The organism is Oerskovia douganii (assembly GCF_015142735.1).
Classification (GTDB): domain Bacteria; phylum Actinomycetota; class Actinomycetes; order Actinomycetales; family Cellulomonadaceae; genus Oerskovia; species Oerskovia douganii.
On sequence record NZ_JACSPN010000028.1, the window covers coordinates 1 to 50,010 of the forward strand.

Genomic DNA, 50,010 nt, shown 5'->3' on the forward strand with positions numbered 1-50,010 from the left:
GACTACTACCGGGGAGAGGTGACCGGGCCCGTGCCCGAGCAGATCGACTGGGTGCGCGAGCACCGGCCCGACGACCCCCCCCCCCCCCCCCCCGGGGGCCCCCCCCCCCCCCGAGACCGGTCGATCAGGAACCGATCGCTGCCTGGATGTCGGCGACCATCTTGTCCCAGGTGGTGATCGGGTCGGCACCGCCGACGATCGCCGCCTCGGTCACGCCCCAGAAGCTCCACACGGAAGCCATCTCGGGGATCGAGGGCATCGGGAGGGCGTCAGCACCGACGGCGCGGAAGCCGGCGATGATCGGGTCCGCCTCGGCGGCCAGGTTGGCCGACGCCGTGAGGGCCGGGGGACGGTTGCCCGCCTTGTAGAGGGCCGTCTGGGCCTCCTCGGTCGAGAGGAAGTTGACCAGGAAGTCGTTGGCGACGAGCGCGTTGTCGCTCTGGGCGCTGAGGTAGAAGCCCTGGACGCCCACGAACGGCTGGGCGGTCTGGCCACCTGCGGTCGGGATCGGGTCGATCGCGAGGTTCAGGCCCTCGAAGGACTCGATCATCCACGGGCCACCGACGATGAACGGCGACTCACCGTTCTTGAAGGCCTCGACCGCGATGTCGTACGTCGTGTCCTGGCTCAGGACGCCTGCCGCACCCTGCGCGCCGAGCCACGTCGCGAAGGCCTGGCCCTCGGGGCCGCCCATCGCGAGCTCGGAGCTGTAGGAGCCGTCCTCGTTCTGCGCGAACACCGGGGCGCCGAACGACGTCTGGAACGGGTAGTGCGTGTAGGGGTCGCCCTTGGCGCCGTCCGACTGGACGAGGATGGGGAACTTGGTCCCGGCGGCCTGACCGAACGCGACGGCCTCGTCCCACGTGGCAGGTGCTGCCGGTGCGAGCGCGGTGTTGCGGATCAGGGCGATGTTCTCGGTCGCGTAGGGCAGGCCGTAGACCTGGCCGTCGAGCGTGAAGGCCTCGATCGAGACGGGCTCGAACTCCGCCGCCTTGTCGCCGAGCTCGAGCGGCGCGACGACGCCGTTCGTGGTGAACTCGCCGAGCCAGTCGTGCGCACCGACCGTGATGTCGGGGCCCTTGCCGGTCGGGACCTGCGCGAGGAAGTCGGCGCGGATCTCCTCGTAGTTCTTCTGGACGATGTCGACCTCGGTGCCGGTCTCGGCCTCGAAGGCCTCTGCGGCGTCGGTGACCGCGGCCTTGCGGGTCTCGTCGACCCACACCGTCAGCGCACCGGTCGTGTCCTCGGACCCGGTGGTCGGGTCCGCTCCGCTACCGCCGCCGGAGCAGGCTGTGAGCGTCAGCGTGGTGCCGAGCGCTGCGGCAAGAAGGATGCTCCGTCGCATCTGAGTCACTCCCAAGCAATCGAGATGGTCAGCCGAGGCCGGCGAAACGTGCCTCCTCAGCCCTGATGGGGACGACCGTACGACGCGGACTAGCCATGATGCAAGCGCTTGCGGTAACTTTCATGCAACGCATTGCACATCCGGGTGAAACACCCCATCACGCACCGCCTCAGGGTCAGATCCATCCGGCCCGCGAGTCGACCAGGACGAGGAGGTCCGGTGTCCCCTACACTCCCCCACGTGCGTACCCGTCTCACAGATCTGGCCGAACAGGCCGGCGTCAGCACTGCGACGGTCTCGCGCGTCCTCAACGGCAAGGTCGGCGTCGCGAGCGAGACGCGCCAGGCCGTGCTCGCAGCCCTCGACCTGCTCGGCTACGAACGACCCGAGAAGCTCCGCAACCGCTCGGCCGGCCTGGTCGGCCTGATCGTCCCGGAGCTGACCAACCCGGTCTTCCCGGCCTTCGCCCAGGTGATCGAGTCGCTGCTCTCCGAGCACGGCTACACGCCGCTGCTGTGCACGCAGTCACCGGGCGGCACCACCGAGGACGAGTACGTCGAGATGCTCCTCGACCACGCGGTCGACGGCATCGTCTTCATCTCCGGCCTCCACGCCGACACCCAGGCCGGCCACGACCGCTACGAGCGGCTGCGCAGCCGCGGCATGCCGATCGTCCTGGTCAACGGCTACGCACCGGGCGTGGACGCACCGTTCGTTTCGCCCGACGACGTCGCGAGCATGGAGCTCTCGGTGCGCCACCTGCAGTCGCTGGGCCACCGGAGGATCGGCCTCGCGATCGGCCCGGGTCGCTTCGTCCCGGCCCAGCGCAAGCTCGCGAGCTTCGCCGACGCCCTGGTGCGGTACGGGCTCGCGGACAGCACCGACCAGGCCGCCGAGCACGTCGTGATCACCCTCTACACGGTCGAGGGCGGGCAGGCAGCGGCCGGCGAGCTCATCGACTCCGGGCACACCGCGATCGTGTGCGGCTCGGACCTCATGGCCCTCGGCGCGATCCGCGCCGCACGGTCCCGCGGGCTGCGCGTCCCCGAGGACGTGTCGGTCGTCGGTTACGACGACTCGCCGCTCATCGCGTTCACGGACCCGCCGCTCACGACCGTGCGCCAGCCGGTCGCCGCGATGGGCCAGGCAGCCGTCAGCGCACTGCTCACGGAGATCTCCGGCGAGAGGGCCCCGCGCTCGGAGCTGCTGTTCCAGCCGGAGCTGATCGTGCGCGGGTCGACGGGCGCAGCCCCGGGCGACCGACTCGACAACCCCCAGCCGTAAGCGCTTACACTCGGAGCACGGCTCGCCGCGACGACCCCTGTCGCGACCGCAGCCGCCGTTCCGGCGGTCCCGTGGCGCGCCCGCGCCCGCATCGTCGCCCGGGCCCCCGCACCGCAGGCGGTGCACGGCCCGACGGCTACCCCCAGAACTCGCAGCACCCAGCCAGACCCCGCACAGTGAGGACCTGTACTCCATGTCTCGTATCGATTCGACCCCGGTGGCCGAGGTCGACTCCGCCACGGCGCTGACCGCCACCCAGCTCGTCCACGCAGCCCACGAGGGCCCCGGTGAGTGGTGGCGCGACGCAGTGATCTACCAGGTCTACCCGCGGTCCTTCGCCGACGGCAACGGTGACGGGATCGGCGACCTGCCGGGCGTGACCGCCCGCCTGCCGCACCTCAAGGCGCTGGGGATCGACGCCGTCTGGCTCTCGCCCTTCTACCGCTCCCCGCAGAAGGACGCCGGCTACGACGTCTCGGACTACCGCGACGTCGACCCGCTGTTCGGCACGCTCGCCGACTTCGACGAGATGCTCGCCACGGCCCACGGCATGGGGATCCGCGTGATCGTCGACGTCGTCCCGAACCACACCTCGGACCAGCACGCCTGGTTCCAGGAGGCCCTCGCCGCCCCCGAGGGGTCGCCCGAGCGCGCCCGCTACCTCTTCCGCGAGGGCAAGGGCGAGAACGGCGAGCTGCCGCCGAACAACTGGCAGTCGATCTTCGGCGGCCCCGCCTGGACCCGCGTGACCGCGGGCCCGAACGCCCACGTCGTGACCGGCGCCGAGGGCGAGGTGCCGGGTCAGTGGTACCTGCACATGTTCGACTCCTCGCAGCCCGACCTCGACTGGAACAACCCCGAGGTCCGCGCCGAGTTCGAGGACGTCCTGCGCTTCTGGCTCGACCGGGGCGTCGACGGCTTCCGCATCGACGTCGCGCACGGCATGGTCAAGGCCGACGGCCTCCCCGACTGGGACGGCACCGTCTCCATGGTCGAGGGCACCGACGCGGGCGCCCCCGAGGACGGCTCGACCGGCGCCGGCAACTCCGGCCCCATGTTCGACCAGGAGGGTGTGCACGACATCTACCGCGCGTGGCACCAGGTCCTCGCCGAGTACGACGGCGACCGCGCCCTCGTGGCCGAGGCCTGGGTCGAGCCGCTCTCGCGCCTGGCCCGCTACGTGCGCCCCGACGAGATGCACCAGGCGTTCAACTTCTCCTTCCTCACCACGGCCTGGGACGCCGCCCCGCTGCGCGCCGTCGTCGCAGCCTCGCTCCACGCCTCCGACGAGGTCGGCGCCCCCACGACGTGGGTCCTGTCGAACCACGACGTCGTGCGCCACCCCTCGCGCCTGGGCCTGGCCGAGCCGGGCCTGCGCCCCAACGGGATCTTCGCGCACGAGCCCCAGCCCGACGCCGAGCTCGGCCTGCGCCGCGCCCGCGCCGCGAGCCTGCTCATGCTCGGCCTGCCGGGCAGCTCGTACCTGTACCAGGGCGAGGAGCTCGGACTGCCCGAGCACACCTCGCTCCCGAACGACGTCCGCGAGGACCCCGCGTTCTTCCGCACCGAGGGCGCCGAGGCCGGCCGCGACGGCTGCCGCGTCCCGCTCCCCTGGGAGGCCGAGGCGCCGGGGCTCGGGTTCGGCCCCACGGGCAGCACCTGGCTCCCCCAGCCCGAGTCCTACAAGGCGCTCGCCGCCGACGCCCAGTACGGCGTCGAGGGCTCGACGTTCGAGATGTACAAGGCTGCCCTCGAGATCCGCAAGGCCGAGGACCTCGGTGCGGGCTCGCTCGCCTGGGTCGACGCCTGGGCCGACTCGACGGACGTCATCGCGTTCCGCAACGGCGACGTCGTGGTCCTGGCGAACCTGGGCTCCGAGCCCGTCGTCCTGCCCCGCGGCACGCAGGTCCTGGTCGAGAGCGGCCCCACGGTCACCGACCGCAGCGCCGACCCGCAGGTCCGCGTCCCCTCGGACACCACGGTGTGGTTCCGGGCCTGACCCGCTGACGCGAACGGCCCGGTGCCGGAGGATCCCCCTCCGGCACCGGGCCGTCGTCGTTCGTTCGCCGGGGCGAGGTGCGCTGCGTCAGCCGCCCGAGACGCTCAGCTCTGCCTCGCGCAGCTTCTCCTCGAACTCCTCGGAGAGCTCGCGCGAGTCGAGCCAGCCGTAGGGCAGGTGCGGCTTCTTGGGCGAGCCCGCCCGCCCACGCTGCCCCTCGGCGGCCTCGCCGGGGTAGGGCTGGTCGAGGTCGAGCGCGTCGAGCTTGCCGCGCAGCTCGTCGAGGGTCGAGACCATCGCGAGCCCCTGGCGCGCCTCGCCGCCGACCGCGTACCCCTTGAGGTACCAGGCCATGTGCTTGCGCAGGTCGCGCATGCCCTTGCCCTCGTCGCCGCCGAAGTACTCGATCATGAGCTCGCCGTGCCGGTAGATGGTCTCCGCGACCTCGCGCAGGCCGGGCGTCACGCGCGCGGACGAGCCGGAGAAGGCCGCTGCCAGGTCCGCGAAGAGCCACGGGCGCCCCTGGCACCCGCGCCCGACGACGACGCCGTCGCAGCCCGTCTCCCGCACCATGCGCACGGCGTCCTCGGCCGACCAGATGTCGCCGTTGCCGAGCACGGGGATCTCGGTCACGGTCTCCTTGAGCCGGGCGATCGCCGACCAGTCGGCCTGGCCGCTGTAGTAGTCGGCGGCGGTCCGTGCGTGCAGCGCGACGGCCGCGACCCCCTCTCGCTGGGCGATGAGCCCGGCCTCGAGGTACGTCAGGTGGTCGTCGTCGATGCCCTTGCGCATCTTGATCGTGACGGGCACGCCGTACGGCTCGGCGGCCTTGACCGCGGCCCGCACGATCGAGGTGAACAGGTCCCGCTTCCAGGGCAGGGCGGAGCCGCCGCCCTTGCGCGTGACCTTGGGCACGGGGCACCCGAAGTTGAGGTCGACGTGGTCCGCGCGGTCCTCGCCCGCGATGATCCTGACCGCGGCGCCGACGGTCGCGGGGTCCACGCCGTAGACCTGGGCCGAGCGGGTCTTCTCGTCGTCCTCGAACGTGACGATGCGCAGCGACTCCTCGTTGCGCTCGACGAGCGCGCGGCTCGTCACCATCTCGGCGACGTACAGGCCCGCTCCGTGCTCGCGGCACAGCCGGCGGAAGGCGGCGTTGGTCACGCCCGCCATCGGGGCCAGGACCACCGGGGTCTCGACGACGTGGGGCCCGATCCGCAGGGGCGGCAGCACGTGTCCGGTTGCGGGCGCCGGGGTCTCGGGCGCGCGCGTGGCGTCGGAAAGGGTGGGGAGGGTCACCGGGTCATTCTCCCACCTTCGGTGGCCGGACAAAAAGAGGGCCGCCGTCCACGGGTGGACGGCGGCCCTCTCCTGCCCCGCGGGGCGGACGCGCTAGGCGCCCAGGAGGCGTGCGGAGAGGTACGCCGTGACCTGGTCGAGCGCGACGCGCTCCTGGGCCATGGTGTCGCGGTGGCGGATCGTCACGGCCTGGTCGTCGAGCGTGTCGAAGTCGACCGTGATGCAGAACGGCGTGCCGATCTCGTCCTGGCGGCGGTAGCGACGGCCGATCGCGCCGGCGTCGTCGAAGTCGACGTTCCAGTACTTGCGCAGCTCGGCAGCCAGGTCGCGCGCCTTGGGCGAGAGCTGCTCGTTGCGGCTCAGGGGCAGGACGGCCGCCTTGACGGGAGCCAGGCGCGGGTCGAGCCTGAGCACCGTGCGGACGTCGGTGCCGCCCTTCGCGTTGGGCGCCTCCTCCTCGTGGTAGGACTCGACCAGGAAGGCCATGAGCGAGCGCGTCAGGCCCGCGGCGGGCTCGATCACGTACGGCACGTACTTCTCGTTGGTGACCGGGTCACGGTAGGTGAGGTCCTTGCCGGAGTGCTCGGAGTGCGTCTTGAGGTCGAAGTCCGTGCGGTTCGCGATGCCCTCGAGCTCGCCCCACTCGGAGCCCTTGAAGCCGAAGCGGTACTCGATGTCGACCGTGCGGGTCGAGTAGTGCGAGAGCTTCTCCTGCGGGTGCTCGTAGAGGCGCAGGTTGTCGCGGTCGATGCCGAGGTCGACGTACCAGTTGGTGCGCAGGTCGATCCAGTACTGGTGCCACTCCTCGTCCGTCCCGGGGGCGACGAAGAACTCCATCTCCATCTGCTCGAACTCGCGGGTGCGGAAGATGAAGTTGCCCGGCGTGATCTCGTTGCGGAACGACTTGCCGATCTGGCCGATGCCGAACGGCGGCTTCTTGCGGGCCGCGCCCACGACGTTCTGGAAGTTCACGAAGATGCCCTGCGCGGTCTCGGGGCGCAGGTAGTGCAGCCCGGACTCGTCCTCGACGGGGCCGAGGTACGTCTTGAGCATCATGTTGAAGTCGCGGGGCTCGGTCCACTGGCCGCGGGTGCCGCAGTTGGGGCAGGCGATCTCGGCGAGGCCACCCTCGGGGGCGCGGCCCTTCTTCTCCTCGAACTCCTCGATCATCTGGTCCTCGCGGAACCGCTTGTGGCACGAGAGGCACTCGGTGAGCGGGTCGGTGAACACGCCGACGTGGCCCGAGGCGACCCAGACCTCGCGCGGGAGGATCACGGAGGAGTCGAGGCCCACCACGTCGTCACGGCTCGTGACCATGGTGCGCCACCACTGCTTCTTGATGTTCTCCTTGAGCTCGGTGCCGAGCGGTCCGTAGTCCCAGGCGGAGCGGGTACCGCCGTAGATCTCACCCGAGGGGAAGACGAACCCGCGCCGCTTGGCGAGGGAGACGACGGCATCGAGTCGAGAAGGCGCAGTGGCCACGGGCGATCACTCCAGGAAATCGTGTGTACCCCGCACGTGGCTTCGTGCGGGACGGTGCGGGACGACGGCGCCCCCGGTCGTCGCTGCGTGCCGAGCGAGGCCGTGGGCACCAACGTCCCAGGTTACTCGGTCTTTCTCGGGGCGGTGCTCGGGGGTGGGACGCAGGCCCGACGGCGCCGCTCGCCGTCGGGTGCTCGCGTCACCCGGGCGGGTGTCGGCCAGACCACACCGACCCTTGTTGACATCCGTTATCAATATCAGTGACGATGTCTTCCATGCCCCGACACCGTCCTCGGACCACCCGCGCCGCCCTCGCCACCTCCGTCGCCCTCGCGACGACGCTCGCGCTGGGTGCCTGCGGGTCCGGGGGGACGTCGGGCGGCGGTGGGGCCGGGGAGAGCGCCGGTGACGGCGCCCTCGAGGTGCTCGCCTCCTTCTACCCCCTGCAGTTCGTCGCCGAGCGCGTCGGCGGCGACCGCGTCGAGGTCTCCAACCTGACCCCGCCCGCCGCAGAGCCCCACGACCTCGAGCTCTCCCCCGCCCAGGCCCGCTCGATCGGGACGGCCGACCTCGTCGTCTACCAGTCCGGCTTCCAGGCCGCCGTCGACGAGGCCGTCGACGCGCGCGAGCCGGCGCACCTCGTCGACGCGACCGAGGCCGCCGGCCTCGAGGAGCACCCGGGCGAGTCGTCCGCGACCACGGACGACACGGCGGACGAGCACGCGGACGACTCCCATGCCTCCGACACCCACGACCACTCGTCGGACGGCGGCCTCGACCCGCACTTCTGGCTCGACCCCACGCGGCTGATCCCCGTCGCGGAGGAGGTCGCGGCCGAGCTCAGCGAGGTCGACCCCGACGGCGCCGACGAGTACGCGGCCAACCTCGCCGACCTCACGGCGGACCTCACCGCGCTCGACGACGAGTTCACCCAGGGCCTCGCGAGCTGCACGAGCCCCTACCTCGTCACGTCGCACGAGGCGTTCGGCTACCTCGCCGAGCGCTACGGGCTGGAGCAGATCGGGATCACGGGCATCGACCCCGAGGCCGAGCCCTCCCCCGCGCGGCTGCGCGAGGTCGCCGACATCATCCGCGACCACGGCGTGTCCACGATCTTCTTCGAGACCCTCACGAGCCCCAAGGTCACGCAGACCCTGGCGCAGGACGTGGGCGTCCAGGCCGCGGTCCTCGACCCGCTCGAGGGCCTGAGCGACGGCGGCGGGGACTACCTCGACGTCATGCGGGCCAACCTGGAGGCGCTGCGCACCGGCCTGGTGTGCGCATGAGCGCCCCGCTCGCCACGTCCCCGGCCGAGCCCCTCGCGGCCCGGCCACCGGCCATCGAGGCCCGCGGCGTCCACGTCCGGCTCGGCAGCAGCGACATCCTGCGCGGCGTCGACCTCACGGTCGCCCGCGGCGAGGTGGTCGCGCTGCTCGGCGCGAACGGCTCGGGCAAGTCGACGCTCGTGAAGTCCCTCGTGGGGATCGTGCCGCTCGCCGCGGGCCACGTCCGCCTCCTGGGCGCCGAGCTGGGACCCCGGGTCCCCTGGGCGCACCTGGGCTACGTGCCCCAGCGCGTCTCCGCCCAGACCGGCGTCCCCTCGACCGCGGAGGAGGTCGTGGCCTCGGGCCTCCTGCACGGTCGCCGCATCCGCCCGCCTCGCGGCTGGCGCGCCACGGCCCGCGAGGCCCTGGACCGCGTGGGCCTCGCCGACCGGGCGCACAGCGCCGTGCACGAGCTCTCCGGGGGCCAGCAGCAGCGCGTCCTCATCGCCCGGGCGCTCGCCCGTGGCCCCGAGCTCCTCATCCTCGACGAGCCCGTCGCGGGCGTCGACCAGCCCAGCCAGGAAGCGTTCGCCGCGACGCTCACCGAGCTCACGCGCGACGGCATGACCGTCCTGGTCGTCCTGCACGAGCTCGGCGCGCTCGCCCCCCTCATCCAGCGGTGCGTGGTCCTGCGCCACGGCCTCGTGGTCCACGACGGGGAGCCCCCGCAGGCCACCGCCGCGCACGCGGGCCCGGACCACGAGCACCTGCACCCGCACGACGACGAGCACGGCGCCCCGGCCGGGATCGACATGGGGCTGACCGACGCCCCGCTCACGCACCACACCCCCACCCCCGCCCGTGTCGACCGTGGAGCCGCCTCGTGAACGCCCTCGACGAGCTGGTCGGTATGCTCACCGACCCCTTCATGCAGCGCGCCCTGATCGCGGCCGTGCTGGTCGGCGTGACCGCACCCGTCATGGGGACGTACCTCGTGCAGCGCAAGCTGTCCCTGCTCGGCGACGGGATCGGGCACGTGGCCCTCACGGGAGTGGCGCTCGGCTGGCTCGTCGGCGGCGCGATGGGCGTCGTGCCCGACGACGCCCTCGCGATCCCCGGCGCCGTGGTCGCGGCCGTGATCGGGTCGGTCGTCATCGAGATCGTGCGCGAGCGCGGCCGCACGAGCGGCGACGTGGCCCTGGCGCTCATGTTCTACGGCGGCATCGCGGGCGGCGTCCTGCTGATCGGCGTCGCGGGCGGCAGCTCGGGCAACCTCATGCAATACCTGTTCGGCTCGATCTCGAGCGTCTCGCCGACCGACCTGTGGCTGACCCTGGTCCTGGCGGTGCTCATCCTGGCCGTGGGCATGGGCCTGCGGGCCGCGTTGTTCGCGGTGAGCTACGACGAGGAGTTCTCCCGTGCGTCGGGCCTGCCCGTGCGCGCGCTCAACATCGCGATCGCCGTCATCGCTGCCCTGACCGTCACGGTCGCCATGCGTGTCGTGGGTCTGCTGCTCGTCAGCGCGCTCATGATCGTGCCCGTCGCGATCGCCCAGCTCGTGACCATCTCGTTCCGGCGGACCATGGCGCTGGCCATGGTCATCGGCGTCGTGGTGTGCGTGGTCGGGCTGTCCGTCACGTACTGGCAGACTCTGTCCCCGGGAGCCACGATCGTCGTCCTGGCGATCGCCCTCTACGCGGTCGTGGCGATCCTGCGGCCCGTGCTCGTCCGGCGCAAGCCGCGCGTGTCCCACGACCCGCACCCCGACATCCCCGACGACGTCCACGTGGAAGGTGGCGAGCGATGCAGCGCATGACCCGTCAGCGGGCAGCAGTCTCCGACGCACTCGAGGACCTGCCCGACTTCCGCAGCGCGCAACAGCTCCACGAGCTGCTGCGCGCCCGCGGCGATGCGGTGGGTCTGGCCACGGTCTACCGCACGCTGCAGACCCTGGCCGACGGCGGGTACGTCGACGTGCTGCGCACCGAGGACGGCGAGAGCCTGTACCGCAAGTGCGAGCGCAGCGAGCACCACCACCACCTGGTGTGCCGCGAGTGCGGCACGGCGGTCGAGATCGACGGCCCGACCGTCGAGACCTGGGCCTCCCAGGTGGGCACGGCCCACGGGTTCACGGACATCACCCACACGATCGAGCTCTTCGGCACGTGCGCGGCGTGCCGCGCGGGGAAGGTGTCATGAGCGGGACGCTGCTGCTCTCCGGCCTGACGGCGTCGCTCGCCCTGGTCCCTCACCTGCCCCACGCGCCCCAGGTCGTCGCGGCCGGGGAGTCGACGGGCATCTTCACGATCGACGGCGTCCCGTACTGGTTCATCTACGCCGCAGCGTTCCTGATCGTGTTCGTCCGGGCGCAGGCCACCTACTGGGTCGGTCGGGGCGTGGCCCGCGGCACGGGCAACACCCGGTGGGCCCGGCGTCTGGAGAGCGAGCGGGCCCAGCGGGCGATCGCCACGATCAACAAGTGGGGACCGATCGCCGTCACGCTGTCGTTCTTCACCGTCGGGGTCCAGACCGTCATCAACCTGACCGCCGGCTACACCCGCATGCGCCTCTCGCGCTATCTCGCGGCGCTCGTCCCCGGGTGCCTCATCTGGGCCGGGATCTGGACGACGATCGGGATCGCTGCGTTCAACACGGCCGTGCTGATCGCGGCGAAGAGCCCGGTCGGGCTGGCCGTGCTCGTGCTGCTCGTCGCCGCGCTCGTCGCCTGGACCGTGGTCGCGGCGGGTCGGCGCCGTCGCGCACGGGCGGCGCAGGCCGCCTCCGGCGCTGCGGACGAGCCCACCGCCCAGGCCTCCGCCGACCTCGCCGCCGGGCCGGCGCCGTCGGGCAACCCGATGGGGGACGTCGCGGACCTGCTGCTCGAGCCCCAGGACGAACCCGCCGCGGGCGACGCCGCGCGGCCCGGGCAGCGGCCGACCTCCGAGGCGCCCCGCGACTGACGGGGGCGTTGCCGGGTCAGGAGATCTCGGTCGCGCTCTCGTCGGGTTCGCCCACGCAGAACTGGTTGCCCTGCGGGTCCGTGAGCACCGACCAGCGGTAGCCGGGGATCGTGTGCTCGGCGACCAGGGCCGCGCCGTCCGCGAGCAGGCGGGCGACCTCCGCCGCACGGTCCGCGGTCGAGGCGTCGAGATGGATCCGGTTCTTGCCGGGCGTCGGGTCCTCGACCTTCTGGAAGCCCAGCACGGGCCCCGTGCCCTCCTGACGGGGGACGACCTCGAGGAACCAGCCGTCGGCCTCGTCGATCACCCGCCCGCCCGTCTGCCGGGCCCACCACTGCGCCAGCGGGCGCGGGTCGGTCGAGTCCACCGTGACCATGCCGATCGTGAGAGTCATGCCCGGCACGCTAGCGACAAGCACCGACATGCGCAGGTCGGGCCGCACCGACCAGCGCACCGACCCGCGCGGGAGAAGGGCCGTGTCGAGGTGGAGCCTTCTCCGACACGAACCCTCCACCTGAGGGTCAGGGAAGGTCGGCCGGCTCCGCCGCCTTGTCGACCGCCCCGCCGTAGCGCCGGTCACGGCTCGCGTACTCCTCGACCGCGCGCCACAGGCTGCGCCGGTCGACGTCCGGCCAGTGCTCGGGCAGGAACACCATCTCGGCGTACGCGGCCTGCCAGATCATGAAGTTCGACGTGCGCTGCTCGCCCGAGGACCGCAGGAAGAGGTCCACGTCCGGCAGGTCGGGCTCGTCGAGGTACTTCGCGACCGTCTTCTCGGTGACCTTCCTGGGGTCGAGACGGCCCGCCGCGACCTCCTGGGCGATGGCCTGCGCGGCGTCCGCGATCTCCGCGCGGCCACCGTAGTTCACGCACATCGTCAGGGTGCACGTGTCGTTGTCCTTGGTCAGCCGCTCGGCGTCCTCGAGCTCCTTGATGACCGAGCCCCACAGGCGCGGGCGCCGCCCGGCCCAGCGCATGCGCACGCCCCAGCTGCTCATCTCGTCGCGTCGGCGCCGGATCACGTCCCGGTTGAACTGCATGAGGAAGCGGACCTCCTCGGGCGAACGCTTCCAGTTCTCGGTCGAGAACGCGTAGGCCGAGACGTGCTTGACGCCGATCTCGATCGCGCCGGCCACGACGTCGAGCAGCGCCGCCTCGCCCGCCTTGTGGCCCTCGGTGCGCGGCAGCCCCCTCTCGTTGGCCCACCGCCCGTTGCCGTCCATGACGATCGCCACGTGCTGCGGCACGAACCGGGCCGGGATCTTGGGCGCCGTGGCCCCCGAGGGGTGCGGCGGGGGCGGCTGGATCGGTCGAGCCATCAGGCCTCTCCCCCGGTCCGCGACGGGGCCGCTTCGTCTCGTTCCACCATGCGCAGTGATCGCAACGTTCTCTCCAGGTGATATTGGCTGTAGGCGGCCACGAGACCGCTGGCCTCCTTGCGGTGGCGCACGTCCGACGCGTCCGCCACGTCCCACTCGCCCGCGAGCAGCGCCGCGAGCAGGGAGAAGGTCTCCGGGGCCGGGGACGTCGAGCCGGGCGGGCGGCACCGTCCGCACACCGCCCCACCCAGGGCCACCGCGAACGAGCGGTGCGGCCCGGGCTCCCCGCACCGCGAGCAGTCGGTGAAGCTCGGCGCCCACCCGGCGACCGCGAGGGCGCGCAGCAGGTAGGAGTCGAGGACCAGGCCCGGTGCGTGGGCGTGCCCCGCGAGCGAGCGCAGCGCCCCGGCGAGCAGCCAGAACTGCTGCACCGCGGGTTCCTTCTCGGCCTCGACGAGCCGCTCGGCCGTCTCCAGCATCGCGGCCCCTGCCGTGTAGAGCCCGTAGTCCTCGCAGATCGGGCGGGCGTATGCACCCACGGTCTCGGCCTGCGTCACGACGTCGAGCGAGCGGCCCACGTGGAGCTGGACGTCGACGAACATGAAGGGCTCCAGCCGCGCACCGAAGCGCGAGGACGTACGACGCACCCCTTTGCCCACGGCCCGGACCTTGCCGTTCTCGCGGGTGAGCAGGGTGACGATGCGGTCGGCCTCGCCCAGCTTCTGGGCGCGGAGCACGATCGCTTCGTCTCGGTAGAGGACCACACCCCCATTGTCGGTCATGGCACCGACGTCCCGGTGCACGGTCCACCCGCGGGCGCCCCGGACGCCCGACGGGGTCCCACGCCGTCGGGCGCGGGACCCCGTCGAGGGAGCCGGGAGCGTCAGGCCTCGACGCGCTCCGCGCGGTTGACGGCCGAGACGATCGCCTTGAGGGAGGCCGTGGTGATGGACGGGTCGATCCCGACGCCCCACAGGACGTCGTCGCCGACCTGGCACTCGACGTAGGCCGCAGCGGTGGCGTCGCCACCCTCGGAGAGCGCGTGCTCGGCGTAGTCCAGGACGCGGACCTCGACGCCGACCCCGGCGACCGCGTCGACGAACGCAGCGACGGGGCCGTTGCCCGAGCCTTCCAGGGTCAGGAGCTCACCGCGGTCGAGCACGTCGACCGCCAGGGTGTCCGGGCCGTCCTCGGACGACACGGCGCGCGTCCCGCGCAGCTTGAGGCGCCCCCACGGCTCCAGGCCCGACGCGGCGTCGACCGGCAGGTACTCGTCGGAGAAGATCCGCCAGATGTCGTCTCCCGTGACCTCCTGGCCGCCCGCGTCCGTGAACGCCTGGACGACGCGCGAGAACTCGATCTGCAGACGGCGCGGCAGGTCCAGGTGGCGCTCGGACTGCAGCAGGTAGGAGATGCCGCCCTTGCCGGACTGCGAGTTGACGCGGATCACGGCCTCGTACGAGCGGCCCACGTCCTTGGGGTCGATGGGCAGGTACGGCACGCCCCAGACCAGGTCGTCGACGCCCTTGCCCGCGGCCTGGGCCTCGGCAGCCATGGCGTCGAGGCCCTTCTTGATCGCGTCCTGGTGGGAGCCGGAGAACGCGGTGAACACCAGGTCCCCCGCGTACGGGTGCCGCTCGTGCACGGCGATCTGGTTGCAGTGCTCGACCGTGCGGCGGATGCGGTCCATGTCGGAGAAGTCGATCTCCGGGTCGATGCCCTGGCCGAACAGGTTCATGCCGAGCGTCACCAGGCACACGTTGCCCGTGCGCTCGCCGTTGCCGAACAGGCAGCCCTCGATGCGGTCCGCGCCGGCCTGGTAGCCCAGCTCGGCTGCGGCCACGGCCGTCCCGCGGTCGTTGTGCGGGTGCAGCGACAGGACGACGTTCTCGCGGTGCGCGAGGTGCCGGTTCATCCACTCGATCGAGTCGGCGTAGACGTTGGGCGTGGCCATCTCGACCGTCGCGGGCAGGTTGATGATGACCTTGCGGTCCGGCGTCGGCTCGAAGACCTCGATGACCTCGTTGCAGATCTCGACCGCGAACTCGAGCTCGGTGCCCGTGTAGGACTCGGGCGAGTACTCGTAGAAGACCTCGGTCTCCGGGATGGTCTCCTCGAACTTGCGGCACAGCTTGGCGCCGTTGACCGCGATCGCGATGATGCCCTCGCGGTCCGTGCGGAACACGACCTCGCGCTGGAGGCGTGACGTCGAGTTGTACAGGTGCACGATCGCCTGCTTGGCACCGCGCAGCGACTCGTAGGTGCGGGCGATCAGGTGCTCGCGGGACTGGGTCAGGACCTGGATGACGACGTCGTCCGGGATGTGCCCCTCCTCGATGAGCAGGCGCACGAAGTCGAAGTCCGTCTGCGAGGCCGACGGGAAGCCGACCTCGATCTCCTTGTAGCCCATCTCGACGAGCAGCTGGAACATCTTCAGCTTGCGCTCGGCGTTCATGGGTTCGATCAGGGCCTGGTTGCCGTCCCGCAGGTCCACCGCGCACCAGCGCGGGGCCTTCTCGATGCGCTTGTCCGGCCACGTCCGGTCCGGCAGCGACACGTCGAACTGCTGGTGGAAGGGCTCGTACTTGTGCACCGGCATGCCCGAGGGCTGCTGTGCGGAGCGAGAGCTGGTCTGGGGGGTCTGCGCCGTGGTGCTCATCATGTCCTTCGCGATCTCTTCGTCGGTGCTGTTCAGCCGGCACACCAACCACCGCGACGAGGATGCGGCCTAGAGGGCCTCGTCGCGGCAACGAAGGAGGAGCAGCTGTGTCACGTGCACGCTGTCACTGTACTCCCGTCGGGGGCGACGCCGCGGGACGTCCCGGTGGATGGAACGGACGAGGCGGCCCGACGGCGCCGCGTGAGCAGCGTCGTCGGGCCGCCTCACGACCGGACCGGGCGGCCCGACGACCCTGCTCGCGTGAGCGACGTCGTCGGGCGCGCCTCGGCGTGTCGCGCCGGGTCAGCGTCCCCGCGAACGCAGTGCCGCGTCGACCGCCGGGTCACCCAGGTTGCCGAGCCACTCGAGCAGCGCCGGGTAGGTCGACGGGTTGGCGGCGACCTGCGGGCGCAGGTGCGGGGCCTCCTGGACGATCTGCGCGAGCACCTCGAGAGGCGTGGACGGGTCCAGGGCCTGGGCCGCGGTGAACCCCGCGGGCTGCGGGTCCTGGTAGGGCGGAAGGACGGCCGTGTCGCCCACCGACTGGGCTGCGTAGCCCGGACGCGCCGCGTACCCCGAGCGCTCCGGGACGACCGGCTGCACCGGGCGCGACGGCTCGTTGCCCTGGGCGGGCAGGACCTGCGTCCGGTACTGGTCGACCGGGCGCGCCGTCTCCCGCACCGCGTGCGGCGACTGCTGGGCCGTCTCCTCGTGGTGGACCGGCTGGGTCGCCTGCTGGCTCGGCGCGTAGCGGACCTGCTGCACCGGGGAGGAGGCGGGCGTCGGTCGGGACGGCGCCGCGGCCGGCTCGTGCTCCTGCTCGCCGGCCTCGGGGCCGTAGCCGTCGGGCCCGGTCGCGTAGCTGCCGCTGCCGTACGGGCCGGCGACCGGCTCCTGCGCGGGCTTGGGACGCGCAGGACGCGGCGCGGGCGGCTGCCACACGTACGCGCTCGGAGCGGTGTCCGCACCGACGAGCGACGTCGGGCGGTTCTCCGCGAAGTGCGTCCGGACCTCGGCAGGAACGGTGAGCGCGAACACCACGACGAGCGGCAGCCCGTAGGCCAGGAGGAGCAGAGGCGTCCCGAAGCTCGCGCCGGCCTGGTTCGTCGCGACGATCAGCAGCACGATGCCCAGCAGCGCGACCACGCCCGCCGCCCCGAGGGCCAGCGTCCGTCCGGCGACCGCGTCCCGGGCCAGGGACCGGCGGCCCACGAGCGCGACACCTGCTGCGAGCACCCCGAACACGATCGAGAGGATCAGGATCGCTCCACGCTCACCGGCCGCGAGCGTGAAGACACCGATCAGCGCGGTGCCGGCGGCGACGACCACGATCAGGTCGAGCGCGCGCACCGCCACGCCCACCCAGGTCGTGACGGGCGACGAGGTGGCGGTCGTCCGGGCCAGCGCCGGGGAGGACGCGACCGCGGCGACCGCCGGGACGAGCAGCAGCCCGAAGCGGCCCAGGGCGAACGAGTCGATGCTCACGCCCTGGTTGCTGGTGTTGAGCACGAAGAGCACCACGAGCGCGACACCCAGGCCGACGAGCACGAGCCGCCACGCCTCGTCGTGCCGCAGGACGCCCCACAGCGGCCACCCCACGAGCGCGACGGTCATGGCCGCGAGGACGAGGAACCCGAGCACCAGGAGCGGCGGCACGCCGAGGGTGAAGGTCAGCACGAACGCGACCAGCGCACCGACCAGCGCCACCCCGGCGACGACCGTCAGGACCAGCGTCCAGAACCGCGACACCGCCCGGTCCTGGTCGACCGGTCCGAGCTCGGCCTGGCGCGGCTGCGCGGCGAGAAGGGCTCCCGCGAGCCCCAGCGAGAGCGCCGACCCGACCCCGCCCCACCCGTTGCCCGCGTCGCGGTTCACGAGGTCGAGCACGATGTACACGGCGGCCAGGAGCACGTACGGGGCGTTGGCCACGAGGCGGGCCCGACGGGTCGTGTGCACGGTCCACGTCGCCGGCAGGGCGCCGGTCCGCGCAAGGTACGGCAGCGAGAGCGACAGCAACGAGACGACCGTCACGAGGATCACCTCGATCTTGTCCGACGCCCTGTGCCCCAGCAGGTCCCACGGCATGGTCAGCGACACGAACAGGAGCAGGGCCGCCACGCCGTCGCGCACGTAGTCGCTCACGGGGATGCCCGCGAACGGGTTGCTCCCTGCGGACGGGGCGCTCCCTGCGGACTGCGCGGACTGCGCGGGCTCCTGGGTGCCCTCCTCCAGCACGGGAGAGGCGCCTCGGGGAGCCGTCTCCTCGGACGGGCCCGTGGCGGCGGGCTCGCCGTGCGTCCGGGTCGGCGGGTGCTGATCGGGGCCGGGCCCAGGGTCGGTCTCGTTGGTCATCGCGCTCTCCCTACAGATCACACCGGGCTCGGGATCGGTCGGGCCCGGATCAGGCCACGACGGCCCCGTCAGTTTCTACCGGTAGATCACCGATGGCTCAAGTCTCCCACTTCGACCCGCGTGACCCTCGGCCGAGCCTCATGACCTCGGAGCGGGTGACGGCGAAGAGCATCCCCTGCGCGGCGACGATCTCGTGGCGCTCACCGTCGAACGTCTGCCGCCACTCGACGTGTCCGTCGAACAGGTTCATGGACACGACGCCCGTCGAGGTCGGGTCGGGCGGAGGGTCGAAACCGTCCCCCGAGGTCACGAGCAGCAGCGAGTCGCCGTCCGTGAACGCCCGGACGATCTCCGTGGTCAACCATCGCCGCCACAGCTCCCGCCCGGTCCCGGTCTCGAGCGCGATGAGCCGCGACCCGGACTCCACCACGACCACGTCCTCCGTCTGGAGCCAGAGCACCTCGGGCCACTCCTCGCGGTGCCAGAGGCGACGGCCCGAGACCACGTCGTAGCCCGTGAAACCAGGCATCCGCACCACGACGACGCGGGGCGGGACACCGCCCGTGATCTCCGGCACGAACGGCTCGCCCGGCATCCTGAGTCGTGTCCGGCCGTCCGGCCCGAGCACGTCGACGACGTCCCCCTGCCCCGACCCGTCGTCGGTGGACACCCTGACCGACAGGTCGCCCGCGAGCGCCCCGCCGTCCGCCCAGCCGCCCGGGGGTCCCTGCGACCGCAGGCGCTCGCCCGCGCGGTCGCCGGCGGCGTCGAAGGTCGCCGAGGCGTCGACCGTCCTGACGTGGAGCAGCCCGCGCATCGACATCAGCTCGACGTGGTCCGTTCGGCCGGGCGTCCCTGCCGCCTCTCCGTCGCCGGGGGACCCGACGGCGTCGGTCGGCACCTGCGCGCCCTCGAGAGCCCGAGACCTGGTGGCGGCCCCGTCCAGGGCCCCCTCCCAGGTCACCACGACGCCACCGTCCCCGCGCGAGGCCGTCGCGACGAGGCCGTCGGCGAGCGGTGCCGCGGCGAGGACGCCGTCGCCCAGTCCACGTGACCCCACGGTCCCGCCCGTCCGGTCGAGGACGGTCACGAGGAGAGGGAACCCGTCGTCGGGCCGCCCCGTCCCTGCCGTCTCCCCCCGGGCCGTGACGCACACGAGCGGGGACCCGGCCGCGTGCGGGTCGAGGAGGTCGGGGCCGCAGGTGGTCGTACCCGTCGGCAGGTCCGCGGTCCACACCTCCTCGCCGGTCACGACGTCACGAGCGGTCACCACGCCGCCGGGCTCGACGATCACCACCTGCCCGTCGACCGCGGCGGGCCAGGCTGCCCCCGTCGGAGCCCGCCACACGGGGACGGGCTCGTCGGCGACGGGCCACAGGCCTCCCACCTGGGCCGCCACCCGGTCGGCCCGCTCACGCTCGATGGCACCACCTGCCACGAGCGAAGCACCCATGCCGCCCACCAGGAGCACCGCACCGAGCACCACGAGACCGGGGACGTGCCACCTGCGGCGCGGGTCGTGCGCGTCCTCCTGGCCGGGGCCCGCAGGATCCTGCACCGACCGCTCGTCGCTCCGGTCCACGGGCCGCGGCGTCGACGGTGGTCGGGGGCCCTGTGGACGGGCCCGGCGCGACCCGGCCGCCGACGGCGGTCCGGTCGGGCCGGACCCCGCGTCGAAGTCGTCGTCGAGCTCGGTCACCTCGACCAGCTCGACGGCGTGGGCGTCCTGCTCACGACGTCGTGGAGCCACCTCTCCACGGTAGTCCGCTCCGTCCGAACCGGTCGGCCGGGGGGGGACGGCCAGGAGGATCGGACGCCTCGTCGCCCGCACGCAGGAGCCGTGCGCCTGCTACCGGTCAGCCGACGCCGAAGATCGTGCCGTCGTCCGACCACCCGATCAGCGTCCCGCCCACGGACGTCGCCGTGTCGAACGAGTCCGCGAGGTCCCGCACCCACAGCTCCTGCCCCGAGTCCATCGAGATCGCCGTGATCCTCGTCCCGCCGGACGTACCGGACCCCACGAGGTACAGGTCGGTGCCGTCCGTGAACGCCGTGGAGTAGAAGCGGACGCCCGACGCCTCCCAGACCTGCTCGCCCGAGGCCAGGTCGACGGCCCACAACCGCCCCACGCCCGACAGCACCCCGATGTCGCCCACCTGGGCGACGGCGACGTCGACCTGCCGCTCCTCGGTCCACAGCGCGCGGCCGCTGACCGGGTCGTGGGCCGTCGTGACCGGCCGGATGATCGACCCGAGGGCGTCCATCACGCCACCGCCTTCCGTGACGAGCAGCACACTGGTCGGTGACCCGTCGGTCACGCCGAACTCCTGGACCTGGCCCTCGGCGCGGAACACCTCGTTCCCCTCGCGGTCCAGGACCGCCGAGGCGCTGCCGTCCGAGCCCTGGACGACGGAGCGTCCCTCTCGCAGCGGCACGACGAACGAGCGGGAGGCCTGCGCACCGGCGACGCCCGCGGCGTCGAGCGTCACGATCCCGCTGCCACCGAACACCCCGAGCTCGTCCCCTTCTCTCCACAGCCCGAGGTACTCGTCGTCGGGCCGTGCACCCTCCGGAAGGACCACGTCGACCTGCCTCGTCCAGACCACCTCGGCCGTGTCGAGGTCCTTCAGGGTGACCACGGCCTGCCCGTCGGCTCCCCAGCGGACCGTCGCGACGCCGTCCTCGAAGACGACTGCGCCACGCGTGCCCTCCTCGAGAGCGTGCGAGGCGACGACCGCGCCGGTCGCCGGGTCCAGCACCTGGAGGCCGGAGAACCGCTCACGGTAGGTCGACGCACCGACCCCGGGCTCGCGCACGAACGCTATCGTCGTGCAGGCCATCAGGCCCTGCAGGTCCGATCCCTCGGCCCCTTCCTCGCAGTACGTGGTCCGCTGCCCCGGGCCCTCCGATCCGAACGCCTCCGGCGCCTGCCACACGAGCTCCCCCGTGGCCGGGTCGTGCCCCGAGACGGAGGCTCCTGCCCGCACGAGCGTGCCTCCCACGTCGATCGGCAGGGTCCACCCCACCAGCGACGGGTCACCCGAGACCTCGGGCGGCTCGATCCGCCAGACGACCTCGGCGTCCGCGGCCAGCGGCCTCAACCCACCGGCCGCCACCACACGGTCCGTACGCCGGGCATCGGCCGCCTCACCCACCACCAGCCCGCCGACGACGAGGGCGCCCACGCCCACGCCGACGCCCACGACGAGCCAGGACCGGAGAGACCTCGGCCGGCGCACCGCGTCCGGGCCGTCCGTGCCCGAGGTACCCGGGGTGCCCGGGGTGCCCGGGGTGCCCGGGGTGCCCGGGCCGTCCGAGCCGTCCGACGTCGGGTCGGTCACCGGCCCTCCGAGGGACGCTGCGACGTCGGGGTCCTCGACCGTGGCAGCCGCCACGGGTGACGGATCCCGCCCGGTCCGAGCCTCCTCGACGTCGTCGACGTCCTCGATGTCCTCGAACCCGAGGACCCGCACGCCCGCCCCCGCTGCACCGCGCCCGCGCCTTCTCATGCGCCGACCCTAGCGTCCGCCGTCCCGGGGCGTCAGATGCCGAGCTGGTACACGCCCCAGTAGGCGAGCGTGACGAGCAGGATCGTGGATCCGGCGACGGTCGCCCAGAGCGTGGCCCGGGCACCGACGCCGGTGGCCGGACGCACGACCACTCCCCCCTCGGGGGACGCGGCGACCGCCTTGTGCGCCGTCCGCAGGTCCGCGAGGCGGTTGATGATGAACGCGGCAGCGACCACCGTGGCCAGGCCCAGCAGGCGCACCGCGATCCAGCCGCCCTGGACGACCCACGCGTCGGTCTGGTAGTCGAGCGCGAGCCTCGCGACGGACACCAGGTAGACCACGAGGCCCACCATGGTCGCGACCGACCCCACCGCGAGCCCCACGAGCGGCCACCGGAGCCCGGGAGCGAGCCGCCCCGCCGGGCGCGACGTACGACGCACCCGGCGCACCAGGCCGGTCACGAGCCACACGAGCGGCCCGACGACCAGCAGCGCACCACCCACGATCACGAACCCGATGACGATGTCCCCGTTGCCGTACCACCTCGGGTTCGGCACGGCCGACGCCAGGTAGAGCTGGTCCGGCTGCGCACCCGCCACCGCGGGCTCGGCGCCGGCCGTGCCCGGGAGCCCCTGGACCCACGCCGAGACGTCGCGCGCGAAGTCCGGCACCAACGACCCGCCCACCCGGATGCCGTGGTTGGCCCCCGCGTAGTAGCGGACCGTCACGTCGTGGTTCCCGTTGGCTCCTGCGTCCGCGATGATCTGCAGCGCCCCCTGCTCGATCGGCATCGACGGGTCGGCCGTGCCGTAGACGACGAGCGTCGGGACGTCGAGCCGTTCGAGGTAGGGCGTGACGTCGAAGTCCGCGTACTCGAACCCTCCCCCGGGCATCTCCATGCCCACGGCCCGAGGGATCGCACGGAAGACCCCCTGCGGCACCCCCGTGTTGCGCAGGTAGGAGTCCACCGCGAACCCCGCCTGCTGCCGCGGCGGCACGACGGGAGCCGAGACCATGACGAGGAACGACACGTCCGGGTCCTGGTCCACGAGGACCGGTGCGATCCACGTGCCCTCCGACTCGGCGTACAGCCCCACGCGCTCCGGGTCCACCGACGGTCTGGTCCGCAGCAGCTCCACCGACCGCTGGTAGTCGTCGGCCATGTCGACGTAGTCGCGGTGACGGGTCGTGTAGGTGTCGAGCCGCTTGGACGGGACGAGAGTCACGATCCCCGCGCTCGCCATGTCGGTCGCGACCTCGACGAACGCCTCGTCCGCCGCACCGGTCCCGGCACCGTGCAGGAACACGACCCCGGGGAGCCCGTCGGGAGCGCCGACGGGCTCACGCAGGAGTCCGTCGACGCTCGTCCCCTCGAGCCGGACGACGACCTCGGTCTCCTTGACCTCGTACGTCCCGACGGGCTGGACGTCCTGCCCCTGGCCGCCGATCGCGGTGTCCGCCGCCGTGGGTGAGAGATGGTCGGTCACGGGCACCGGGGACCACTGAGGACCGGTCACGGCCCCCACCAGGGCAAGGCCGATGGCCAGGGCGGCGCTCGTGGCCGCGGTACGGAAGATCACGTCAGCATCGTCTCGCACGACAGGGGCCGACCGCCCGGGGGGCGTCCGGAGAACAGGAGGGGGCCCACCCTAGAACCCGAGCTTGCGCAGCTGCTTGGGGTCGCGCTGCCAGTCCTTGGCGACCTTGACGTGCAGGTCCAGGTAGACGCGCGCGCCGAGCAGCGCCTCGATGCCCTTGCGGGCCTCGGTCCCGACGTGACGCAGGCGCGACCCGCCACGCCCGATGATGATCGCCTTCTGGCTGTCGCGCTCCACGAAGAGGTTGACCCGGACGTCCAGGAGCGGCGGCCTGCCCGTCTCCGGGTTGCCCGATCCCTCGCGGGGGACGATCTCGTCGACGACCACGGCGAGGCTGTGCGGCAGCTCGTCCCGCACACCCTCGAGCGCCGCCTCACGGACGAGCTCGGCGACCATCACGGCCTCGGGCTCGTCGGTCAGCTCGCCTCCCGGGTACAGCTCGGGGCCGGCGGGCAGGTGCTTGACCAGCACGTCCTCCAGGGTCTCGACCTGGAAGCCGTCCTTGGCGGAGACCGGCACGATGTCCTGCCACTCGCCGAGCTGGTCCACCGCGAGCAGGTGCTTGGTCAGCGTCTCGCGGTCCACCAGGTCCGCCTTGGTGACGACCGCGACGACCGGGGTGGGCCGGCGCCCCTTCATCAGGTCGGCGAGCTGGGCCGCGATGTACTTGTCGCCGGGGCCGACCTTCTGGTCGGCGGGGAGGCAGAACGCGATGACGTCGACCTGCGCGAGGGTCTCACGCACCAGGTCGTTGAGCCGTTCACCGAGGAGCGTGCGCGGACGGTGCAGCCCCGGTGTGTCCACGAGGATCAGCTGGGCGTCCGGGCGGTGCACGATGCCCCGGATCGTGTGGCGCGTCGTCTGCGGTCGCCCGGAGGTGATCGCGACCTTCTGTCCCACCAGGGCGTTCGTGAGCGTGGACTTGCCCGCGTTGGGCCGTCCGACGAAGCACGCGAAGCCGGCCTTGTGCTCTGCTGTGGCGTGGTCGTTCTGGGTCACCGGTGTGCTTCTCTCTCGTTCGACTCGCCCGCTCGACGCGGGCTGTCACTGGTCCGCCCGGCACGCTCCGCGCGCTCGGGGGTCGTCTGTCGGTCTCTGGAGCCGCGGTCGCGCGGCTCGGCGCGCTCGCGCCTGTCGGTCTCGGTACCCGACGGCGCCTCGGGGTGGTCGGGGACCTCGGTGCTCACGGCGCGCACGAGCACGGTCGCGAGCTGCTTGCGTCGCCCCTCGACCCGCTCGCCCGTCATGTGCACGCCCTGGGCCTCGGCCGTCGACCCCGGGAGGGGGACCTTGCCGAGCGCCTTGGAGAGCAGGCCGCCGACCGTGTCCACGTCGTCGTCCTCGATGTCGAGGTCGAAGAGCTCGCCCAGCTCGTCGAGCGGAAGGCGCGCAGGGACCCGGAAGGTCCCGTCGCCCAGGTCCTCGACCTCGGGGCCCGACCGGTCGTGCTCGTCCGTCAGCTCGCCCACGATCTCCTCGAGCGCGTCCTCGATCGTCACGAGCCCCGCGACGCCGCCGTACTCGTCCACGACCATCGCGATGTGCGAGGCGGAGGCCTGCATCTCGCGCAGCAGGTCGTCGACCGGCTTGGACTCGGGCACGAAGATCGCGGGCCGTGCGACGTCGGCGACGCGGCGCGACGCGGCCTCGGGCGAGCCGTGCACGACCTTCACGACGTCCTTGAAGTACACGACGCCCACGAGGTCGTCGACCGACGTCCCCGTCACGGGCAGGCGCGAGAAGCCCGAGCGAAGGAACAGGGCCAGCGCCTTGGACAGCGGCGTCGAGGCGGGGGTCGTGATCATGTCGGTGCGCGGGACCATGACCTCGCGCGTGAGGGTGTCGCCGAGCTCGAAGACGGAGCGGATCATCTCGCGCTCCTCCTCCTCGATGATCTCCGACTCGTTCACCCGGTCGACCATGTCCTGGAGCTCGCGCTCGTGGGGGCCGTCCGCGTCGTCCTTCGCCCCCCTGAACCGCACGAGCCACCCCGTGAGGAGCACCGCGGGAGTCAGGACGCCAGAGAGCGTCAGGAGCACCCGCACGGGATGCTGGCGCCCGAGGGCACGCGGAGCGACCCGCGCGAAGACCAGGGCGACGAGCACGACGAAGAGCAGGGCCCCGAGCAGCGCCTGCCACCAGTCGTCGAGCCACGCCGAGACGAGCAGCGTCACGCAGGCCGCCGCGAGCATCTCGGCGACCACGCGCAGGAACGCGAGAGCCGCCGCGGTGTGCGGCGGGTCCTCGGTCAGCGCCTGGACCCGGCGCACCCGGACCACGCGAGGCGGCAGCGGACCGGCAGGTCCTCCGCCGGAGCCCGACGTCCCGGCCTCTGCCTCGGCGGCCGCCTCGGTGACGGCAGCGCGCGTGACCCGCATGACCGCGGCCTCGCCCGCGCCGAGGGCGCCCGCGAGGATCACGCCCACGACCGCGAGGACGAGCAGCAGCGCGACGGGGACCTCGGTCATCGGCTGGCGAGGAAGGTCAGGAGGAGCTTGCGCTGCAGGGCGAACATCTCCTTCTCCTCCTCGGGCTCCGCGTGGTCGTAGCCCAGCAGGTGGAGGATGCCGTGCGTCGTGAGCAGGAGCATCTCCTCGGTCGTCGAGTGGCCCGCCGTCACGGCCTGCTGCGCGGCGACCTCGGGGCAGAGCACGATGTCTCCGAGCTCGCCCGCGGGCGTCACGTCGCCGTCACGCCCGGGACGGAGCTCGTCCATGGGGAAGGACAGCACGTCCGTGGGCCCGGGCTCGTCCATCCAGCGCACGTGCAGCTCGGACATGACGTCGGACTCGACGAACCGGATGCCGAGCTCGCTCTGCGGGTGCACGTGCATGGCGTCCAGGACGTAGCGCGCGAGGGCGGCGAACTCCGCCTCGTCGACCTCGTAGCCGGACTCGTTGTTGATCTCGACGCTCATCAGCGTGCCCCTTGCTCTCGTTGGTCTCGTTGGTCTCGTGGTCGATCGCGTCGGGGCGCCCCGCCCCTGCCCGCGCCGTGCGCGTGCCCGCCGCCGTCCCGGGCCGGGCGGGCGGTGCTCACGTCCCAGCGCGCGTACGCGTCGATGATGTCGCTCACGAGGCGGTGCCGGACGACGTCGGTCGAGGTCAGGCGGCAGAACTCGACGTCGTCGACCCCGGTCAGGACGTCCTCGATGACCCGCAGCCCGGACGGTGTGCCACCGGGGAGGTCGACCTGCGTGACGTCGCCCGTGATGACCATCTTGGAGCCGAACCCGAGGCGGGTGAGGAACATCTTCATCTGCTCGGTCGAGGTGTTCTGCGCCTCGTCGAGGATGATGAAGGCGTCGTTGAGGGTGCGACCGCGCATGTATGCCAGCGGCGCGACCTCGATCGTCCCGGACTCGATGAGCTTGGGGATCGACTCGGGGTCGATCATGTCGTGCAGCGCGTCGTAGAGCGGGCGCAGGTACGGGTCGATCTTCTCCGAGAGCGAGCCGGGCAGGAACCCGAGCCGCTCCCCCGCCTCGACGGCGGGGCGGGTCAGCACGATGCGGCTGACCTGCTTGGCCTGGAGAGCCTGCACGGCCTTGGCCATGGCGAGGTACGTCTTGCCGGTGCCCGCCGGTCCGATCCCGAACGTCACGGTGCTCGCGTCGATCGCGTCGACGTAACGCTTCTGCCCCACGGTCTTGGGCCGGATGGTCCGGCCCCGGCTCGAGAGGATGTTGAACGTGAGGACCTCGGCCGGCCGGGTCGCGGTCGCCGCGGTCAGCATCGCGACCGAGCGGGTCACGACGTCGGGCGTCAGGCGCGTCCCGGACTCGACGACCTCGACGAGCTCGTCGAGGAGCCGCGAGGCGAGCGCGACGTCGCCCGCGGGGCCGGTCACCGCGAGCTCGTTGCCACGGGCGTGCACGTCGATCGTGGGGAAACCGGCCTCGATCGCACGCAGCACGACGTCGCCGCTGCCGAGCAGGTCCACCATGGGCACGTGGGCCGGGACGACGATGCGGTGCTCGACCCGTGCTCCCGGGTGGTGGGCCGGCGGTTCCAGGCCACCGGTCCCGTCGGCCCGTCCGGTGCGGGCGCGCTCCTGGTCGCGGGAGGGGCCTCCGGAGCCGGGCGTCGCTGGGCCGTTCGGTGGGGGCGGTGTCGAGGATGGCATGAGCCGGCTTGCGCCGAGGCACTCCTTCGGAAGGTCTGTGTGGTTCGTGGTGCGTCCATGATATCGAGCGCGCACCGCCGGGTCAGGGCGAATACCCGCCCCACCCGGCGGCTCGACGGACGGGGCGGGCGGACGGCCCACGGTCAGGCAGGGGTCCAGCCCAGCTCCTTGCCGCCGATGACGTGCCCGTGGACGTGGAAGACGCTCTGCCCGGCGCGCGGCCCGGAGTTGAAGATCAGCCGGAACTGCCCGTCGGCCTGCTCGCTCGCGATCTCGTCGGCCAGCGCCACGACCCCCGCGAGGAGGTCGGGGTCGGCGGCGGCGAGCTGCGCGATGTCCCCGTGGTGCGCGCGCGGGACGACGAGCACGTGGAGCGGCGCCTGCGGGTTGATGTCCTTGAACGCCACGGCCTGGTCCGTGGACGCGACGATCGTCGCCGGGCTGTCCCCGGCGACGATCTTGCAGAACAGGCAGTCCGGGTCGGTCGGGTGAGGGGTGTCGTTGCTGGTCATGACGGCAGGCTACCCCCGCCCCCGGGCCGCGGCCCGGGGTGCGGGCGGGCCGGCCGGGTCAGCGGACGTCACCGTCCCTCGTCCGCCCCGTCCCACCGGCCGAGCCGCTGGACGAGCATCGCGATCGCGACGGGCCCTGCGGTCGAGGTCCGCAGCACGTGCGGCCCGAGGCGGGCGGTGCGCGCCCCGGCCTCGGTGAGCGCCTCGACCTCCCGCTCGGAGATCCCGCCCTCGGGCCCGACGACGACGAGCACCTCGGGCGCATGGCTCGACGCCGCGGCGGGGTCGCCGGGCGAGGGCAGGGGCACCTCGGCGAGGGGGACGAGCGCCTCCTCGTGCAGCACGATCACGGCACCGCCCGCCTCGACGACCTGACGGGTGCGGTCGACGAGCCCCCGGGTGTCGATCGCGAGATCGACGCGTGGCAGCCGTGCGCGACGCGCCTGCTTGGTCGCGGCGCGGACCGTCGCGAGCCAGCGGGCGCGCGACTTCGCCGCACGGTCGCCGCGCCACACGACGATCGACCGCTCGGCCTGCCACGGGACGACGGCGTCGGCGCCGACCTCGGTCGCCGCCTCGATCGCCATCTCGTCCCGGTCGCCCTTGGCGAGCGCCTGGACCAGCGTCACGACGACGTCGGGAGCCGGCTCCTGGACGACCTCGCGGACCCGCAGGCTGACCCCGGGACCTGCGACGGCCTCGATGGTGCACCGCAGGCGCAGCCCCTCGCCGTCCACGACGTCGATGTCCTCACCGACGGCCCGACGCTGGACGACGCCCGCGTGCCGCCCCTCGGCGCCGTCGAGCACGTAGAGCGAGCCCACGGGGAAGCCGGAGAGACCGCCCCCGGCCCCGCCCTCCGACGAGCCGCTCGCCTCGGCGAGGAAGACCGGCGCGCTCACTCAGCGCCCCGACAGCTTGTCGCGCAGGCGGGAGAAGACTCCCGGGTGCGCGGCCGACAGGCGCGGGTCCGGGCGCTCCTCGCCACGAGCCTTCGCGAGGGAGCGCAGCAGCTCCTCCTGCTCCTCGTCGAGGCCCGTGGGGACCTGGACCTCGACGTGCACGTTGAGGTCTCCGCGACCGCCGGTGTGCAGGTGGCCGACACCCAGGTTCTTGAGCGTGACGATCTGACCGGGCTGCGTGCCGGGGCGCAGGTCGATCTCCTGCGGACCGTCGAGGGTCTCGAGCTCGAGGACCGTCCCGAGGGCCGCAGCGGTCATGGGCACCTGGAGCGTGCAGTGCAGGTCGTCGCCGCGACGCACGAAGATCTCGTGGTTGCGCTCGCGGATCTCGACGTACAGGTCGCCAGCGGGGCCGCCCGCGGGGCCGACCTCGCCCTGCGAGGTGAGCTTGATCCGGGTGCCCGTGTCCACGCCCGCGGGGACGTTGACCGTCAGGGTGCGGCGGCTGCGCACGCGCCCCTCGCCCGCGCACTCGGCGCAGGGCTCGGGGATGACCGTGCCGAAGCCCTGGCAGGCGGCGCAGGGGGCCGTCGTCATGACCTGCCCGAGGAAGGAGCGGGCCACGCGCTGGACCGTGCCGCGACCGTTGCACACGTCACAGGTGCGGGGCGACGTGCCGGGACGGCAGCACGAGCCCGAGCAGGTGCCGCAGATCACTGCCGTGTCGACCTGGAGCTCGCGTCGAGCGCCGAACGTGGCCTCGGAGAGGTCGATGTCGAGCCGCACCAGGGCGTCCTGGCCGCGGCGCGCGCGCGGGATGGGTCCCGACTGCGCCTGGCCACCGCCGAAGAAGGTCTCGAAGATGTCCTGGAAGCCGAAGCCGCCACCCATGCCGCCGCCCGCGGCCGACGGGTCGGAGCCCATGTCGTACTGCTGACGCTTGTCCGGGCTGGACAGCACCTCGTAGGCGCGGGACACGTCCTTGAACTTGTCCTCCGCGGCCTCGCCCGCGACGTCAGGGTGCAGCTCACGGGCCAGCTTGCGGTAGGCCTTCTTGATCTGGTCCTGGCTCGCGTCCCGGGGCACGCCCAGGATCTCGTAGTAGTCGCTCACAGGTCACTCTCTACTAGCGCACGCCGATCCTGGATCGGCGACTTCCGACAACACCGTGCGGCGGTGACCGGGGTCCGAGGACCCGGCACAGCGACCGCCGGCGCAAGAACCGTGCTCATGAGGTCAGGACGCGCGACAGGTATCGCGCGACCGCGCGGACCGAGGCGATCGTCCCGGGGTAGTCCATGCGGGTCGGCCCGATCGAGCCGATCAGCGCGACCGAGTCACCCTCGTTACCGTATCCGCTCGTCACGACCGACGTTTCCGCGAGCCCCTCGAGCTGCGTCTCGTGACCGATCCGCACGCTCACCCCCGACTCCGCGGCCATCTCGGTCAACAACCCGAGGAGCACGACTTGTTCCTCGAGCGCCTCGAGGACCGGGCGCAGGGCGTGCTCGAACCGCATCCCGACGCGGGCGAGGTTCGCGGTGCCCGCGAGCACGATGCGCTCCTCCGACTCCTCCGCGAGCGTCTCCTCGACGAGCTGTGCGAGCGACCGGGCGAGGTCCTGGTGCTCCGGACGGACCGTCTCCGCGATCTCGGCGAAGCCCTTGCCGAGCTCCGCGAGCCGCTTGCCCGCAGCGACGGCGTTGAGCCGCGAGCGCAACTCGGCCAGCGTGGCGTCGTCCGGCGCGGCCGCGACCTCCAGGGTGCGCTGCTCGACCCGACCCGTGTCCGTGATGATGACGACGAGCAGGCGACGGTCACCGACCGGCACGAGCTCGAGGTGCCGCAGGCCCGAGCGCCGCAGCGAGGGGTACTGGACCACGGCCACCTGGCCCGTGAGCTGCGCGAGGAGGCGCCCGGCGCGCGTCACGACGTCGTCGAGGTCGACGGCCTCCGACAGGAAGGTCTCGATCGCCCGACGTTCCGGGGGCGACAGCGGCTTGACCGTGGAGAGCTTGTCGACGAACAGGCGGTAGCCCTTGTCCGTGGGGATGCGCCCGGCCGAGGTGTGGGGCTGGGCGATGTACCCCTCCTCCTCGAGGGCAGCCATGTCGTTGCGGATCGTGGCCGGGGACACGCCCAGGCGGTGCCGCTCGGCCAGGACCCGCGAACCCACCGGTTCCCTGGTGAGGACGTAGTCCTCGACGATCGCGCGCAGCACATCGAGCCGTCGTTCCTCGCTCATGACCACCTCCTGCCGATCGTCGCGTGTCTCGCACTCTCCACCGTCGAGTGCTAATTCTACGCGGTCGAGCGAGAGGTTCGGGGCGGCCTCCACAGGCTCCTCACGGGGTCTGCGGAAGCGCCTCGGGCGGCGGCGCGGACGCGACCCGACGACCTGACGACCGACGCACGACAGGGAGCGGCGCGTGGCTCGACCGAGTCCGTCGGCGCGTGGGGATGCACCGGCAGTCGAACACCGGCCCCACGCGGTCAGTCGTAGTAGTGAACGCTCTTGCGGATGTGCTCGGCGAAGTTGTAGATCTCCTCCGGCGTCTCGATCGCGTGGCGCGTCTCGTTCTTCTCCTCGTCGAACAGCCCGACGTACTTCTGGCCCGTGTTGAAATGGAGGCGAGCCAGGGGCTTGCGGTTGTTGTCGTCCAGGAGAACACCCATGTAGCTCTTCGTGTCACGATGCACGATCCTGCTCGGCGGCACCTCGCTGCACGCGATGGCCCGAATGATCTGGAATCCCTCCAGCTCCTCAAAGGTCGTCACGATCCCGCGATCTGCCTCTTCGACGGCCTCGGCGACGCTCTCGCGCGCAGCCGACTCTCCTGTCAACGGTGCTGTGGGCTCGCCATATCCTTGACCGCCGAGCGCGGCCTTGAGCCGGTCGTTCACCTGGTCGGCGAGGAACTGCTTCATCGCCTTCGCGACCAGGGTGCGGAACTGCTCGCGCACCTTTTGCGTGATCGGGCCTTCGTAGACCCGAGCCGTGAGCGCCTTGACCCACTCCGCGTCAGGTTCCCGGAACTGCAGAGCGAGCACGCGCTTGAGCGCTCCGATGTACTTGAGCTCCTCGGCCGCACTGACCACCGAGTCGAGGTCGAACGAGTCCTTCGTCAGCTTCTGGATCTCCGGAACGAGCGAGTCGTCGAGGTCGGACAGGTCCAGCTGCAGAAAAGGCTTGTCGTCCATCCGGTTGGGACGGTCGAGGTCTGTGAAGAAGTGGTACTGCTCACCGTTCGTCAGGACCGCGATGCGTGCGTTCGTGGTGGCGAAGTACCGGAAGAGCTGCGACGCGTGATTGATGCCGAGCGGAGCGCCGACCGTCTTGGCCTCGATGAGAATCTGCACCTCACCGTCCTTGACGATCGCGTAGTCGATCTTCTCGCCCTTCTTGGTCCCGACGTCGGCCGTGAACTCCGGGACGACCTCGTTCGGGTTGAACACGTCGTACCCCAGGACCAGCGAGATGAACGGCATGACGAAGGCGTTCTTCGTGGCTTCCTCGGTCTGGATCGAGGCCTTCTGCTGACGCACCTTCGTTGCCAGCGAGGCAAGCCGCTCCGCGATGTCCATCGGAATCCCCCATCTCGACGTCGTGACTGGTGGCCGCAGCCTAGCGGGGACCGTTTGCACCGCACGTCGTTGCGTCGACAATTCACCCACGCCACTTTCACGAATGTTCTCGACCCGCACCCGGACAGTGCGCACGGACGCCCCGCATCTCCCCCATGGATGCAGCGCGGAGGTGACCCGACCGCGCAGGCGCATGCTCCGCCGTCGGGCCTGTCGTTCGTCCGTCGCGGCAGGCGCCGACGCTCCTCAGAGCGTCGAGGAGACCTCGCCGTGCGACCGCGCCCGCAGGTCCACGAGCGCGACCACGAGCGACACGGACACGAGACCGACCGTGATGAGCATCGCGGTGCTCGCCGCGACCGCCCCGGTCGAGCCGCCCGCCTTGAGCGCGTAGTAGGTCGAGAGCACGACGGCGATCCCCATGGCCGAGCCCACGCGCTGACCGAGCTGGAGCATGCTGCCCGCGACCCCGGCGAGGTCGAGCGGCACGCGCGCGAGGGTCAGCGTCTGGTTCGGGGAGATGACGGTCCCGCTGCCGATGCCGGTGATCATCATGGTCAGGGCGATGCCCCACCCCGCGGGGGCCCGCGCGTCGCCCGAGGCGCGGATCGCGAGGATCACGCCGCCCAGGCCCAGGAGCACCACGACCAGGCCCGTGACCACGAGCGGCCTCCCCCACCGTGCGACGCCGCGCCCCGCGAGCCAGGACGCGACGCCCGACGCGATCGCGAACGGCATGCCGATGAGCCCCGCGTGCAGAGGCGTGAACTGCAGGTCGTTCTGGAGGTACAGGGTCGCGACCAGGAAGATCCCCGTGAAGCCCGCGAAGTACGTGATGCCGAGCAGGGTGCCGTTGCGGAACGACGTGAGCGACAGGACCCGGGGGTCCAGGACCGAGGCGCCCGTGGTGCGCTGGTAGCGCCGCTCCCAGAGGATCGTCGCGCCGATCGCGAGGACGCCGAGCGCGAGCCACCACCACCGCGTCGGGTCGTCGCCCTGGCCGGACGTCGTGACGAACGGGAGCATGACCGCGACCGTCGCGACCGCGATGAGGACCAGCCCGACGGGGTCGAGGCGGCGCGGCCCCGGCCTGCGCACGCTCGCCGGCAGGAAGCGGAGCGCGAGCGGCAGCACGACCGCGATGATCGGCACGTTGATCCCGAAGATCCAGCGCCACCCGTTCTCCTCGCCCGCGGCCTGGATGATGAGGCCGCCCAGGAGCGGCCCCAGGGCCGTCGAGACGCCGATCGTCGCACCGAACATGCCGAACGCCTTGCCGCGCTCGTACCCCGAGAACATCTGCTGGATGAGCCCGATGACCTGCGGGTTGAGCAGGCCGGCGCTCAGCCCCTGCAGGAGCCGGGCGATCGCGAGCCACTCGTCCGACGGCGCCAGGCCCGCCGCGAGGCTCGTGAGCGCGAAGCCGACGAGACCGACGATGAACAGCGTGCGGCGCCCGCCCGCGTCCCCCAGGCGCCCGGCCGGCACGAGCGCGAGCCCGAACGCCAGGGTGTAGCCCGCGACGATGAGCTGCAGCGCGGTGGGCCCGGCGTCGAGCGCCTTCTCGATCGACGGGAGCGCGACGTTGACGATCGACACGTCGAGCATGGTGATGAACCCGACCGCGAGGCACAGCCCCAGGACGCGCCACCGCTGGGCGTCCGGTGCGGCCTGTCCGGTCGAAGTGCTCACCGGCCAGTCGTATCACGGCGGGTGCGGGGGCACCCGGCGAGGGCGCCGGGAGGCGTCGCGTCGCCCGACCGATCCGCTCCCCACCCGGTGTCTCGCCGCGCGCCCCTCCCGGGCGCAGGCGCCCCCAGCGCCTAGGGTGACGTCGGTGAGCTTCGATCGCTACGGTTCCGACGTCCTGTCCAGCGCGACCCCCGCCCCGGTCCCCCACCGTCGGCGCCCGGTCTCCCGCCCCCAGCCCGCCGAGCGCGGCCTCGTCGTCGAGGACGTCGAGACCGGCTGGGTCGGTGCCGTGGTCCGCGTCGAGAAGTCCGGCGGCATGCACGTCGTCGTCCTCGAGGACCGTGCACGGCGCACGCGCACCTTCCCGCTCGGCCCGGGCTTCTGGGTCGACGGCGAGCCCGTCGAGCTGACCGCCCCGGTGACCTCGACGGCCCCCGTCGCCCCGACGCGCACCGCGTCGGGCTCGCGCGCGGTCGCGAACGTCCGGGCGCGCGTCGCGCGCAGCAGCCGCATCTGGGTCGAGGGCAAGCACGACGCCGAGCTCGTGGAGAAGGTCTGGGGCGACGACCTGCGCATCGAGGGGGTCGTGGTCGAGCTCCTCGACGGCGTCGACAACCTCGCGGAGGCCCTCAAGGACTTCAGCCCGACGGCGGAGCGCAAGGTGGGCGTGCTCGTCGACCACCTGGTCCCCGGCAGCAAGGAGACGCGCCTCGTCGCGGAAGCGCTCAAGGGCGTGCGGCCCGGCACGGTCATGGTCCTGGGGCACCCGTACGTCGACGTGTGGCAGGCGGTGCGCCCCGAGCGCATCGGCCTCGACGCCTGGCCCGTGATCGAGCGCGGCACCGAGTGGAAGCGCGGGATCCTGCGCGAGCTCGGGTGGCCCGCGGCCGAGCAGGCAGACGTCGCCCGCGGCTGGCAGCGCATCCTCGGGACCGTGCGCACCTACGCCGACCTGGAGCCCTCGCTCCTGGGGCGTGTCGAGGAGCTCATCGACTTCGTGACCGCGGACTGAGCCCGGACGCCGCGCGGGGCGCACCGGGCGTCCCGGTGCGCCCCTCGCGGCGTGCGACGGGGCCCTACTTCACGATCTTCACGTCGACCGGGTACGAGGTCTCGCGACCGTTGTTGAACGCCTGGAAGTTGAGGATCCCGAACACGAGGGACGTGACCCACACCCCGAAGACCACGAGCCCTTCGAGGAAGCCGGGCAGCACGATGTTCGCGGCGATCAGGACGATCGTCACGAGGATCTGGAAGTTGAGCGCCTTCTTGGCCTCGGCCTCCACGACGTGGCTGCGCTCACGCAGGACGAGCCAGATCGCGAGCGGCGCGAGGAACCCGAGGATGCCACCCAGGAGGTGCGACAGCCCGGCCCACGTCCTGGTGTCGGCGGGCGAGAGCGGCCTGGCCGACGCCGGCTGGTAGCCCGGGGGCGGGTACTGGCCCTCGTAGCCCGGCTGCCCGGCGGGCGGCCCGTACGGCTGCTGGGGTCCGGCCCCGCCAGGATGCCCGGGCTGTCCCGGCGCGCCGTTCTGCCCCGCCGGCGGGACGTACTGCCCGTAGTCAGGGACCTGGTCGGAAGGGTTCTGGCTGCTCATCGGGGCCTCTCTGGGAACGGACCGGACCGCGACGGGCGGACCGAACCGCTCACGCTAGTGGGTACGGTGCGCCGGGGGCCAGCGGTTCCGCGCTGCGACGGCGCGCTCCCCTGGGGGCTGCTCCGGCTCCCCGGGACGTCGCGACCGGTGCAGGCCCGCGACGACGGGCCGCGCCCTCCCGTCCGGGGAGGGGCGCGGCCCGTCGCGCGTGCTCGGTCGAAGGGTCAGACGGGCTGCTCGCCCACCAACCGCCGGTAGGCGTAGGCGACGGCGATGTAGGACAGCGGGATCGTGACCAGCAGGCCGACGAAGCACACCAGCAATCCCACGATGTTGATCCCGAACAGCGCGAGGAGCAGCAGGAAGACCGACCCGAAGTTCTTGGCGACGAGCGACCAGCTGGACTTGATCGCGGTGATCGCGTCCTGCTCCTTGTCGAGCGTGAAGTAGTAGACGAAGGCCGAGAAGATCGCGACCGCGATCCCGGGCAGGATGCACAGGAAGAAGCCGATGATCGTCATGACCGCGACGAGGAACGCCGCCAGCAGGACGTTGCCCACGTTGGCGATCCGGAAGAACGCCGAGACGTCGGGCTTGCGCCCCTGGGTCTCGTCGAGGGCTCCCCGCGAGTAGAAGGCGGCGATCAGATAGCTGATGATCACGCCCACGATCGTGAGCAGGATGCTGACGAAGCTCAGCCCGAGGGCCTCGGCCATGCTCGTGTCCGACCATCCGTCGGTGCGGTAGTCCGTGAAGCGGTCGAACCCGCCCGAGATCCAGTTGAACAGCGCATTGATCACCAGGAAGATCAGCGCGGCGAGGATCCAGGGCCACGGGTTGGCCCAGAACTTCCTCCACCCGAACGCGATCGCGTCACCGACCTGGAACGGGGCCGCCCCGGCGTAGGCGGGCTGTCCGGGCGGCGGGTAGGCGGCACCCGACGGCGGGTAGCCACCGGGCGGCGGGTAGCCACCGGGCGGCGGGTAGGGCGGTTGCTGCCCGCCCGCAGGAGCGCCGTAGGTGGGCGCGCCCGGGGGCGGCGTCGGGGCGCCGTAAGGGGGCGCGGCCGGCGGGCCGGGCTGGGCGGGCGGCGGCTGGGCGGGCTGGGCCGGCGGTTGCTGCGGTGGCTGAGCAGGCTGGGCCGGCGGTTGCTGAGCAGGCTGGGCCGGCGGTTGCTGGGCCGGCGGCTGCTGCGGTGGCTGCGCGCCGGGGTCCGGCGAGCTCGCGTACGGGTTCTGAGGCGTCGGCTCGTTCTCTTCCGGCGGCGGCCCGCCTGCGGTGCTGTCGCTCATCTGGAATCCCCCGGGTCGTCGGGTGCGGCGTGCCGCACTGTGGACGCGCTGTGACGATGGAACATTTCACCTGCCGCTTCCAACGATGGGGCTGCCGAGCGATTTCCGCCACACGAGCAACGGGTCGGTGGGCCGGCGTGGAGCGCGCCGCCAGGTGCCTCCTCGCGCGTCGCCGTCGGGCTAGGGAGCGCCGAGCCCAGCGGCCCGGGCGAGACCGTCGACGACGACCTGCGCGTAGAGCGACGTGCCCTCCCCGGTGGGGTGCACGCCGTCGGGCCCGAGGAGGGTCGGCTGGGCCGAGATCGCGGCGCTCCAGTCGGCGACCACGACGTTCGGGGCGCGCTGGGCGGCACTCACCATCTCGGCGTTGGTCGCGGGCACCCAGGACCGGTCGGCGTAGCCCGTCACGAGCACGACCGTGTGGTCGGGCCCGACGGCCGCGAGGACCTGGTCCATGGTCGAGGAGTTGACCGTGCTGTTCGTGCCGAGCGAGAGCACGACGTAGGGCCGCAGGTTCCCGGCCGCGCGGACGGCGTCGACGATCCCCACCGCATCCTTCATCTGCCGGGCCACGGCGCCGTCGATCAAGGCACCCGGGAGAGCCGCCGCGAGGGCGGGGGCGCTCGCGAGGGTGACGGAGTCGCCGACGATCGTCACCTGGTCGCCGGTCGGGGGCACCGGTGCGACGACCGGACCGGGCACGGCGGGGGCTGCCGGCGTGGGCGCCGCGTCGGGGACCGGGGCCGGCGGGGTGGCGCCGCCCGGCTGCTGGGTCGTCGCCGCGACCTCCTGCCCTGCGCGGATCTGCGCCTCGACCGAGGAGGTCGCCGGAGCGCGCACGACCCCGGAGACGGCGAGCCCCACCACCGCCACGGCGCCTGCGACCGTGACCCACCCGTGCACGGGCAGGGGGCTGCGACCGGTCCGCCCTCGTCGGGCCCACGCCGCGACCGTGCGCGCATAGCCGACGAAGCCTCGCCCCAGGACGGGACGCTCGACGAAGCGGTACGACAGCGCGGCGACGCAGAACGTCACGAGGGTCGCGGAGATCGCCACCCACGGGCCGGGGCTCGCGTACAGCCCACCGCCCCCGGCGAGCGCCGCCGCCAGGACGAAGACCGGCCAGTGCCACAGGTAGAGGCCGTAGGAGCGGGCGCCGACCCACCCGAAGGGACCGCGGTCGAGCACGCTGCCGAGCCGCGGCGCGTGCAGGACCAGGTTGATGACGCCGGCGGTCGCGAGCGAGACGAGGACGAGTCCCCCGCGGTACGTCACGTCGTCGTCCCACGGCATCCGGAGCATCGCGACCAGGAGCACCGCGGCACCGAGGATCCCGGCCCCCACGACGAGCCGGGCACCCACGGCCGTCGTCGTCCGCGGCGTGTCCCGCACGAGCGTCGCCTGCCCCGGACGCTGGTGCCAGAAGGCCAGGGCGGCACCGATCATGAGTCCGAACAGGTGCGTGTCGGTGCCGTAGTAGACCCGGGTGGGGTCCGTGCCCGGCGCGTGGACCAGGGCCATCGCGACCGCGGACGCGACCGCGAGCGCTCCAGCCAGCAGCAGCGCGCGCCGGCGGGTGATCCTCAGCGCGAGCGCCGCGAGGACCGCGAGCGGCCACACGAGGTAGAACTGCTCCTCGACCGCGAGGGACCACAGGTTCGCGAAGATCTGTGGCGCGAGCCCCCCGGAGTAGGTGCTGCCGTCGGCGATGTAGACCCAGTTGCTCGTGAACGTGGCGGCACCGGCGACCTGTGCCCCGATCCCCACGAGGTGGTCTCCCCCGACGAGCGCGGCCGCGGCCGTGCAGGTCACGACGACGAGGCCGAGCGCGGGCAGGAGCCTGCGCGCCCGTCGCACCCAGAACCGCACCAGCGACACGGTGCGCCTCGCCCGGTACTCACGGACCAGGAGCGTCGTGATCAGGAACCCCGACAGCACGAAGAAGACGTCGACACCCACGAACCCACCGGGCAGCAGCCGGGGCGCGAAGTGGAAGATCATGACCGAGAGCACCGCGAGGGCCCGCAGGCCGTCCAGGCCCGCGATCCGCCGGTAGCGGACCGTGGGGCGCACCGGTCGTGAGGGGCGTGACGGCGCGCCCTCGGGGACGCGCGGGCGAGGGGCCGACGGCCTGGCGAGCGGACCGTGCGGGGCCCCGCCGGTCAGGCCGGCAGGTTGCAGTCGTCGCCACACGTCGACCTGCTCGGTCGACGTCCTGGCCGCTCCGACCTGCGTCGGAACCGACTGTCCCACCATCACCCGTCCGTCAGCTCCCTCACCACCGTGTCTGCCAGCAACCGTCCCCGCAGGGTCAGGACCCCGCGGCCCCGGATGGCCGCCCTGCCGTCGAGAAGGCCCGCCGCGACCATGCCGGCCACGTTGCGGCGACCCACCTCGGAAAGGACGCTCAGGTCCAGTCCTTCGCGTAGCCGCACCCCGAGCATGACGCGCTCGAGGTGGGCCTCGGCGGGCGTGAGGAGCTCTCGACCTGCCGCCGGGCTCTTGCCCGCCTCGAGCAGCGCCGCGTAGCGCCGCGGGTGCTTGACGTTCCACCATCGCACGCCTTCGCGGCCGCCCGGTGCAGGCGCCGCCGGGTCGTCGGAGGCGCCCTGCGGTCCGTCGGGGCGGTCGCTGGACACGTGCGCCTGGTCTGTACGGCTCGCGGCACCACCGATGTACGAGTGCGCGCCGGGGCCGATCCCCCACCAGTCCTCGCCGCGCCAGTACGCCAGGTTGTGGCGACACGTGAAGGCGGGATCCGGTCCAGCCGCTGCGCCGTCCCCCGTGGCTCGTCGCGCCCAGTTGCTCACCTCGTACCACTCGAGCCCGGCGGCGGTCAGCAGCTCGTCCGCGAGCTCGTACTTCTCCGCCTGGTCGTCCTCGCTCGGCAGCGAGAGGTCCCCCCGGCGGACCTGCGCGGCCATCTTGGTCCCCTGCTCGACCACGAGCGCGTACGCCGACACGTGGTCGACGCCCGTGGCGAGCGCGGCCTCGACGCTCGTCCGCCAGTCGTCGAGGCTCTCGCCCGGGGTCCCGTAGATCAGGTCGAGCGAGACCGCGAGCCCCGCCTCGCGCGCCCAGCGCACCACGTCGGGGATGCGTCGCGGGTCGTGCGTGCGCTCGAGCGTCGCGAGCACGCGCGGCACGGCCGACTGCATCCCGAACGACACCCGGGTGAAGCCCGCCTCCGCGAGCTGCGCGAGCGACTCCGGGGTCACCGAGTCCGGGTTCGCCTCGGTCGTGACCTCGGCGCCGGGGGCCAGGCCCCACGCGGCCCGCACGCCCGCGAGCATGCGCCCCAGGTCCCCGGCGGGCAGGAGCGTCGGCGTGCCACCCCCCACGAACACGGTCGACACCGGGCGCGAGGCCAGGCCCGCACGCTCCATGACGCCCGCCGCGAGCTCGATCTCCCGCAGCGCGGTGTCGGCGTAGGACGCCTGGCTCGCGCCACCGCCCAGCTCGGACGCCGTGTACGTGTTGAAGTCGCAGTACCCGCAACGGACGGTGCAGAACGGCACGTGCAGGTAGACGCCGAAGTCACGACCCGCGTGGTCGTCCGACCCCGCCCCCTCGGGACCGGCACCCACCCATGCGGGGAGAGCGCCGTCGTCGGGCACGGGGATCCCGTCCGGGAGGGCCGGGCTCATGCCCGCACCCCCGACGACGCGGAGCGCGCGGCCCCCAGCACCTCGAGGACCACGCGCTCACGAGAAGAGCAGCACATCACTTCTTGGACTTGTCCTTCGCGTCCTTGCCGCCGCTGCCCGCACCGTCGGAGGACAGCGCCGCGATGAACGCGTCCTTGGGGACCTCGACCGTACCGATCGTCTTCATGCGCTTCTTGCCCTCCTTCTGCTTCTCGAGCAGCTTGCGCTTGCGGCTGATGTCGCCGCCGTAGCACTTGGCGAGCACGTCCTTGCGGATCGCGCGGATGGTCTCGCGCGCGATCACGCGCGCGCCCACGGCCGCCTGGATGGGGACCTCGAACTGCTGGCGCGGGATGAGCTCCTTGAGCTTGGCCGTCATCATGACGCCGTACGCGTACGCCTTGTCCTTGTGCACGATCGCGCTGAACGCGTCCACGTGCTCACCCTGCAGCAGGATGTCGACCTTCACCAGGTCCGCGGCCTGCTCGCCCGAGGGCTCGTAGTCGAGCGACGCGTACCCGCGCGTCCGGGACTTGAGCTGGTCGAAGAAGTCGAACACGATCTCCGCGAGCGGCAGGGTGTACCGCAGCTCGACCCGCTCCTGCGACAGGTGGTCCATGCCGCCGAGCACGCCGCGCTTGCCCTGGCACAGCTCCATGACCGCGCCGATGAACTCGGTCGGGCACAGGATCGTGGCCTTGACGATGGGCTCGCGGATCTCGCCGATCTTGCCCCCCGGGAACTCGCTCGGGTTCGTCACCGTCACGACCGAGCGGTCCTCGAGGGTCACCTCGTAGACCACGTTCGGGGCGGTCGAGATGAGGTCGAGGTCGAACTCGCGCTCGAGGCGCTCGCGCACGATCTCCAGGTGCAGCAGGCCCAGGAAGCCCACGCGGAAGCCGAAGCCCAGCGCGACCGAGGTCTCGGGCTCGTAGTTGAGCGCCGCGTCGTTGAGCTTGAGCTTGTCGAGCGCGTCGCGCAGGACGGGGTAGTCCGAGCCGTCGACCGGGTACAGGCCCGAGAACACCATGGGCTTGGGGTCGCTGTAGCCACCGAGAGCCTCGGTCGCCGGCTTGGCCGCGTTGGTGACCGTGTCACCGACCTTGGACTGGCGCACGTCCTTGACGCCCGTGATGAGGTAGCCCACCTCGCCCACGCCGAGACCCTTGGTGGGGTGCGGCTCCGGGGCGCTCACGCCGATCTCGAGGAGCTCGTGCGTCGCCTTGGTCGACATCATCACGATCTTCTCGCGCGGGTTCAGGTTCCCGTCGACCACGCGCACGTAGGTCACGACGCCGCGGTAGGTGTCGTACACCGAGTCGAAGATCATGGCGCGCGCCGGGGCGTCCGCGTCGCCCTGCGGGGCCGGGACCTCCTCGACGATGCGGTCGAGCAGCTCGGTGACCCCCATGCCGGTCTTGCCGGAGACCTTCAGGACCGTCGACGGGTCGACGCCCACGAGGCCCGCGATCTCCTCGGCGTACTTCTCCGGCTGAGCGGCCGGCAGGTCGATCTTGTTGAGCACGGGGATGATCGCGAGGTCGTTCTCCATCGCGAGGTACAGGTTCGCGAGGGTCTGCGCCTCGATGCCCTGAGCGGCGTCCACGAGCAGCACGGCGCCCTCGCACGCGGCGAGCGAGCGCGAGACCTCGTACGTGAAGTCGACGTGCCCGGGCGTGTCGATCATGTTCAGGGCGTAGGGCACGAGCGGCGCGGACGTGTCGTCGGGGTCGCCCCCCTCCCGCACCGCCCACGGCATGCGCACGGCCTGCGACTTGATCGTGATGCCGCGCTCGCGCTCGATGTCCATGCGGTCGAGGTACTGCGCGCGCATGGCGCGAGCGTCGACGACGCCGGTCAGCTGCAGCATGCGGTCGGCCAGCGTGGACTTGCCGTGGTCGATGTGCGCGATGATGCAGAAGTTGCGCAGCAGCTCGGGTGGCGTCGCCGCGGGCTGGATGCGGGTGCTCAGCTGGGCGCTGGGGATCGGGGACAACGGGGGTGCGCTCCTGTGGTGGGTCAAGACGGGGCGGCGGACGGCGCCCGCCCCTGCGGATCGGTGCTCGACGACGGAGCGTGAGCCGCCAGGACGTGCCCGGCAGGTCGCTGGTCGCCGCGCGCAGGGTCGGACAGCAACCACCATTGTCCCACGACCCCGCACGCGCGGGGCTCACGCGCCGCCGCCGTGGACGCCCCACGGACGCGACCCTGCCCTCCGCCGCGTCCCGGTAGATTGCGGGCGTGGCTCAGAACAAGTGGATCTCCCTGCTCACGGACGCGGCCCGCGCGATCCTCGGCGCGCTCGGCGGGTCGTCCCGCCCGGGCGGCGCGTCGGGAGGCGGCTCGGGCGCGTCCCGCAAGCCCTCCGGCCCGACGGCGTCGCACACCCCGCGCGGGGTGGCGCCACGCCCGCAGACGGGCGCCCCGGCGTCGGGCACGCGTGCGCCGAAGCCCGGACCGCAGGCCAGGCCGGTCGCCCGAGCAGACCAGGCCGCGGGCACCTCGACTGCGCGCGGGGCGCAGGCCGGCACCTACCCGGGCGACTTCACCGGTCGCGTGCGGGCCGAGTACTCGCCGCAGCTCGACGGCGACCCGGACCCCGGCGAGATCGTGTGGACCTGGGTGCCCTACGAGGAGGACTTCTCCCAGGGCAAGGACCGGCCCGTGCTGCTCGTCGGGCGCGACGGCGGCTGGTTGCTCGCGATCATGCTCTCGAGCAAGGACCACTCGCGCAAGGCTGCCGACGAGGCGCGCTGGGGGCGGCGCTGGCTCGACATCGGCTCCGGGCCCTGGGACGCGCGCGGCCGGGACAGCGAGGTCCGCCTCGACCGCGTCATCCGCGTCGACCCCGGTGCGGTGCGCCGCGAGGGCGCCGTCATGGACCGGTCGACGTTCGAGACGATCATCCGCGAGATGGGCGAGGTCTGAGGATTCTGGCTGTTCGCACGGTCGGCTGGTAGTGTTGGTGGTCGCGTGTCCGCCCAGGTCGGCGGGCACAGTTCCAGCTCCTCTCCAAGGGTTCCCCACCCCCAGTCCCGGAGCTGGAATCGCCCTCTACGACCTATTCGATCGCTTCGGCGAACACACCAGAAAGTCCACACGTGGCAAACATCAAGTCTCAGATCAAGCGCATCAAGACGAACGAGAAGGCTCGTCTGCGCAACAAGGCCGTCAAGTCGGAGCTCCGGACGAACGTTCGCCGCGTTCGCGAGGCCGTCGCCGCCGGTGACAAGGAGGCCGCTGCCAGCGCCCTCGTCATCGCGTCGAAGAAGCTCGACAAGGCAGTCTCCAAGGGTGTCATCCACGAGAACCAGGCTGCTAACCGCAAGTCGGCACTCGCGAAGGCAGTCAACGCTCTCTGAGCCTGACGCTCCCTTCCACGCGTGAGCTTGTGCGCCCCTGATCCACCTCGGGCAGCACGGTGAACGTCGAGAGGCGCTGCTCCCTCCACGGGGCAGCGCCTCTCGTGCGTCCGGGGGCAGGCGGCGCGTGGGCGTGCAGGGGGCGCAGGCCGGCGCCCGGCGGGTGCGTCAGCGACCCGAGCCGTGCGCCCCGGCGATCGTCAGCACCGCGCGCTCGACCGCGAACACGGGGTCGCGCCCGCCGCCCTTGACCTCGGCGTCCGCCTGGGCGACCGCCGTGATCGCGGCGGCGAGGCCCTCGGGCGTCCAGCTCGACAGGTCCTTCTTGGCGCGGTCGATCTGCCACGGCGCGAGCCCCAGGTCCTTGGCCGAGACGCCGCCACGGCCGCGCATCGCCGCGACCTTCGCGAGCGTGCGCAGCTTGATCGCGAGCACCGCGACGAGCGGCACGGGATCCACCCCGGTCGACAGCGCGTGCCGCAGCAGGGACACCGCCTCGCCTGCCCTGCCGGCCACGGCCGCGTCGGCGACGCGGAAGCCTGTCGCCTCGACCCGGCCGCCGTAGTACCGGTCGACCGTCGCGGCGTCGATGGTTCCCGTGGTGTCCGCGACGAGCTGGGCGCACGCGCTCGCGAGCTCCCGCAGGTCGTTGCCCAGGGCCTCGACGAGCGCCTTGACGGCTCCGGCGTCCGCGCGCCGACCGGCGGCCCTGAACTCGGCCGCGACGAACGAGAGCTTGTCGGCGTCCTTCTTGATCGCCTCGCAGGCCACCACCGGCGCACCGCTCGCCCTGATCGCATCGAGCATCTTCTTGCCCCGGACCCCGCCGCCGTGCACGATCACGACGGTCGTCTCCGGGTCCGGCGAGGCGACGTAGTCCACGACGTCCGGGATGAGTGCGTCCGCCGCGGCCTCCGCACCCCGCACGACCACGAACTTGGGCTCGCCGAACAGCGACGGGCTGGCGGCGACCGTCAGCATGCCGGACTCGTACGTCACGGCCTCGATCTCCGACTTCTCGGCCTCCGGGTCCCGGGCCCGCGCCAGCTCCAGCAGGGAGTCCACCGCACGCTCGGCGAGGAGGCCCTCCGGGCCCTGGACCAGCACCACGGGCGCGAGCTCGACAGCGTTCCAGGCGAGCGTCGCGGACGGGCGGGCGGAGGAACGGGAAGGAGCGGGAGCCATGGGCACAACGATCCCACGGGCCACCCACCGAGAGCACACCCTTGGAGGGCCGTGGTCGCGTCGTCGGTGCCCACCGGTCGGAGCCGCCCGGCCCCGCTCGGCGGTCCACGACACCTCCTCGTCCTCACCCCTGCGCGCAGCCCGCGACCGCGAGCTCCCCCGCACGCTCCACGAGCGCGAACGTGCCGCACCGGTCGGTACGCAGGATCGCCGCCCCTGCTCCCCTGTAGAGGTCGAGCGCCTCGTCGGTCGGGTGACCGTAGGTGTTCTCGCCCGAGCTCACGATCGCGACCGCGGGACTGAGCGTCGCGGCGAGGCCTGGCGACTGGACGCGCGACCCGTGGTGGGCCACCTTGACGACGTCGACCGCGGCACCGCCCGCGCGGGCCCGCAGCGTCCGGTCCAGCGACTCCTGGCCCGGCAGCTCGAGGTCGCCGAGCGCCACGAGCGAGAGCGCAGGGGTGGTCACGAGCAGGGTCACGCTCGCGTCGTTGGCCCCACCGTCGGCCTCGGCCACCGTGAGCCGCCCGTCCGTGCCCCGTGTCGCGCGGTCCCCCTCCCCTGCCTGCAGCACCTCCCACGAGACGTCGCCGAGCACTCCGCCGACCCCGGCGGCCGCTACCTCCACCGGGATGCCGCGGTCGGCGAGGTCGCTGAGCACCCAACCGGCCTGCTCGGCCGGGTCCCCGAGCCCGGTCACGAGCGCCCGGTCCACCTCGCGGCCGTCGAGCACGGCGGCGAGCCCGCCGACGTGGTCGGCGTGGAAGTGTGTCAGCACGAGCAGGTCGAGCCGTTCGATCCCCAGCTCGTCGAGGCAGGTCCCGGCGGCGTCCCCCGCAGGCCCGACGTCGATCGCGAGCCCGCGGCCGTCGCCCGTGCGGACCACGAGCCCGTCCCCCTGCCCGACGTCGCACGCCGCCACGACCCAGTCCGCGGGGACGTCGCGACCGACGGGCGCGATCCAGCGCGGCCAGGCGAGCAGCACGCAGCAGGCCGCGACGCCGGCGGCCACCGCCCAGGCAGCGACGAGGCGCATGGTCGCGCGGCGCCGTCGGGCAGCGAACGCCTCCCGGAGACCCGCCCGCACCGCCGTCCGCCAGGTGTGCGGCCACCCGCTCCCCCGGCTCCACGCGACCCGCCACCCCACCAGCCCCGCGACCCACCGCCACCGCCAGACCAGGACGAGCGCGACGAGGGTCACGAGCGCGAGGGCCACGGCACCGCCCGGACCACCGGGCCACGGCACCCGCGCCCCGGGCAGGCCCGCGAAGGACCGCGCCACGGCCGCGATCCACCATGCCGCGAGGCCCGCGGGCCACGCGAGCACCGTCGCGCCGCCGGGGAACCACGGCGCGACCAGGGTCGCGAGGACCCCGAGAACCGTCGCCGGGAAGAGCGCGGGGGCCGCGACGAGGTTGGCCGGCACGGCGTACGTCGCGACCGACGGGTCGAGCAGGACCAGGACCGGCGCGCACGCGAGCTGGGCCGTGAGCGGCACCGCGAGCGCGAACGCGGGCACCTTGCCGATCCACGGCGCGAGCCGCCGCGCCACGGGCTGCGTGCCCACGACCAGCGCCGCGGTCGCGACGCTCGACAGGACGAACCCGTACGAGCGCGCGAGCCACGGGTCCAGGACGAGCAGCACCACGACGACGGCCGCGAGCGCCGGGAGCGCGCGCGAGGGCCTGCCCAGCCCGATCCCGACGAGCCCGACCACCCCCATCGCGGCGGCGCGCAGCACGCTCGGGTCGGGGTGGACGAGCAGCACGAACCCCGCCATGACGGTGCCCGTCACGGCCAGGCGCACACCGCGGGGCGCGCGGGCCACCGCGCACAGCGCCGTCACGGTCGCGACGACGATCGCGAAGTGCCCGCCCGAGACCGCGGTCACGTGCGTGAGACCCGTGGTCCTGAGGGCTGCGTCAAGCTCGTCGTCGATGCGCGACGTGTCGCCCACGGCGACGCCCGGGAGCAGCGCACGGGCATCCGTGGGCAGTCCCTCGGAGACCGTGAGCAGGTCGGCCCGCAACGCGTTGACGGCGCGCAGCGGCGTCACGGGTGGGGCCGTCACGAGCGGTGGCCCGGTCGCGACGAGTGTCGCGGTGGCCTTGTCCCCGGCGTCGGCAGGCGCGAGCGTGCCCGACGCGCGGACCTCGCTGCCGTAGGCGACGTCGCCCCACGTCAGGTCGGCGAGGACGTCGAGATGCCCTCCGGCGGGGGCGGCGGCGCCGCGGCCCTGGACGGCGCTCAGCGTCAGGGTCGTCCGGACGGTGTCCACCGCGCCGGACCACGGGTTCGCCACCGTGACAGATTCCGCGACGACCTTCCCGACGACCTCGACCGCCGCGCCCCGGGCAGCGAGGACAGCGGCACCGCCCGCGTCCCGCGCGACCAGGTGGACCGACCCTGCGGCCAGGACCGCGAGCACGCATCCCGTGACGAGAACGCACTGGCCGAGCCACGCACGCCCCGCCGCGCGGCGCGAGGACCGGCGCGTGCTGTGGTGCGAGGACCGGCGCGTGCGGGAGGTGACGAGCAGCCACGACCCGGCGTACACCAGCACCCCGGCGACGAGCACCGTCCCCGCCAGGGCGGCCCGTGCATCCGCTGCCGTGAGCCACCACGCGGTGCCCCAGGACGCGAGCGCCGCAGGCACGAGCCGGAGGTCGGTCGCGGTGGTCCGTGGAGGACGGGCCGGGGCGAGGGGATGCCGGGACCCGTCGAGCGGACCGCGGGCGGCCCCGGGCGAGGGCTGCCCCGGGGAAGCCGCCACGTCCCGCCGCACGTCAGACCCGCACCTGGTCGCGCAGCCTCGCGAGCAGCGCGTCCCCGATCCCGCTCACCTCCCCGAGCTCCTCGACGGTCGTGAACGGGCCGTTCGCCTCGCGCCACTCGACGATGCGGGCCGCGAGCACGGGCCCGATCCCGGACAGGGCGTCGAGCGCGGCCTCGTCGGCCGCGTTGAGGTCCACGGGTCCGGTCGACGCCTCGTTGCCGCCGGAGGCGGGTCCCGGGGCCGCGGCCACGACCTCCCCCGGCCTCGGGACGACGATCTGCTCGCCGTCGACGACCTCCCGTGCCAGGTTGACCCCGGCGAGGTCGGCGTCCGGCGTGGCGTCTCCTGCCGCGGTCAGGGCGTCGGCGACGCGCGATCCCTCGGGCACCGTCACGAGCCCGGGGGCGGCCACGGCCCCCACGACGTGCACGACGACGTCGCTCACCACGGACGCTGCGTCGCCGTCCCCGGGGCCGGCCCCGGGCGCGCCCTCGTGCCCCGCCCCGGGCACGTCGGTCGGGGGTGCGTCGGGGTCAGCACCGCCCGGCGGCGTCCCCCCGCCCGGGGTGGCGACGGGTCGCGCACCCGCCTCGCCGAGCACCGCCACGGGGCGCAGGTCATCACCGTCGGCCAGCGCCCACGCCCCCACGCCGACCGCGAGCAGCAGCACCGCGACCGCGGCGACCACCGCCGACCGCGCACCGACGGACCACCGGCGAGGCCCGCCGTCGGGCACGTGCTCGAATCCCGCGTGCGAGGTCGGGTGACCGTTCGCGGCCGTGTACGCCTCGGCGACCGCGTGCAGCGGGCCGCGCGCGACCTGGGGATCCTCCGGCGGTTCGGCCTCGCCGTCGTGGCCCCAGCCCGGCCCGGGACGCGGGGCCCTCGGGTCGGCGTCAGGGTGCCCCGGGACGTCGCCCCGCCGGGACGCCACGCCCTCCGCGCCCGGCCACCGGGTCACCGTCTCGCCCTCGGGCGGAACGGCGCCGTGCTGACCGCCCGGGTCGGGAGACGGGGCCGGGGGCGAGGCCACGGTGCGCAGCCGCCGCAGCCGGTCCCCGCCGGTGTCGACCGGCCAGGCGCCCTGCCGGTCACCGGGACCCGGTCGGTCGTCGTCGGCGGTCGGGGGGAGCGTCCGGGAGAAGGTCACGCGGGCACGCTAGGCGCCCTGCCAGCACCCCGGGTGCGCTCACGGGCCCTGCTGTGGACCGGAACGACGGGCGGCGGCCTGTGCACGGCCAGGATCCCGGGGACGGCCTACGGCGCGCGGTCCGCCACGACGATCGCGAGCACGCCGGGCCCCGCGTGCGCCCCGACGACCGCGCTCACGGGCGTGACCGCGGCCCGCACACCGGTCGTGTCCCACAGCCTGTCGGCGACCTCGGTCGCCGCGGCGTCGTCCCCCAGGAAGTGCACCGCGAGCTCGGGCTCTGCCCGCCGCCCGACCGAGTCGACCGCGACGTGGATCAGCCGGTCGACGGCCGCGGACCGCGTCCGCACCTTCTGGATCACCTCGATGCGGCCGTCCCGCACCGCGAGCAGCGGGCGCACCCCGAGCACCGTCCCCAACGTCGCGGCCGCGACCCCCAGACGTCCACCGCGGCGCAGGTGGTCGAGCGAGTCGACCATGAAGATCGCGCGGCTCGAGTCCGCGACCGCGAGCGCCCGGCGCGCGACCTCGTCGAGCGTGGCCCCCGCCGCGGCGGCGTCGGCCGCCGCCAGCGCCGCGAAGCCCAGCCCCATGGCCACTGTCCGCGAGTCCACGACCCGCACCGGCACCGGGGAACGCGTCGCCGCGAGCGCGGCCGCGTGCACCGTGCCCGACAGGTCGCCCGACAGGTGGATCGAGACGATCGACCGGGCCCCCGCACGGGCCGCGGCCTCGTACGCCGAGACCAGGGCGTGCGGCGTCGGCTGGGAGGTCGTCACGCGCTCCCCTGCGCCGATCCGGTGCGCGACGTCGTCGGGCGAGATCTCGACGCCCTCGAAGAACGCCTCCTCGCCGACCAGCACGTGCAGGGGCACCACGGACAGGGCCGGGTGGTCACCGGAGGGGAGGGAGGCGGTCGAGTCCGTGACGACGTGGACTGCCGGGGGCTTCGCAGGACTCATCTCCGGGACACCTTACGTGGCGTGCGCGGGCCGTCGCATCCTGCGCCGCGCGCGCACCGGGGTGCCGCCCTAGGTGTACTGACCAGGACCGTTGTTGACGTGAAGAGAGACCTCCGTGTCGAGTGGGAGCTGTCTAGGAACCCGGCTCTGA

At 72.9% G+C, this 50,010-nt stretch carries 40 protein-coding genes; 10 read left to right on the forward strand and 30 right to left on the reverse strand.

Features of this window, described 5'->3' with window-relative positions:
* Positions 1-124 precede the first annotated feature (124 nt).
* A complete protein-coding gene (locus H9623_RS16600) occupies positions 125-1,345 on the reverse strand; it encodes a sugar ABC transporter substrate-binding protein (RefSeq protein WP_193721128.1) in 1,221 nt (406 codons plus the stop codon).
* Positions 1,346-1,585: 240 nt separating this feature from the next.
* Between H9623_RS16600 and H9623_RS16605 the strand changes: the two genes are divergently transcribed.
* Together H9623_RS16605 and H9623_RS16610 are read left to right on the forward strand one after the other, a co-directional pair.
* Positions 1,586-2,629, forward strand: a complete 1,044-nt coding sequence (locus tag H9623_RS16605) for a LacI family DNA-binding transcriptional regulator (RefSeq protein WP_321575499.1) — start codon at positions 1,586-1,588, stop codon at positions 2,627-2,629.
* A 193-nt stretch (positions 2,630-2,822) separates the two neighbouring features.
* Positions 2,823-4,628, forward strand: coding sequence for a glycoside hydrolase family 13 protein (locus H9623_RS16610; RefSeq protein WP_193721130.1), 1,806 nt, complete (start codon positions 2,823-2,825; stop codon positions 4,626-4,628).
* Between the two features lie 87 nt (positions 4,629-4,715).
* Here H9623_RS16610 and dusB read toward each other — a convergent pair whose 3' ends face one another.
* Positions 4,716-5,927 (reverse strand): tRNA dihydrouridine synthase DusB, encoded by a 1,212-nt coding sequence (gene dusB, locus H9623_RS16615; protein ID WP_407671964.1) that lies wholly within the window; start codon positions 5,925-5,927, stop codon positions 4,716-4,718.
* A gap of 93 nt (positions 5,928-6,020) precedes the next feature.
* Positions 6,021-7,409: a glycine--tRNA ligase gene (locus H9623_RS16620; RefSeq protein WP_193721131.1), complete on the reverse strand. Its 1,389-nt coding sequence runs from the start codon at positions 7,407-7,409 to the stop codon at positions 6,021-6,023.
* A 275-nt stretch (positions 7,410-7,684) separates the two neighbouring features.
* On the opposite strand from H9623_RS16620, the gene H9623_RS16625 reads away from it, so the two are divergent.
* The 5 genes from H9623_RS16625 to H9623_RS16645 are packed head-to-tail and all read left to right on the forward strand — an operon-like array spanning position 7,685 to position 11,634.
* A complete protein-coding gene (locus H9623_RS16625) occupies positions 7,685-8,695 on the forward strand; it encodes a metal ABC transporter substrate-binding protein (RefSeq protein WP_193721132.1) in 1,011 nt (336 codons plus the stop codon).
* On the forward strand, positions 8,692-9,561 hold the full coding sequence (locus H9623_RS16630) for a metal ABC transporter ATP-binding protein (protein ID WP_193721133.1): 870 nt from the start codon (positions 8,692-8,694) through the stop codon (positions 9,559-9,561). Before H9623_RS16625 ends, H9623_RS16630 begins: the two co-directional genes overlap by 4 nt.
* 23 nt (positions 9,562-9,584) lie before the next feature.
* The gene (locus tag H9623_RS16635; protein WP_193721165.1) at positions 9,585-10,490 is read left to right on the forward strand and encodes a metal ABC transporter permease; all 906 of its coding nucleotides are present in this window, start codon (positions 9,585-9,587) and stop codon (positions 10,488-10,490) included.
* Positions 10,478-10,873, forward strand: coding sequence for a Fur family transcriptional regulator (locus H9623_RS16640; protein ID WP_193721134.1), 396 nt, complete (start codon positions 10,478-10,480; stop codon positions 10,871-10,873). Before H9623_RS16635 ends, H9623_RS16640 begins: the two co-directional genes overlap by 13 nt.
* Positions 10,870-11,634 carry a DedA family protein gene (locus H9623_RS16645; RefSeq protein WP_193721135.1) on the forward strand — a complete coding sequence of 255 codons (765 nt, stop codon included), beginning with the start codon at positions 10,870-10,872 and terminating at the stop codon, positions 11,632-11,634. The genes H9623_RS16640 and H9623_RS16645 overlap by 4 nt, the downstream gene beginning before the upstream one ends.
* 16 nt (positions 11,635-11,650) lie before the next feature.
* On the opposite strand, the gene H9623_RS16650 is transcribed toward H9623_RS16645, so the two are convergent.
* From H9623_RS16650 to H9623_RS16735, 18 genes are all read right to left on the reverse strand, one after another.
* Positions 11,651-12,028 (reverse strand): VOC family protein, encoded by a 378-nt coding sequence (locus H9623_RS16650; RefSeq protein WP_193721136.1) that lies wholly within the window; start codon positions 12,026-12,028, stop codon positions 11,651-11,653.
* A gap of 127 nt (positions 12,029-12,155) precedes the next feature.
* Positions 12,156-12,953: an isoprenyl transferase gene (locus tag H9623_RS16655; RefSeq protein WP_193721137.1), complete on the reverse strand. Its 798-nt coding sequence runs from the start codon at positions 12,951-12,953 to the stop codon at positions 12,156-12,158.
* Positions 12,953-13,717, reverse strand: a complete 765-nt coding sequence (gene recO, locus H9623_RS16660) for a DNA repair protein RecO (protein ID WP_193721138.1) — start codon at positions 13,715-13,717, stop codon at positions 12,953-12,955. The genes H9623_RS16655 and recO overlap by 1 nt, the downstream gene beginning before the upstream one ends.
* A gap of 119 nt (positions 13,718-13,836) precedes the next feature.
* On the reverse strand, positions 13,837-15,612 hold the full coding sequence (gene leuA, locus H9623_RS16665) for a 2-isopropylmalate synthase (protein ID WP_407671965.1): 1,776 nt from the start codon (positions 15,610-15,612) through the stop codon (positions 13,837-13,839).
* A 303-nt stretch (positions 15,613-15,915) separates the two neighbouring features.
* Positions 15,916-17,964, reverse strand: a complete 2,049-nt coding sequence (locus H9623_RS16670) for a DUF7937 domain-containing protein (protein WP_193721140.1) — start codon at positions 17,962-17,964, stop codon at positions 15,916-15,918.
* 97 nt (positions 17,965-18,061) lie between these two features.
* Positions 18,062-19,714, reverse strand: coding sequence for an outer membrane protein assembly factor BamB family protein (locus H9623_RS20095; RefSeq protein ID WP_193721141.1), 1,653 nt, complete (start codon positions 19,712-19,714; stop codon positions 18,062-18,064).
* Positions 19,715-19,820: 106 nt separating this feature from the next.
* Positions 19,821-21,473 carry a PQQ-binding-like beta-propeller repeat protein gene (locus H9623_RS16680; RefSeq protein WP_193721142.1) on the reverse strand — a complete coding sequence of 551 codons (1,653 nt, stop codon included), beginning with the start codon at positions 21,471-21,473 and terminating at the stop codon, positions 19,821-19,823.
* A gap of 32 nt (positions 21,474-21,505) precedes the next feature.
* Entirely contained in the window at positions 21,506-23,053 is a 1,548-nt protein-coding gene (locus H9623_RS16685; RefSeq protein ID WP_193721143.1) for an alpha/beta hydrolase family protein, read from the reverse strand.
* Between the two features lie 69 nt (positions 23,054-23,122).
* A complete protein-coding gene (gene era, locus H9623_RS16690; RefSeq protein WP_193721144.1) occupies positions 23,123-24,070 on the reverse strand; it encodes a GTPase Era in 948 nt (315 codons plus the stop codon).
* Positions 24,067-25,539, reverse strand: coding sequence for a hemolysin family protein (locus H9623_RS16695; RefSeq protein WP_193721145.1), 1,473 nt, complete (start codon positions 25,537-25,539; stop codon positions 24,067-24,069). Before H9623_RS16695 ends, era begins: the two co-directional genes overlap by 4 nt.
* Positions 25,536-25,988 carry an rRNA maturation RNase YbeY gene (gene ybeY, locus H9623_RS16700; RefSeq protein ID WP_193721146.1) on the reverse strand — a complete coding sequence of 151 codons (453 nt, stop codon included), beginning with the start codon at positions 25,986-25,988 and terminating at the stop codon, positions 25,536-25,538. The genes H9623_RS16695 and ybeY overlap by 4 nt, the downstream gene beginning before the upstream one ends.
* A complete protein-coding gene (locus H9623_RS16705; protein WP_193721166.1) occupies positions 25,988-27,016 on the reverse strand; it encodes a PhoH family protein in 1,029 nt (342 codons plus the stop codon). Before H9623_RS16705 ends, ybeY begins: the two co-directional genes overlap by 1 nt.
* A 323-nt stretch (positions 27,017-27,339) precedes the next feature.
* A complete protein-coding gene (locus H9623_RS16710) occupies positions 27,340-27,708 on the reverse strand; it encodes an HIT domain-containing protein (RefSeq protein ID WP_193721147.1) in 369 nt (122 codons plus the stop codon).
* 68 nt (positions 27,709-27,776) lie between these two features.
* A complete protein-coding gene (locus H9623_RS16715) occupies positions 27,777-28,610 on the reverse strand; it encodes a 16S rRNA (uracil(1498)-N(3))-methyltransferase (protein WP_193721148.1) in 834 nt (277 codons plus the stop codon).
* A complete protein-coding gene (dnaJ, locus tag H9623_RS16720) occupies positions 28,611-29,723 on the reverse strand; it encodes a molecular chaperone DnaJ (protein WP_193721149.1) in 1,113 nt (370 codons plus the stop codon). It abuts the gene before it with no gap.
* A 115-nt stretch (positions 29,724-29,838) separates the two neighbouring features.
* Positions 29,839-30,855, reverse strand: coding sequence for a heat-inducible transcriptional repressor HrcA (hrcA, locus tag H9623_RS16725; protein ID WP_193721150.1), 1,017 nt, complete (start codon positions 30,853-30,855; stop codon positions 29,839-29,841).
* Positions 30,856-31,103: 248 nt separating this feature from the next.
* Positions 31,104-32,195, reverse strand: a complete 1,092-nt coding sequence (locus H9623_RS16730) for a type I restriction endonuclease (protein WP_193721151.1) — start codon at positions 32,193-32,195, stop codon at positions 31,104-31,106.
* 246 nt (positions 32,196-32,441) lie between these two features.
* Positions 32,442-33,887, reverse strand: coding sequence for an MFS transporter (locus H9623_RS16735; RefSeq protein ID WP_193721152.1), 1,446 nt, complete (start codon positions 33,885-33,887; stop codon positions 32,442-32,444).
* Positions 33,888-34,032: 145 nt separating this feature from the next.
* On the opposite strand from H9623_RS16735, the gene H9623_RS16740 reads away from it, so the two are divergent.
* Positions 34,033-34,899 carry a DUF3097 domain-containing protein gene (locus tag H9623_RS16740; protein ID WP_193721153.1) on the forward strand — a complete coding sequence of 289 codons (867 nt, stop codon included), beginning with the start codon at positions 34,033-34,035 and terminating at the stop codon, positions 34,897-34,899.
* Between the two features lie 64 nt (positions 34,900-34,963).
* Here the strand turns inward: H9623_RS16740 and H9623_RS16745 are convergent, their stop codons facing one another.
* The 5 genes from H9623_RS16745 to lepA all read right to left on the reverse strand — a co-directional run bounded on the left by H9623_RS16745 (position 34,964) and on the right by lepA (position 42,420).
* On the reverse strand, positions 34,964-35,485 hold the full coding sequence (locus tag H9623_RS16745; protein ID WP_193721154.1) for a DUF4870 domain-containing protein: 522 nt from the start codon (positions 35,483-35,485) through the stop codon (positions 34,964-34,966).
* A gap of 224 nt (positions 35,486-35,709) precedes the next feature.
* Positions 35,710-36,777 (reverse strand): DUF2189 domain-containing protein, encoded by a 1,068-nt coding sequence (locus H9623_RS16750; RefSeq protein ID WP_193721155.1) that lies wholly within the window; start codon positions 36,775-36,777, stop codon positions 35,710-35,712.
* A 180-nt stretch (positions 36,778-36,957) separates the two neighbouring features.
* Positions 36,958-39,033 carry an acyltransferase family protein gene (locus H9623_RS16755; RefSeq protein ID WP_193721156.1) on the reverse strand — a complete coding sequence of 692 codons (2,076 nt, stop codon included), beginning with the start codon at positions 39,031-39,033 and terminating at the stop codon, positions 36,958-36,960.
* Positions 39,033-40,424 carry a radical SAM family heme chaperone HemW gene (gene hemW / locus H9623_RS16760; RefSeq protein ID WP_193721157.1) on the reverse strand — a complete coding sequence of 464 codons (1,392 nt, stop codon included), beginning with the start codon at positions 40,422-40,424 and terminating at the stop codon, positions 39,033-39,035. The genes H9623_RS16755 and hemW overlap by 1 nt, the downstream gene beginning before the upstream one ends.
* Before the next feature lie 76 nt (positions 40,425-40,500).
* Entirely contained in the window at positions 40,501-42,420 is a 1,920-nt protein-coding gene (gene lepA / locus H9623_RS16765) for a translation elongation factor 4 (RefSeq protein WP_193721158.1), read from the reverse strand.
* Between the two features lie 245 nt (positions 42,421-42,665).
* On the opposite strand from lepA, the gene H9623_RS16770 reads away from it, so the two are divergent.
* Both H9623_RS16770 and rpsT read left to right on the forward strand, forming a co-directional pair.
* On the forward strand, positions 42,666-43,352 hold the full coding sequence (locus H9623_RS16770; RefSeq protein WP_193721159.1) for a type II toxin-antitoxin system PemK/MazF family toxin: 687 nt from the start codon (positions 42,666-42,668) through the stop codon (positions 43,350-43,352).
* Between the two features lie 173 nt (positions 43,353-43,525).
* On the forward strand, positions 43,526-43,786 hold the full coding sequence (rpsT, locus tag H9623_RS16775) for a 30S ribosomal protein S20 (RefSeq protein WP_193721160.1): 261 nt from the start codon (positions 43,526-43,528) through the stop codon (positions 43,784-43,786).
* A gap of 168 nt (positions 43,787-43,954) precedes the next feature.
* On the opposite strand, the gene holA is transcribed toward rpsT, so the two are convergent.
* The 4 genes from holA to H9623_RS16795 form a co-directional block, all read right to left on the reverse strand.
* Positions 43,955-44,971 (reverse strand): DNA polymerase III subunit delta, encoded by a 1,017-nt coding sequence (holA, locus tag H9623_RS16780; RefSeq protein WP_193721161.1) that lies wholly within the window; start codon positions 44,969-44,971, stop codon positions 43,955-43,957.
* A 124-nt stretch (positions 44,972-45,095) separates the two neighbouring features.
* A complete protein-coding gene (locus H9623_RS16785) occupies positions 45,096-47,627 on the reverse strand; it encodes a ComEC/Rec2 family competence protein (protein WP_321575500.1) in 2,532 nt (843 codons plus the stop codon).
* 130 nt (positions 47,628-47,757) lie between these two features.
* Complete coding sequence (locus tag H9623_RS20100; protein WP_321575501.1) at positions 47,758-48,897, reverse strand: helix-hairpin-helix domain-containing protein; 1,140 nt, start codon at positions 48,895-48,897, stop codon at positions 47,758-47,760.
* A gap of 107 nt (positions 48,898-49,004) precedes the next feature.
* Positions 49,005-49,859, reverse strand: coding sequence for a DegV family protein (locus H9623_RS16795; protein ID WP_193721163.1), 855 nt, complete (start codon positions 49,857-49,859; stop codon positions 49,005-49,007).
* Between the last annotated feature and the right edge of the window lie 151 nt (positions 49,860-50,010).

What these genes read in the sequence shown, in the direction of transcription:
- H9623_RS16600 (WP_193721128.1), bottom strand. Translation starts at nt 1,345, where the DNA reads ATGCGACGGAGCATCCTTCTTGCCGCAGCGCTCGGCACCACGCTGACG.
- H9623_RS16610 (WP_193721130.1), top strand. Translation starts at nt 2,823, where the DNA reads ATGTCTCGTATCGATTCGACCCCGGTGGCCGAGGTCGACTCCGCCACG.
- H9623_RS16625 (WP_193721132.1), top strand. Translation starts at nt 7,685, where the DNA reads ATGCCCCGACACCGTCCTCGGACCACCCGCGCCGCCCTCGCCACCTCC.
- H9623_RS16630 (WP_193721133.1), top strand. Translation starts at nt 8,692, where the DNA reads ATGAGCGCCCCGCTCGCCACGTCCCCGGCCGAGCCCCTCGCGGCCCGG.
- H9623_RS16635 (WP_193721165.1), top strand. Translation starts at nt 9,585, where the DNA reads ATGCTCACCGACCCCTTCATGCAGCGCGCCCTGATCGCGGCCGTGCTG.
- H9623_RS16640 (WP_193721134.1), top strand. Translation starts at nt 10,478, where the DNA reads ATGCAGCGCATGACCCGTCAGCGGGCAGCAGTCTCCGACGCACTCGAG.
- H9623_RS16645 (WP_193721135.1), top strand. Translation starts at nt 10,870, where the DNA reads ATGAGCGGGACGCTGCTGCTCTCCGGCCTGACGGCGTCGCTCGCCCTG.
- H9623_RS16650 (WP_193721136.1), bottom strand. Translation starts at nt 12,028, where the DNA reads ATGACTCTCACGATCGGCATGGTCACGGTGGACTCGACCGACCCGCGC.
- H9623_RS16655 (WP_193721137.1), bottom strand. Translation starts at nt 12,953, where the DNA reads ATGGCTCGACCGATCCAGCCGCCCCCGCCGCACCCCTCGGGGGCCACG.
- leuA (WP_407671965.1), bottom strand. Translation starts at nt 15,612, where the DNA reads ATGAGCACCACGGCGCAGACCCCCCAGACCAGCTCTCGCTCCGCACAG.
- H9623_RS16670 (WP_193721140.1), bottom strand. Translation starts at nt 17,964, where the DNA reads ATGACCAACGAGACCGACCCTGGGCCCGGCCCCGATCAGCACCCGCCG.
- H9623_RS16680 (WP_193721142.1), bottom strand. Translation starts at nt 21,473, where the DNA reads ATGAGAAGGCGCGGGCGCGGTGCAGCGGGGGCGGGCGTGCGGGTCCTC.
- H9623_RS16695 (WP_193721145.1), bottom strand. Translation starts at nt 25,539, where the DNA reads ATGACCGAGGTCCCCGTCGCGCTGCTGCTCGTCCTCGCGGTCGTGGGC.
- ybeY (WP_193721146.1), bottom strand. Translation starts at nt 25,988, where the DNA reads ATGAGCGTCGAGATCAACAACGAGTCCGGCTACGAGGTCGACGAGGCG.
- H9623_RS16705 (WP_193721166.1), bottom strand. Translation starts at nt 27,016, where the DNA reads ATGGTGGACCTGCTCGGCAGCGGCGACGTCGTGCTGCGTGCGATCGAG.
- H9623_RS16710 (WP_193721147.1), bottom strand. Translation starts at nt 27,708, where the DNA reads ATGACCAGCAACGACACCCCTCACCCGACCGACCCGGACTGCCTGTTC.
- hrcA (WP_193721150.1), bottom strand. Translation starts at nt 30,855, where the DNA reads ATGAGCGAGGAACGACGGCTCGATGTGCTGCGCGCGATCGTCGAGGAC.
- H9623_RS16730 (WP_193721151.1), bottom strand. Translation starts at nt 32,195, where the DNA reads ATGGACATCGCGGAGCGGCTTGCCTCGCTGGCAACGAAGGTGCGTCAG.
- H9623_RS16745 (WP_193721154.1), bottom strand. Translation starts at nt 35,485, where the DNA reads ATGAGCAGCCAGAACCCTTCCGACCAGGTCCCTGACTACGGGCAGTAC.
- H9623_RS16750 (WP_193721155.1), bottom strand. Translation starts at nt 36,777, where the DNA reads ATGAGCGACAGCACCGCAGGCGGGCCGCCGCCGGAAGAGAACGAGCCG.
- H9623_RS16755 (WP_193721156.1), bottom strand. Translation starts at nt 39,033, where the DNA reads ATGGTGGGACAGTCGGTTCCGACGCAGGTCGGAGCGGCCAGGACGTCG.
- hemW (WP_193721157.1), bottom strand. Translation starts at nt 40,424, where the DNA reads ATGAGCCCGGCCCTCCCGGACGGGATCCCCGTGCCCGACGACGGCGCT.
- holA (WP_193721161.1), bottom strand. Translation starts at nt 44,971, where the DNA reads ATGGCTCCCGCTCCTTCCCGTTCCTCCGCCCGCCCGTCCGCGACGCTC.
- H9623_RS16795 (WP_193721163.1), bottom strand. Translation starts at nt 49,859, where the DNA reads ATGAGTCCTGCGAAGCCCCCGGCAGTCCACGTCGTCACGGACTCGACC.